General features: G+C 69.2%; 61 protein-coding genes (2 of these 61 cut by a window edge). 35 read left to right on the top strand and 26 right to left on the bottom strand.

Features of this window, described 5'->3' with window-relative positions:
* The 5 genes from purE to ACLJQ7_RS32105 all read right to left on the bottom strand — a co-directional run.
* Positions 1 to 102: the 5' end (the start) of a 5-(carboxyamino)imidazole ribonucleotide mutase gene (gene purE, locus ACLJQ7_RS32125; RefSeq protein WP_410651896.1), read on the bottom strand. It extends 396 nt beyond the left edge of the window; only the first 102 of its 498 coding nucleotides appear in the window; the start codon lies at positions 100 to 102; its stop codon lies off the left edge, out of view.
* 9 nt (positions 103 to 111) lie between these two features.
* A complete protein-coding gene (locus ACLJQ7_RS32120; RefSeq protein ID WP_410651895.1) occupies positions 112 to 1296 on the bottom strand; it encodes a 5-(carboxyamino)imidazole ribonucleotide synthase in 1185 nt (394 codons plus the stop codon).
* Between the two features lie 53 nt (positions 1297 to 1349).
* Positions 1350 to 2555 (bottom strand): glycosyltransferase 87 family protein, encoded by a 1206-nt coding sequence (locus ACLJQ7_RS32115; RefSeq protein WP_410651894.1) that lies wholly within the window; start codon positions 2553 to 2555, stop codon positions 1350 to 1352.
* On the bottom strand, positions 2530 to 3897 hold the full coding sequence (locus ACLJQ7_RS32110) for a glycosyltransferase 87 family protein (RefSeq protein ID WP_410651893.1): 1368 nt from the start codon (positions 3895 to 3897) through the stop codon (positions 2530 to 2532). The genes ACLJQ7_RS32115 and ACLJQ7_RS32110 overlap by 26 nt, the downstream gene beginning before the upstream one ends.
* Positions 3898 to 3978: 81 nt before the next feature.
* Positions 3979 to 4851 carry a GGDEF domain-containing protein gene (locus ACLJQ7_RS32105; RefSeq protein ID WP_410651892.1) on the bottom strand — a complete coding sequence of 291 codons (873 nt, stop codon included), beginning with the start codon at positions 4849 to 4851 and terminating at the stop codon, positions 3979 to 3981.
* 257 nt (positions 4852 to 5108) lie between these two features.
* Here ACLJQ7_RS32105 and ACLJQ7_RS32100 point away from each other — a divergent pair, with 257 nt between their 5' ends.
* From ACLJQ7_RS32100 to ACLJQ7_RS32065, 8 genes are all read left to right on the top strand, one after another.
* Entirely contained in the window at positions 5109 to 7355 is a 2247-nt protein-coding gene (locus ACLJQ7_RS32100; RefSeq protein WP_410651891.1) for a sigma-70 family RNA polymerase sigma factor, read from the top strand.
* 10 nt (positions 7356 to 7365) lie between these two features.
* Entirely contained in the window at positions 7366 to 7866 is a 501-nt protein-coding gene (locus ACLJQ7_RS32095) for a GtrA family protein (protein WP_410651890.1), read from the top strand.
* A gap of 267 nt (positions 7867 to 8133) precedes the next feature.
* The gene (locus tag ACLJQ7_RS32090) at positions 8134 to 8673 is read left to right on the top strand and encodes a GtrA family protein (protein ID WP_410651889.1); all 540 of its coding nucleotides are present in this window, start codon (positions 8134 to 8136) and stop codon (positions 8671 to 8673) included.
* Between the two features lie 247 nt (positions 8674 to 8920).
* A complete protein-coding gene (locus ACLJQ7_RS32085; protein WP_410651888.1) occupies positions 8921 to 10279 on the top strand; it encodes an MFS transporter in 1359 nt (452 codons plus the stop codon).
* Between the two features lie 11 nt (positions 10280 to 10290).
* The gene (locus ACLJQ7_RS32080; RefSeq protein WP_410651887.1) at positions 10291 to 11127 is read left to right on the top strand and encodes an NAD(P)H-binding protein; all 837 of its coding nucleotides are present in this window, start codon (positions 10291 to 10293) and stop codon (positions 11125 to 11127) included.
* Positions 11128 to 11408: 281 nt separating this feature from the next.
* Positions 11409 to 12056, top strand: a complete 648-nt coding sequence (locus ACLJQ7_RS32075; protein WP_410651886.1) for a response regulator — start codon at positions 11409 to 11411, stop codon at positions 12054 to 12056.
* Between the two features lie 135 nt (positions 12057 to 12191).
* Positions 12192 to 12824 (top strand): LuxR C-terminal-related transcriptional regulator, encoded by a 633-nt coding sequence (locus tag ACLJQ7_RS32070; protein ID WP_410651885.1) that lies wholly within the window; start codon positions 12192 to 12194, stop codon positions 12822 to 12824.
* Positions 12825 to 12828: 4 nt separating this feature from the next.
* Positions 12829 to 13242 carry a hypothetical protein gene (locus tag ACLJQ7_RS32065; protein ID WP_410651884.1) on the top strand — a complete coding sequence of 138 codons (414 nt, stop codon included), beginning with the start codon at positions 12829 to 12831 and terminating at the stop codon, positions 13240 to 13242.
* On the opposite strand, the gene ACLJQ7_RS32060 is transcribed toward ACLJQ7_RS32065, so the two are convergent.
* From ACLJQ7_RS32060 to ACLJQ7_RS32050, 3 genes are all read right to left on the bottom strand, one after another.
* Positions 13220 to 13732 (bottom strand): hypothetical protein, encoded by a 513-nt coding sequence (locus ACLJQ7_RS32060; protein WP_410651883.1) that lies wholly within the window; start codon positions 13730 to 13732, stop codon positions 13220 to 13222. The genes ACLJQ7_RS32065 and ACLJQ7_RS32060 overlap by 23 nt on opposite strands.
* Before the next feature lie 63 nt (positions 13733 to 13795).
* Complete coding sequence (locus ACLJQ7_RS32055) at positions 13796 to 15079, bottom strand: ATP-binding protein (protein WP_410651882.1); 1284 nt, start codon at positions 15077 to 15079, stop codon at positions 13796 to 13798.
* A gap of 1 nt (position 15080) precedes the next feature.
* Positions 15081 to 15785, bottom strand: coding sequence for a response regulator transcription factor (locus tag ACLJQ7_RS32050; protein ID WP_034304815.1), 705 nt, complete (start codon positions 15783 to 15785; stop codon positions 15081 to 15083).
* Positions 15786 to 15824: 39 nt separating this feature from the next.
* On the opposite strand from ACLJQ7_RS32050, the gene hisN reads away from it, so the two are divergent.
* Entirely contained in the window at positions 15825 to 16613 is a 789-nt protein-coding gene (gene hisN, locus ACLJQ7_RS32045; protein ID WP_410652023.1) for a histidinol-phosphatase, read from the top strand.
* 100 nt (positions 16614 to 16713) lie between these two features.
* Here hisN and ACLJQ7_RS32040 read toward each other — a convergent pair whose 3' ends face one another.
* From ACLJQ7_RS32040 to ACLJQ7_RS32020, 5 genes are all read right to left on the bottom strand, one after another.
* On the bottom strand, positions 16714 to 16989 hold the full coding sequence (locus ACLJQ7_RS32040) for a hypothetical protein (protein ID WP_037316053.1): 276 nt from the start codon (positions 16987 to 16989) through the stop codon (positions 16714 to 16716).
* Positions 16986 to 17786, bottom strand: a complete 801-nt coding sequence (locus ACLJQ7_RS32035; protein ID WP_410651881.1) for a TNT domain-containing protein — start codon at positions 17784 to 17786, stop codon at positions 16986 to 16988. Before ACLJQ7_RS32035 ends, ACLJQ7_RS32040 begins: the two co-directional genes overlap by 4 nt.
* Positions 17787 to 17960: 174 nt before the next feature.
* Positions 17961 to 18893 carry a hydroxymethylglutaryl-CoA lyase gene (locus ACLJQ7_RS32030; RefSeq protein WP_410651880.1) on the bottom strand — a complete coding sequence of 311 codons (933 nt, stop codon included), beginning with the start codon at positions 18891 to 18893 and terminating at the stop codon, positions 17961 to 17963.
* A complete protein-coding gene (locus tag ACLJQ7_RS32025; protein ID WP_410651879.1) occupies positions 18893 to 19468 on the bottom strand; it encodes a PH domain-containing protein in 576 nt (191 codons plus the stop codon). Before ACLJQ7_RS32025 ends, ACLJQ7_RS32030 begins: the two co-directional genes overlap by 1 nt.
* 97 nt (positions 19469 to 19565) lie before the next feature.
* Positions 19566 to 20390, bottom strand: a complete 825-nt coding sequence (locus ACLJQ7_RS32020) for a biotin--[acetyl-CoA-carboxylase] ligase (RefSeq protein WP_410651878.1) — start codon at positions 20388 to 20390, stop codon at positions 19566 to 19568.
* Positions 20391 to 20470: 80 nt separating this feature from the next.
* On the opposite strand from ACLJQ7_RS32020, the gene ACLJQ7_RS32015 reads away from it, so the two are divergent.
* A complete protein-coding gene (locus ACLJQ7_RS32015) occupies positions 20471 to 21586 on the top strand; it encodes a C40 family peptidase (RefSeq protein ID WP_410651877.1) in 1116 nt (371 codons plus the stop codon).
* A gap of 5 nt (positions 21587 to 21591) precedes the next feature.
* Here the strand turns inward: ACLJQ7_RS32015 and ACLJQ7_RS32010 are convergent, their stop codons facing one another.
* Together ACLJQ7_RS32010 and ACLJQ7_RS32005 are read right to left on the bottom strand one after the other, a co-directional pair.
* A complete protein-coding gene (locus ACLJQ7_RS32010) occupies positions 21592 to 22185 on the bottom strand; it encodes a histidine phosphatase family protein (RefSeq protein ID WP_410651876.1) in 594 nt (197 codons plus the stop codon).
* Entirely contained in the window at positions 22164 to 22994 is an 831-nt protein-coding gene (locus ACLJQ7_RS32005; RefSeq protein WP_410651875.1) for an alpha/beta fold hydrolase, read from the bottom strand. Before ACLJQ7_RS32005 ends, ACLJQ7_RS32010 begins: the two co-directional genes overlap by 22 nt.
* Positions 22995 to 23022: 28 nt before the next feature.
* On the opposite strand from ACLJQ7_RS32005, the gene ACLJQ7_RS32000 reads away from it, so the two are divergent.
* The 5 genes from ACLJQ7_RS32000 (at position 23023) to ACLJQ7_RS31980 (ending at position 25889) form a co-directional block, all read left to right on the top strand.
* Positions 23023 to 23418 carry a nitroreductase/quinone reductase family protein gene (locus tag ACLJQ7_RS32000; RefSeq protein ID WP_410651874.1) on the top strand — a complete coding sequence of 132 codons (396 nt, stop codon included), beginning with the start codon at positions 23023 to 23025 and terminating at the stop codon, positions 23416 to 23418.
* Between the two features lie 42 nt (positions 23419 to 23460).
* On the top strand, positions 23461 to 23856 hold the full coding sequence (locus ACLJQ7_RS31995) for a MerR family transcriptional regulator (protein WP_410651873.1): 396 nt from the start codon (positions 23461 to 23463) through the stop codon (positions 23854 to 23856).
* Positions 23856 to 24191, top strand: coding sequence for a thioredoxin (trxA, locus tag ACLJQ7_RS31990; RefSeq protein ID WP_410651872.1), 336 nt, complete (start codon positions 23856 to 23858; stop codon positions 24189 to 24191). Before ACLJQ7_RS31995 ends, trxA begins: the two co-directional genes overlap by 1 nt.
* A 591-nt stretch (positions 24192 to 24782) precedes the next feature.
* Complete coding sequence (locus ACLJQ7_RS31985) at positions 24783 to 25406, top strand: LysE family transporter (protein ID WP_410651871.1); 624 nt, start codon at positions 24783 to 24785, stop codon at positions 25404 to 25406.
* A 57-nt stretch (positions 25407 to 25463) separates the two neighbouring features.
* Positions 25464 to 25889: a VOC family protein gene (locus tag ACLJQ7_RS31980; protein WP_410651870.1), complete on the top strand. Its 426-nt coding sequence runs from the start codon at positions 25464 to 25466 to the stop codon at positions 25887 to 25889.
* On the opposite strand, the gene ACLJQ7_RS31975 is transcribed toward ACLJQ7_RS31980, so the two are convergent.
* Genes ACLJQ7_RS31975 through ACLJQ7_RS31955 form a run of 5 tightly spaced genes read right to left on the bottom strand, consistent with a single transcriptional unit; the run spans position 25886 to position 30226 of the window.
* Positions 25886 to 27649 carry a S9 family peptidase gene (locus ACLJQ7_RS31975; protein ID WP_410651869.1) on the bottom strand — a complete coding sequence of 588 codons (1764 nt, stop codon included), beginning with the start codon at positions 27647 to 27649 and terminating at the stop codon, positions 25886 to 25888. The two genes, ACLJQ7_RS31980 and ACLJQ7_RS31975, sit on opposite strands and share 4 nt — an antisense overlap.
* Positions 27650 to 27653: 4 nt before the next feature.
* Positions 27654 to 28091 (bottom strand): SRPBCC family protein, encoded by a 438-nt coding sequence (locus tag ACLJQ7_RS31970; RefSeq protein ID WP_410651868.1) that lies wholly within the window; start codon positions 28089 to 28091, stop codon positions 27654 to 27656.
* Positions 28088 to 28405 (bottom strand): ArsR/SmtB family transcription factor, encoded by a 318-nt coding sequence (locus ACLJQ7_RS31965; RefSeq protein ID WP_410652022.1) that lies wholly within the window; start codon positions 28403 to 28405, stop codon positions 28088 to 28090. Before ACLJQ7_RS31965 ends, ACLJQ7_RS31970 begins: the two co-directional genes overlap by 4 nt.
* A 59-nt stretch (positions 28406 to 28464) precedes the next feature.
* Positions 28465 to 29163 carry a lysoplasmalogenase family protein gene (locus tag ACLJQ7_RS31960; RefSeq protein WP_410651867.1) on the bottom strand — a complete coding sequence of 233 codons (699 nt, stop codon included), beginning with the start codon at positions 29161 to 29163 and terminating at the stop codon, positions 28465 to 28467.
* Positions 29164 to 29215: 52 nt separating this feature from the next.
* A complete protein-coding gene (locus ACLJQ7_RS31955) occupies positions 29216 to 30226 on the bottom strand; it encodes a GlxA family transcriptional regulator (RefSeq protein WP_410651866.1) in 1011 nt (336 codons plus the stop codon).
* 43 nt (positions 30227 to 30269) lie between these two features.
* Here ACLJQ7_RS31955 and ACLJQ7_RS31950 point away from each other — a divergent pair, with 43 nt between their 5' ends.
* The 10 genes from ACLJQ7_RS31950 (at position 30270) to ACLJQ7_RS31905 (ending at position 38930) form a co-directional block, all read left to right on the top strand.
* Entirely contained in the window at positions 30270 to 31040 is a 771-nt protein-coding gene (locus ACLJQ7_RS31950; protein ID WP_410651865.1) for an NAD(P)H-dependent oxidoreductase, read from the top strand.
* A 68-nt stretch (positions 31041 to 31108) separates the two neighbouring features.
* Positions 31109 to 32260: a sensor histidine kinase gene (locus ACLJQ7_RS31945; protein ID WP_410651864.1), complete on the top strand. Its 1152-nt coding sequence runs from the start codon at positions 31109 to 31111 to the stop codon at positions 32258 to 32260.
* Positions 32257 to 32922 (top strand): response regulator, encoded by a 666-nt coding sequence (locus tag ACLJQ7_RS31940; protein WP_410651863.1) that lies wholly within the window; start codon positions 32257 to 32259, stop codon positions 32920 to 32922. The genes ACLJQ7_RS31945 and ACLJQ7_RS31940 overlap by 4 nt, the downstream gene beginning before the upstream one ends.
* 146 nt (positions 32923 to 33068) lie before the next feature.
* The gene (locus ACLJQ7_RS31935) at positions 33069 to 34706 is read left to right on the top strand and encodes an acyl-CoA carboxylase subunit beta (RefSeq protein ID WP_410651862.1); all 1638 of its coding nucleotides are present in this window, start codon (positions 33069 to 33071) and stop codon (positions 34704 to 34706) included.
* The gene (locus ACLJQ7_RS31930; protein WP_016331339.1) at positions 34703 to 34921 is read left to right on the top strand and encodes an acyl-CoA carboxylase subunit epsilon; all 219 of its coding nucleotides are present in this window, start codon (positions 34703 to 34705) and stop codon (positions 34919 to 34921) included. Before ACLJQ7_RS31935 ends, ACLJQ7_RS31930 begins: the two co-directional genes overlap by 4 nt.
* A gap of 62 nt (positions 34922 to 34983) precedes the next feature.
* Complete coding sequence (locus tag ACLJQ7_RS31925) at positions 34984 to 35817, top strand: helix-turn-helix domain-containing protein (RefSeq protein WP_410651861.1); 834 nt, start codon at positions 34984 to 34986, stop codon at positions 35815 to 35817.
* Positions 35818 to 36014: 197 nt separating this feature from the next.
* A complete protein-coding gene (locus ACLJQ7_RS31920; protein WP_410651860.1) occupies positions 36015 to 36221 on the top strand; it encodes a DUF397 domain-containing protein in 207 nt (68 codons plus the stop codon).
* Entirely contained in the window at positions 36218 to 36538 is a 321-nt protein-coding gene (locus tag ACLJQ7_RS31915) for a hypothetical protein (RefSeq protein WP_410651859.1), read from the top strand. The genes ACLJQ7_RS31920 and ACLJQ7_RS31915 overlap by 4 nt, the downstream gene beginning before the upstream one ends.
* A gap of 171 nt (positions 36539 to 36709) precedes the next feature.
* Entirely contained in the window at positions 36710 to 37336 is a 627-nt protein-coding gene (locus tag ACLJQ7_RS31910; protein WP_410651858.1) for a PadR family transcriptional regulator, read from the top strand.
* A complete protein-coding gene (locus tag ACLJQ7_RS31905) occupies positions 37317 to 38930 on the top strand; it encodes a DHA2 family efflux MFS transporter permease subunit (protein WP_410651857.1) in 1614 nt (537 codons plus the stop codon). Before ACLJQ7_RS31910 ends, ACLJQ7_RS31905 begins: the two co-directional genes overlap by 20 nt.
* A gap of 126 nt (positions 38931 to 39056) precedes the next feature.
* Here the strand turns inward: ACLJQ7_RS31905 and ACLJQ7_RS31900 are convergent, their stop codons facing one another.
* Complete coding sequence (locus tag ACLJQ7_RS31900) at positions 39057 to 40862, bottom strand: glycoside hydrolase family 3 protein (protein ID WP_410651856.1); 1806 nt, start codon at positions 40860 to 40862, stop codon at positions 39057 to 39059.
* A 167-nt stretch (positions 40863 to 41029) separates the two neighbouring features.
* Between ACLJQ7_RS31900 and ACLJQ7_RS31895 the strand changes: the two genes are divergently transcribed.
* Positions 41030 to 41656: a Maf family protein gene (locus tag ACLJQ7_RS31895; RefSeq protein ID WP_410651855.1), complete on the top strand. Its 627-nt coding sequence runs from the start codon at positions 41030 to 41032 to the stop codon at positions 41654 to 41656.
* A gap of 100 nt (positions 41657 to 41756) precedes the next feature.
* The gene (locus tag ACLJQ7_RS31890) at positions 41757 to 43121 is read left to right on the top strand and encodes a dicarboxylate/amino acid:cation symporter (RefSeq protein ID WP_410651854.1); all 1365 of its coding nucleotides are present in this window, start codon (positions 41757 to 41759) and stop codon (positions 43119 to 43121) included.
* Positions 43122 to 43223: 102 nt separating this feature from the next.
* On the opposite strand, the gene ACLJQ7_RS31885 is transcribed toward ACLJQ7_RS31890, so the two are convergent.
* Complete coding sequence (locus tag ACLJQ7_RS31885; protein WP_410652021.1) at positions 43224 to 43907, bottom strand: hypothetical protein; 684 nt, start codon at positions 43905 to 43907, stop codon at positions 43224 to 43226.
* 83 nt (positions 43908 to 43990) lie between these two features.
* Here ACLJQ7_RS31885 and ACLJQ7_RS31880 point away from each other — a divergent pair, with 83 nt between their 5' ends.
* The 6 genes from ACLJQ7_RS31880 to ACLJQ7_RS31855 all read left to right on the top strand — a co-directional run bounded on the left by ACLJQ7_RS31880 (position 43991) and on the right by ACLJQ7_RS31855 (position 48848).
* A complete protein-coding gene (locus ACLJQ7_RS31880; protein WP_410651853.1) occupies positions 43991 to 44275 on the top strand; it encodes an SAV_915 family protein in 285 nt (94 codons plus the stop codon).
* 108 nt (positions 44276 to 44383) lie between these two features.
* Positions 44384 to 46171 (top strand): acetyl/propionyl/methylcrotonyl-CoA carboxylase subunit alpha, encoded by a 1788-nt coding sequence (locus ACLJQ7_RS31875; RefSeq protein ID WP_410651852.1) that lies wholly within the window; start codon positions 44384 to 44386, stop codon positions 46169 to 46171.
* A 127-nt stretch (positions 46172 to 46298) separates the two neighbouring features.
* Positions 46299 to 46754 carry a DUF1707 domain-containing protein gene (locus tag ACLJQ7_RS31870; protein WP_410651851.1) on the top strand — a complete coding sequence of 152 codons (456 nt, stop codon included), beginning with the start codon at positions 46299 to 46301 and terminating at the stop codon, positions 46752 to 46754.
* A 41-nt stretch (positions 46755 to 46795) separates the two neighbouring features.
* Entirely contained in the window at positions 46796 to 47170 is a 375-nt protein-coding gene (locus ACLJQ7_RS31865; RefSeq protein WP_125680425.1) for a DUF1707 domain-containing protein, read from the top strand.
* A 48-nt stretch (positions 47171 to 47218) separates the two neighbouring features.
* A complete protein-coding gene (locus tag ACLJQ7_RS31860) occupies positions 47219 to 48262 on the top strand; it encodes a hypothetical protein (protein ID WP_410651850.1) in 1044 nt (347 codons plus the stop codon).
* Between the two features lie 55 nt (positions 48263 to 48317).
* Entirely contained in the window at positions 48318 to 48848 is a 531-nt protein-coding gene (locus tag ACLJQ7_RS31855; RefSeq protein ID WP_410651849.1) for a GNAT family N-acetyltransferase, read from the top strand.
* A gap of 78 nt (positions 48849 to 48926) precedes the next feature.
* On the opposite strand, the gene ACLJQ7_RS31850 is transcribed toward ACLJQ7_RS31855, so the two are convergent.
* Positions 48927 to 50390 (bottom strand): aldehyde dehydrogenase family protein, encoded by a 1464-nt coding sequence (locus tag ACLJQ7_RS31850; RefSeq protein WP_410651848.1) that lies wholly within the window; start codon positions 50388 to 50390, stop codon positions 48927 to 48929.
* 95 nt (positions 50391 to 50485) lie between these two features.
* A complete protein-coding gene (locus ACLJQ7_RS31845; RefSeq protein WP_410651847.1) occupies positions 50486 to 52225 on the bottom strand; it encodes a glycerol-3-phosphate dehydrogenase/oxidase in 1740 nt (579 codons plus the stop codon).
* A gap of 234 nt (positions 52226 to 52459) precedes the next feature.
* Here ACLJQ7_RS31845 and ACLJQ7_RS31840 point away from each other — a divergent pair, with 234 nt between their 5' ends.
* On the top strand, positions 52460 to 53215 hold the full coding sequence (locus ACLJQ7_RS31840) for an MIP/aquaporin family protein (protein ID WP_410651846.1): 756 nt from the start codon (positions 52460 to 52462) through the stop codon (positions 53213 to 53215).
* Between the two features lie 187 nt (positions 53216 to 53402).
* Positions 53403 to 54914: a glycerol kinase GlpK gene (gene glpK / locus ACLJQ7_RS31835; protein ID WP_410651845.1), complete on the top strand. Its 1512-nt coding sequence runs from the start codon at positions 53403 to 53405 to the stop codon at positions 54912 to 54914.
* A gap of 58 nt (positions 54915 to 54972) precedes the next feature.
* Here glpK and ACLJQ7_RS31830 read toward each other — a convergent pair whose 3' ends face one another.
* Both ACLJQ7_RS31830 and ACLJQ7_RS31825 read right to left on the bottom strand, forming a co-directional pair.
* On the bottom strand, positions 54973 to 55572 hold the full coding sequence (locus ACLJQ7_RS31830; protein WP_410651844.1) for a class F sortase: 600 nt from the start codon (positions 55570 to 55572) through the stop codon (positions 54973 to 54975).
* Positions 55573 to 55594: 22 nt separating this feature from the next.
* Positions 55595 to 55623: the 3' end of a hypothetical protein gene (locus ACLJQ7_RS31825; protein ID WP_410652020.1), read on the bottom strand. The gene runs 433 nt beyond the window's last position; only the last 29 of its 462 coding nucleotides appear in the window; its start codon lies off the right edge, out of view; the stop codon is at positions 55595 to 55597.

Here is a 55623-nt window from a genome sequence, read left to right as displayed (position 1 = left end):
GACCTCGTATTCGACGCCGAACTCGGCCAGCGCCTGCCCGGCCGCTTCCATCGTCGGCCAGTCCGAATCGCTGCCCATGATCAGGCCAACCTGCGGCGACATTTCCTGCTCCTAGTGGATCTCGTAGCCGTCGAGCCAGACGGCGTGGGAAAGCCAGTGCGCGGCGAGCAGCGCGCGGTCGCGCAGCTCCTCCATCCGTTCGCCGACGAGGTTGACGTGGCCGAGTTTGCGGCCGGGACGTTCGCCCTTGCCGTACAGGTGAACACGGATGTCCGGGTACCGCGCGAACAGGTGGTGCAGCCGCTCGTCGGGCCCCATCGCCGGGGCCTCGGGGGCGCCGAGGACGTTCGCCATCACACAGGCGGGGGCGATCAGGTCGGTCACGCCGAGCGGGTAGTCGAGCACGGCACGCAGGTGCTGCTCGAACTGCGAGGTCTTCGAACCGTCCTGGGTCCAGTGTCCCGAGTTGTGCGGGCGCATGGCGAGTTCGTTGACCAGCAGGCCTTCGTCGGTCTCGAACAGCTCGACGGCGAGCAGGCCGGTCACGTTCAGTGTCGCGGCGATCCGCAGCGCCAGATCCTGCGCCTCTTGCGTGCGCTGACCGCTCAGCCCCGGCGCCGGGGCGAGCACCTCGGTGTTGATCCCGCCGGACTGCACGGTTTCCACCACCGGCCACGCCGCGCCCTGCCCGAACGGCGACCGGGCCACGAGCGCGGACAGTTCGCGCCGCATGACGACCTTTTCCTCGACCAGCAGCGGGGTTCCGGCGTCGAGCAGTTCGGGGACGGTCTCGCGGGCGTGCTGTGCGGTGTCGAGCATCCAGACGCCGCGGCCGTCGTAGCCGCCCTGCGCCGCCTTGAGCACCACCGGCCAGGAGTGCTTGTCACCGAAGGTGAGCACATCGTCCACAGAGGACACTTCGGCGAAGGCGGGGCCGGGGATCTCGAGTCCGGCCATCATCTCGCGCATGACGAGCTTGTTCTGCGCCATCGACAATGCGGCCGGATCGGGCCGGATGGTGACGCCTTCCATCGCGAGCGTCAGCAGATGCTCACCGGGAACGTGTTCGTGGTCGAACGTCAGCACGTCGACCCCGGCGGCGAACGAGCGCAGCGCTTCGAGGTCGGTGTGGTGCCCGTGCACGACCTCGCCCGCGACGAGGCCGGCGGATTCGTTCTCCCCGGCGGCCAGCACGCGCAGGGACTGGCCGAGGGAGATCGCCGCCTGGTGGGTCATCCTGGCCAGCTGTCCGCCGCCAACCATGCCCACGATCGGAAGACCGGTTCGTTTGTCCACTGGCCGAAGTTCCCTTTTCCGCTGAGACCACATTCCATACCGCGTCGTGCAGATTACTTGGCCGCCACCGCCACGACCTGGGCGGACCCGCGTCGCAGCTCCCGCACCGCCAGTCCTGTGATGGCGATCGCAGCCGTGAGGACGTAGACGTTCCCGAGCAGCGACCAGCCCAGCCCCCAGCCGAACTCGGTCTCCCCGCCGTTGGGCACGAACATGATCAGGCCGCTCGCGAACAGCGCCGCGACGCCGGCGGCGGGCACCCACGATCGGCGGATGACGAGCAGGACCAGCAATGGCACCGTCCACACCCAGTGGTGTGACCAGGACACCGGCGAGAGCAGCAACCCGTAGAACGCGGTCACCAGCAGCGCGCCGACCGGGTCGCCGCGGCGGTGCAGGCGCACGACCAGCCAGACGGCGGGTACGGCCAGGACGGCGGCGATCGCGATGGCCACCGCCAGTGACCACGACGCGAGTTCCGAGGCGCGGTTCACCAGTCCGTTGAGTGACTGGTTGAAGATCCAGTGCACGGAGCCGACCCGGCTGGGGTCGGTCGCCGATTCGGTCCAGAACCGGACGGCGTCACCGGGGATCACCGCGAACATCACGGCTTCGAGCCCGGCGAACGTGCCGAGCGCTCGCAGCGCGTCCTTCCAGCGGCCGGTGAACAGCAGATGCGGCACGAAGATCAGCGGCGTCAGCTTGATCGCGGCCGAGATCCCGATCAGCACCCCGGCCCAGCGCGAACCGCGCGCCGACAGGACGAGGACGTCGAGGACGATCAGCGCCATCAGGATGAGGTTGATCTGCCCGAGGAAGATCGTCTTCCAGACCGGCTCCAGCGCCAGCGCGGCCGACGTAGCCAGCGGCAGAACCCACCATCGGGTGATGGGAGCACCGCAGGCGCGGGCGACCACGGAGATCACCACGCTCAGACAGACCACGGAGAGCGCGCCGACGACACCCCAGGTCAGCCCGGCGGGCACGAGCGCGAGCGGCAGGAACAGCGGCGCCGCGGCCGGGGTGTAGGTGAACGGCAGCAGCACCCACGGCGGCAACGTCGTCAGCGCCTCGCGGGTGTAGAGCGGTTCACCCTTCAGCAGCGTGAGAGCGCCGGCTCGGTAGACGGCGCTGTCCGCACCGAGGTGCCATTCGCCGAGCCACGCGACGACGCCCAGCGCGAGCATCGCCAGTGCGAGCGCACCCGCCAGCGCGATCCCGACGCGCCGGGCCTCAGCCGCCGGACGCGACTTCAGCATGCTCGTCGTTGTTCCCCACAGCGGTATCCGCGGAGCCTCGCTTCCGGCGCAGGTACCACCAGCGCCCGGCCAGCGCGACCGCCAGCACCAGCGGCATGAAGATGTACGCGCTGCCGAGGATGTTCTGCCACACCTGCCAGTGGAGCTCGACGTTGCGGCCGTTCGGCAGGATCAGCAGGACACAGCTGATGAAGACGAAGAAGACGGCGAAGGTGCCCAGCCAGCGTTTCCACGCGGTGGCGGGCGTGGTCTTCGGCAGCCGCGAGACCAGCAGGACGACCAGCGGCGCCACCCACACCCAGTGATGGGTCCAGGAGATCGGCGAGATCAGCAGGATCCAGAACGCCGTCACCAGCATCGCGGCGAGCGCCTGACCCTTGCGGTGGAAGCGCAGGACCAGCCAGATCGCCGGGATCGCGAGCAGCGCGCCGATCCCCATCGCCGCTTTGGACGCCCAGGGCGCGAGCTCGGTGAAGCGGTTCATCAGCGCGTTCAGCGATTGGTTGCCCGCCCAGTGCACCGGGCCGATGCGGCCGGTGTCGGGCAGCGTGTAGGTCCAGTACCGGGCCGCGTCGTGCGGGATGATCAGGAACATCAGGCCCTGCATCACGACGAAGGTGACGAGCCCGCGGACGGCGTCCATCCGGCGGCCGGTGATGAACAGATGCCCCAGGAACACGATCGGGGTGAGCTTGACCGCGGCGGCGACGCCGACGAGCACGCCGCCCCAGCGGCTGCCCCTCGCCCCGATGACCAGGATGTCGAGCATCACCAGCGCCATCAGGATGATGTTGATCTGACCGAGGAAGATCGTGCGCCACACCGGTTCGAGGCCGAGGAAGACCAGGAAGAACGCGATCGTCGACCGGGCGGGCGAGGCCCACCAGCGGGGGCCGTCGGTGGAGGGCTTCGGCAGCGCGCCGATGGCGATCCGGACGCACAGCGCCAGCGCGAGCAGCGAAACCGCGGTCAGGAGCCCCCAGGCGACCTGCGTCGGGACGATCGCGAGCGGGATGAACAGCAGCGCGGCGGTCGGCGGGTAGGTGAACGGCAGCAGCGCCCACCACGGTTCCACCGGAAGTGTGTTCGCGTCGTACAGCGGGTCGCCGTTCAACAGCGTCTCGGCACCGGCACGGTAGACCGCGCTGTCCACGCCCAGCACCCATTCGTGCTGCCAGCCCCAGATCCCGAAACCGATCGCGACCAGCGGGATCACCGACAGGATCAGGATCGATCTCGGCCGGACGGACAAGCGGGCGAGCGACTTCCGCAGCGACAGGCGATGCTGCGGTCGGCTCGCCGAAATGTCGCCGTTGGCGTCGGCGGGAACAGTCCGGGTCACGCGAACAGGAAATCATGAACGGGGTCGTCGCACCTCGACTGGGTCGCCCGTGACCTGGAGAACGTCTTACGCTACCCCGCGTCAGGAGCGTGCGAGGGTACCGAGAAGTTCGCACGCGAGGTCGTAGGTCGCCGGGAGCCGGACCGCCGAAATCTGCGGGCGGCCGGTGTCACGCAACTGGGCGTCCACGGAAAGCCGCTCGTTGAGCGCCCTGCGCAGCGCGACGCCGGAAGACGCGAGCCGCACGTCCTTCGGCACGAGAGCACCCGCGACGGACGGCCCGATCGAGGCGACGCTCTCCCCGCCGTCGAACACCTGCCTGAGCGCGTCCGCGACCAGGATCATCCCGGTCAGCCGGGGCCAGCCCGCGACCGAGCTGAAGTCCATCGAGACCACGAGCAGCGTGTGCGCCTCCGCGGCCGGCCGCTCGTCACGGCGGGCCTGGCGGTACAGCTCACTCAGCCGGGTCCTCAGGTAAGCGGCGGTGGGCAACCCGGTGAGGGGTTCGGTGACCTCGGTGTTCACCAGCTGATCGGTCGCGACGTCCGCCCAGGCGAGCGCCGTCACCCGGAGCAACCGGGACGGCGTGGAGTCGACGTCCGGCGCGAGGAAACCGTCCACCGCGTCCGGGTCGGCGAGCACGGCGTGCAACGCCGCGAGGTCCGCGAGCGTTTCGGCGAGCCCCGCGCCCGCGGCGGCCCGTGCCCGGCCCAGTCCCGCGAGGGCGGTCTCCGCCACTTCGGCGGGAGCGACCCGGCCGTTCTTGATCACCGCCGCGCAGACGGCGTCGACCTCGGGGAGGCCCCAGTCACTGGGGAAACGCCAGCCCGCGGCCAGGCTGGCCGTCCGCCAGCGGGCCCGCAGTGCGCGGAGCGTGCGATCTCGTTCGAACCGGTTCCAGGCGGCTTGCCCGTCGGATCCCCCGGACGGCGCACCGGTGGCCGGTACGTCCACTGCCCACCGCCCCTTTCCGTTCCGATCTTTTCGATCTTGCGATCGCTTCACGGTGGGGACGCCGGTCCACGCCGCGCGTGACGGCGTTTTCCAAGGATCTTTCCGAACTCTTCGGTAACCCGGGCCGGGTGAAGCTGTTGCGCTCTCCGGGTCATCGACGGGGCCGCAAGGTGACGTGCGTCGCCCAGTCCGTCACACTGAGCGGGTTCGGGCGTTTAAGACAGTAGACCCGCCGAACCAGCAGATGAAGGAGCCCCGTGTCCACCGTTCCCGCCGATCTCTCCGGTAAGAGTGACGCCGAGCTGATCGCCGAGGTGCGTGACGGGAAGATCGCGTCTTACGGAACCCTTTACGAGCGCCACTCCGGCGCGGCGCACAACCTCGCACGCCAGCTCGCCCGCTCGAGTTCCGAAGCCGACGACCTCGTTTCGGAAGCCTTCGCGAAGGTGCTGGACACGCTGCGCGGCGGCAAAGGCCCCGACGCCGCGTTCCGTGCGTACCTGCTGACCGCGCTCCGGCACACCGCCTACGACAAGACGCGCAAGGACAAACGCGTCGACCTGAACGAGGACATGTCCGACGTCGGCGGTGCCGTCGGCGAGGCGCTGACGGTCCCGTTCTCCGACACCGCCGTCGCCGGGCTCGAGCGCACGCTCGCCGCGAAGGCGTTCGCCCGGCTGCCCGAGCGGTGGCAGGCGGTGCTGTGGCACACCGAGATCGAGGGACAGACGCCGGCCGAGGTCGCGCCGCTGCTGGGCCTGACCGCGAACGGCGTCTCCGCGCTCGCCTACCGCGCCCGTGAAGGGCTGCGGCAGGCCTATCTGCAGGTCCACCTGGCCGAGAACTCCGCCGAACGCTGCCGCGCGAGCGCGGACAAGCTCGGCGCGTGGACCCGCGACGGACTGTCCAAACGCGAACGGACCCAGGTGGAGAACCACCTGGACGAATGCGAGAACTGCCGCGCGCTGGCCGCGGAACTGGCCGACGTCAACACCGGTCTGCGCGGGATCATCGCGCCGATCGTGCTCGGTGGCGCGGCTCTCGGTTACCTGGCGACGACCGGGGCGGGCAAGGCGAGCGCGGTCACCGCGGCCGCGACGGCCGCCGCCGCGGGTTCGAGTTCGGGAGGCGCCGCCGGTGCCGCCGCGGCCGGACCGCGCCAATTCGCCGGAGTGGCCGGATCGGGCGTGGCCATCGTCGCCGCCGTCGCGGTGGCGCTCGCCGCCGGTGGTGGCACACAGGAGATCCCGGCGGCCGCGGCGGCCCCGCCGCCCGCCGTGGCGCCCGCTCCCGAACCGGCCGACCCGCCCGCGGCGCCGCCTGCCGTCCCGCCGGCGCAGCAGCCCGTGCCGCCCGCTCAGCAGGTGCCGCCTCCGGCTCCCGCGCCCACGCCCACTCCCGCGCCGACCCCGACACCGGCCGAGCCGCCCGCGCCTTCACCGGTGACCCCGTCGCCTCCGGTGATGACGGCGTCGACCCCGTCCGGTGGTGTCCAGCTCAAGCCCGGCGATGCGGCCGACCTGCCGATCACCGTGCGCAACGACGGCGGATCGAAGTCCGAGCCCGTGGCGGTCTCGCTGAATCTGCCGAGGGGGGTGAAGGCCGTTCCCGCCGCGGGTGGCGGAGCGGTGGGCGCCACCGGCTTCCGGCAGCAGGCACCCTCCACGATCGCGGTGAGCTGCCCCGGCGGCACCGGCACGGTGACCTGCCGGACCGGTACCGGCCTCGAACCGCGACAGTCCGCGGTGCTGACGTTCCGGTTGCTCGCCGACGAAACGGCCAAGGACGGCAGCGTGGTGACCGGTTCGGTGACGGCGGGCGCGCAGATCAACGTCCGGGTCGAGGTGAAGGTCAAGGTACCGGCGCCGCCCGCCCCCGTGGACGAACTCACCCTCAGCGCCACCAGTGACTGGCTGTCGTTGCTCCCCTGGCACCGCAGCCCGCGGGTGAACGTCAGCGTGACGAACACGGGCAAGTCGACGAAGCCGGTGACGATCACTCTCGATCACCGCATTCTCTACTCGTCGAGTTTCTCTGGCATCCGATGCACTCCGACCGGCGAAGGTGCGTCGTGCACTTCACGTGGTTCGCTGGCTCCGGGGCGCACGGCGAGGTTGACGGTGACGCTGAAGGGCCGCCCGCCCGCCCACATCCCGGTGACGGTGAACGCCACTCTCGGTACTGCCAAGGCGAAGCCGGTCGAGGTCTATCTCGACTGCTGGCACCTCTGGTGTGACGACAACGCGCTGCTTCCGTCGACCACGGTGCCTTCGCTGCCTTCGGTCACCTCGAAGCCTTCGGGCGCTCCGGGCACGACGAAGCCCGGGCGGCCAGGGTGGCCCGTGCCGACGAGAAAGCCTTTGACGTCCGTGACGCCTTCGGCGCCTGCGCAGCGGGAGCCGTCCCAGCCGGTGACGACCACGACCACGAGCGCGCCGCCGCAGCCCGGCAAGACCAAGCCGTCCACACGGCCCAACGGAGTGGTCGACCGCATTTTCCAGTAGCGTCGCCCACATGCGGGGGAAGCATCGCGAACTGCTGCGGTTCGTACTGGTCGGCGGCGCGAGTTTCGTCATCACGATGACGATCACCTACGGGCTCAAGTTCACCGTGCTGACCGACAAACCGGTCACCGCGCTGATCATCGGCGTCCTGGTGGCGACCGTTTTCTCGTACGTCGCGAATCGTGAATGGTCCTTTCGCTCCCGCGGCGGGCGTGAGCGCGCCCACGAAGCGGCGCTCTTCTTCCTGCTCAGCGCGATCGCGCTCGGCCTCAACGCGCTTCCGCAGCTGGTTTCGCGGTACGTGTTCAAGCTGGAGCAGCCCTACGTCGGGCTGCTGACCCAGGAGATCGCCGACTTCGTGAGCGGCGTGATCATCGGCACCCTGCTCGGCACGGCGTTCCGCTGGTGGTCGTTCAAGAAGTGGGTCTTCCCGGAGGCGGACGCGCGGCCGCGGCTGCTGCGGGGCGGCGGGCGGGAGATTTCCGGCATTCCCGACGATTCTGCCGCCTGACCTGCCAAGTGGTAGCAAAGGTCCCTTGCTCCCCCGGGCGTCCGACCACGTGGGTGACGTGTTGCGAAAGCCACTTTCGCAACGTTGAAGGTTACGAAAGTGGCTTTCGCAACACCGGCGGAGGCAGGGCGGGCGGCAGGCTCCCACAGCGTGTCGTCCCTTGGGTCGCGCGAAACCGCTCGTCGCCGAATCGCCCAAAGCGCCCTATATCGCGCTGTCCATCCCCTGCCGACCCGTTCGGCGGGCGTCGCGAATTAGACTGATCTGGTGACCGTGGTCGAATCCGTCCTTTCCAGGACGCCCGAGCCGCTCCGATCCGTGCTGATCAAGTACCGTGAGCTGTTGAAGTTCGCGATCGTGGGCGGCACGACGTTCCTGGTCGACAACGGCGTTTGGTATCTGCTGAAACTCAGCGTGCTGGAGTCGAAGCCGACCACGGCGAAGGCCATCGCGATCATCGTCGCGACGATCGTGTCCTACATCCTCAACCGCGAGTGGTCCTTCCGGACCCGCGGCGGCCGCGAACGGCATCACGAGGCGGCGCTCTTCTTCGTGATCAGTGGCATCGCCGTGGTGGTCAACCTGATCCCGCTGTACACGTCGCGCTACATCTTCGACCTCGAAGTGCCGCACGTGACGCGGTTCGTCCAGGAGCTGGCGGACTTCACCAGCGGGTCGATCATCGGCATGCTGCTGGCGATGTTCTTCCGCTTCTGGGGGTTCAAGAAGTGGGTCTTCCCGGATGAGCTGGGCAAACGCCGCCGGGACAGCGACAAGCCGGACGAAGACGTCATTCCCCTCCGTTAAGTACTTGTCTTGAGACATGTGATTGTCTAGGGTCATCCATGCCAACGTTCCTTCACTGATGACGCCGGCCGGGTTCGTACGGTCGAGCGGGACGAATTCGAGGTGATCGCCAAGCGCGAAGAGGACCGCATCCGGTTCGGATGACGGTTGAGCCTTTTCCCGTCTTGGCGGGGATCCGGGGCTGCTTTCGGGCACTGCTCCGCGTCCCTCGCGTTCCCTCGTTTCTTCCAGTGAACGGATCTCTTTCTTGAGCACCACTCTCGGAGCGCCTCCGCGCGCCCGAAACACCCTTGCCCTCGTCGGGCTCTTCGCCGCCGTGTTCCTGGCGATGCTCGACGCCCAAGTCGTCGCGACCGCGCTGCCGCGCATGGTCGGTGAACTCGGCGGCGCCGCGTCGTTCACCTGGGTCACCACCGCCTACCTGCTGGCGGGCAGTGTCAGCGCGCCGGTCTACGGAAAACTCGGCGACCTCTTCGGCCGCAAGCGCGTCGTGCTCGCCGCGATCGCGCTGTTCGTCCTCGGCTCCCTCGCCTGCGCGCTCGCGCCGACGATGCCGCTGCTGATCGCCGCACGCGTCCTGCAGGGCATCGGCTCCGGCGGCCTGTTCGTCGCCGTCGCCGCGATCATCGGCGAACTGTTCCCGGGACGCGAAGGCGCCCGCTACTTCGCCTGGCTCTCGATCTGCTTCGCCGGGTCCTCGCTCGCGGGTCCTGTCGTCGGCGGTGTCCTGACCGACCTCGCGGGCTGGCGGTCGATCTTCGGCCTCAACGTGCCGATCGGGTTGGCCGCGTTCGGCGTCGTCGCGCGATTCCTGCGCCTCGAACGACGCCGGACGTCCGCACCGTTCGACTTCGCGGGCATCGTCGTCCTGTCCGGCGCGATCGTCGGCCTGACCTTGGCGACGCCGCTGTCGGCGTCGATCGGCGCGGTGCTGCTCGTCGCCTTCCTGCTCATCGAACGCCGGGCGGCCGAACCCGTCATCCCGCTCCGGCTCTTCCGCTCCCGGATGTTCGGCCTCAGCGTGCTGGCCGGCGCCGCCGCCGGATTCGTCTTCCTGGGTTCGGTCAACTACCTGGCGCTCTTCCTGCAGACGGCGGGTGGCGCCGGACCTGCGGAAGCCGGGCTCCTGCTGCTGCCCATGACGCTCGCGGTCGCCGCGTCGTCGATGGTCGCGGGCCGGGTCATCGCCAAGACCGGCGCCTACCGCTGGGCCCCGATCCTCAGCATGACCCTCGGCCTCGCCGCCGCGCTCGCGATGTCCACAATGGACGAATCGACGCCGCTGCCGATCGTCGTCGCCTATCTCGTCGTGTTCGGCGCGGCCGCCGGGCTCAACATGCAGGTGCTCTCCATGGCGGCGCAGCAGAACGCCGCCAGGACCGATCTCGGCGCGGTTTCGGCGACCGTCGGTTTCCTGCGTTCCCTCGGCACCACGGCCGGGCTGACCGTTTTCGGCGCGGTGTTCACGAACGCCTTCACCGACGACAGTCCCGCCGGCTACGCCGCCGCGCTCGATGGCGTGTTCCGGGTGATGGTCCCCGCCTTGGCCGTCGGCCTCGCCGCTTCCCTCTTCCTGCCGCGCGTTCCGCTGCGGCACCACCACTAAGGAGTCTTCCGATGATTCTCGTTCTCGGTTCCACCGGCAAAATCGGCCGCGAACTCGTCCCCGCGCTGCTGGACAGGGGCGCTCGCGTGCGCGCCCTGACGCGCGACCCCGCCCGCGCCCGCGTCCATCCGCGGGCCGAGGTCGCCACCGGCGATCTCGACGCCTTCGATCCCGCCCTGCTCGACGGCGTCGACCGCGTGTTCGTCCTGACCTCCGGACACGGCTCGGACCCGCTCACCCAAGAGCGAGCCGTGCTCAAGGCGGCCGCCGGCGTCTCGCACGTCGTCAAGCTCTCCACCACCGGAGTCCACTTCGGACAGACCGATCGCATCTCCCTCGTGCACGCCGAGGCGGAACGGGCCGTGCGCGAAGCCGGGCCGGACTGGACGATCCTGCGCCCCGGCACGTTCATGGACAACCGGTTCGCGTGGCTGCACGCCGTGCGCGTCGACGGGGTCGTCCGCGTCCCCGAAGGCGACCCGGCGTCCGCGCTGGTGCACGTCCGCGACATCGCCGAAGTCGCCGCGACCGTGCTGACCGGCGATGGGCACGCGGGCAAGACGTACCCGATCACCGGCGGCGAAGCCCTCACGACACGACGGCAGGTCGAGATCCTCGGTGAGGCGCTCGGGCGGCAGCTGATGTACGTCGAAGAGCCCGAAGCCGCTTCGCGAGCCAGGATGCTCGGGTACGGCTGGCCCGCTTCGGCGGTCGATGGGCTCTTCGAGCTCAAACGGCAGTCGGCCGGGAACGAGGAGATCGTGTTCGACACCGTCCGCGAGCTACTCGGGCGGGCGCCACTGACGTTCGCGGACTGGGCTCGGGAACACACCGCTTCTTTCGCCTGACCTGCGGAAAGCGAGCAAGGGACCTTTGCTACCACTTGGCTCCCACCTTGCTCCCGCCGGTCCGTGAAGGCCTCCTTGAGGGACCCTGGGTCCCTCAAGGAGGCCTTCACGGACTTGAGACCCGAACTTGCGCCGAAAGGGTTAAAGACTTGGGGCAGGCCCCGGCGATACGCGATACTCATCAGGCGTTTAATTTTCGCCGGTCCGCTGTCCGGACCACGCGTTGTCCGCCGACCGGCCCTCTCGCTAACGTGCCGCGTCGGGGAGACAGGGGGAACCGTATGAACGAACGCCTTCGCGTGCTCGTGGTCGACGACCATCCGCTGTTCCGGTTCGGGGTCTGCACCCTGCTCGCCGGCGAACCGCTGATCGACGTGGTCGGCGAGGCCGCGAGCGGCGCGCACGCGATCAGCGCGGCGAGCGCCCTCGGCCCCGACGTCGTGGTCATGGACCTGCATCTGCCCGATATCAGCGGCGCCGATGCGACCCGGCACATCGTCACCGAACGGCCGGACGTCGGCGTGCTCATGCTGACGATGGCGGACGAGAGTGAATCCGTTTTCTCGGCGATGCGGGCCGGAGCCCGCGGATATCTGCTGAAGGACGCGGAGCCCGACGAAATCATCCGTGCCGTTCACGCCGTCGCGAGGCGCGAAGCGATCTTCGGGCCCGATATCGCGACGCGCGTTCTCGGCTTCTTCAATCACGCGCAGCCGAGCACGGACACGGTTTTCCCGGAACTCACCGCCCGCGAACGAGAGGTCCTCTCGCTCATCGCGGGCGGGCACAGCAACACCGCCATCGCCAGCACGCTCTGCCTCAGCCCGAAAACCGTGCGGAACCATATTTCGAACGTCTTCAGCAAGCTCCACGTCGCGGACCGCGCCGAAGCGATCGTGCTCGCTCGCGAAGCGGGGTTGGGCCGCTGAAAAAGCGACCCCGATTAGGGCGGCTTTTCGGGCAATTTCGGGACCGGAGTCCCATGCGCTCGGGACACCTCACCCGGCAGGGTGAGTAGCGCGAGGGGTGGGACCCTCGCACCGTTCGAGGGGAATGGGAATCACATGTTCGAACCGAACAGGACACCGGTGGTCGTCCGCGCCACCGATCCGATTTTGCACAACGGCGTCTGCATGACGCTCCGCTCCCGTGACGATGTCTGGCTGGTGGACGGGGAGACCGCCGACCCGACCATGGTGGCCCTGCTGGTCACCGATCGCCTCGACGAGGCGATGACGCAACTGCTGTCCGCACTCCACCACCAAGGATTCACCCGCATCGTGCTCGTCGCGGGTGAAGTCGACGACAACGAGATCCTCAGCGCGATCGAACACGGCGTCTGCGCGGTCGCCCGCCGTTCCGAGGCGGGCGCCGACGTCCTGGTCCGGCTGGTCAAGGCGGCCGCGGCCGGGGAAGGCGCGCTGCCGCCCGACCTGCTCGGCAGGCTGCTGCACCGGGTCTCGCGGCTGCAACGCCAGGTGCTGCAGCCGCGCGGCCTGCACTTCGGTGGCATGAGCAACCGGGAGACCGAGGTGCTCAAGCTGGTCGCGTCGGGGTTCTCGACGCAGGAGATCGCCGACCAGCTCTGCTATTCGCAGCGCACGGTGAAGAGCATCCTGCACGACGTGACCAACCGGTTCCAGCTCCGGAACCGCTCGCACGCGGTGGCTTACGCACTGCGTGAGGGATTGATCTGACCCCGTGATCAGCCAGGTCGACGAGGAGTTGTGCCTGCTCATCGCGCCCCATCTGCCGGAGGGGACGGTGGTCCGGCTGGATCCGCCGAAACCCACCTGGCAGACCGAGACGCGGGTCTCGAGCGTCGATCTGTTCCTCTTCGCCCTGCACGGCGCCGGTCCGGGAACCGGCGCCGTGCGGGCGGAGCGGTGCGAACTGTCCTATTTGGTCACGGCGCAGGCGGACAAGGTCCGGGACGAGCACACCCTGCTCGACCGTTCGCTGCGGGCCCTGCTCCGGACGGAGTTCCTCACGGTCGGCGAGCAGCCGCTGCGGATGACGGTCGGGCGGACCGATCCGACCGGGTTGTGGGTCAGCCTCGGCCTGCCGGCCAGGGCGGCGTTCGTCGTCACGGTCACGGCGGAGTACCGAGACTGAGCACCGAGGACCGCCGCAGGACCACCCCGCCGATGGACGACAGCTGTCCGCCGAACGACTCGCACCATTCGGCGGCCGTCTCGGGCGGACCGCATTCGCCTGCCCGTTTGGCCCACCCGGCGCGGACTTCGAGGCGATAGCCGAGGATGCCGGTCAGGGTCAGCCCGTTCCGGCTGGCGCCCACCCCGCACATGCCCCGGTAGAGCCGGGCGTCCGGCGGCCGGAATTCGGCGCTCTGCTGGACGAACCGGTGTCCCGCCGCCCCGGTCACGGTCGCGACCGGCGTGTCGATCCCGCTGACGAACAAGCCCTTCGACAGCAGGTCCAACGCTTCCGCCTCCATCCGCTCCACCACACCGGGCGGACGGTGGCGCGCGTACAGCGCGCCTTCGAAGGACAACTCCACGGTGACCGCCACCTTGCCGATCTCCAGGGTCGCCGCGGCCACCGGAGTCACCGGTGGGTGGTAGCGGAACGCCGTCGCACGCACCCCCCGACGGTAAGTCGGCGCACTTCCACGGCACTGCCCGATCGGGAGATACTTGGGGAAGGCTTAGCGCGGGACCCGCTCGGCAGGCCAGCGCACCTCGGCCACATCGCCCGGCCGCGGCACCTTCAGGAAGAGACTGAACACCGCGGGCTGCTTGCTCGACAGCTCCAGCCGTCCACCGTCGGCCTCGATGAGCGCGCGGGCGAGCGCGAGCCCGACGCCGGTCGACCCGCCGCCGGAGAAGCCGCGTTCGAAGATATGCGGCGCGAGCTCGTCGGGCACCCCCGATCCGGTGTCGGCGACCTCGATGACGACGGTGCCTTCCGTGTCGCCGCGCCGGGCGGCGAGCGTGACCGTTCCCGCGCCGTGGCGCAACGCGTTGTCGAGCAGGACGCCGACGACCTCACGCAACCGGCCCGGCGTCGCCCGCGCCCTGAGCCCATCGGTGACGCGGATCCGCAGATGCCTGCCTTCGGCGCGAAGCAGCTGTCGCCACTCTTCGGAGACTTCGGGAAGCACTTCCACCAGGTTCACCGGTTCCGCGCCGACCTCGCGCGCCGCCCGCGCGGCGGCCAGCAGCTCGTCGAGGGCCTCGGCGAGCCGGTCGGCCTGCTCCTGAGCGGCCTTCGCCTCGTCGACGACGTCCTGGTCGGGGTGGATGGTGAGCGGTTCGAGCCGCAGCTGCAACGCGGTCAGCCTGCTCCGCAGCTGGTGGGAGACGTCGCCGACGAGCTGTCGTTCCCGCTGGACGAGCTGCGCGAGCGCCGAACCGGACGCGTCGAGCGCCTCGGCGACCATGTCGAGCTCGCCGACGCCGTAGCGCTTGGGATCCGGCCGGAAGTCGCCGCCGCCGAGTTTGACCGCGCGATCCGCGACGTGTCTCAGCGGTTTCGCGAGCCTTCGCGCGGTCACCGTCGCGACCACCGTGCCGGTGCCCACCGACAGCACGACCAGCAGCACCACCAGCAGGGTGACCTGCGTCTGGCGGGTGCGCATCGGCCCGGCGGGCACGGCCAGTTCGACTTCGCCGTGCAACGCGATCGGTGCCTTCTCGGACACCACGTCGGAGCCCGGGTCCGAGCCGTACCGCTTCTCGATCTGCCCCTGGGCGCGGACGGTCAGCAACCCGCCCGGCGGCACACCCACCCGGACCAGGTCGAGATTGATCGGCTGGCCGACGGCGATCTCGTTGTCCAGTGTCGCCGCGATCCCGCGCGCCGAGGAGGCCAGATTCTCCCGGTTGAGGTTCTCGACCAGCTGCCACGCGGTGATCCCCAGCGGGATGCCCAGCACCGCCGCGGTGACCGCGACGGCGAGCAGGATCGCCAGGAGGATGCGTCGGCGCATGCTATTCCGCGTTGAAGCGGAAGCCGACGCCGCGGACCGTGGCGATCCGCCGTTCGCCGTCGCCGTTCCCGCCGGGTTTGCCCGCCCTGCCCGCGGCTTCGTCGGCCGCGATCGCGAGCTTCCGCCTGAGCCAGGACATGTGCATGTCGAGGGTCTTCGAGGTCTTCGATTCGAGGTCGTTCCACACCTCGGCGAGGATCTCGTCGCGGCTGACCACCTGGCCCGCGCGGCTCATCAGCACGCGAAGCAGCTCGAATTCCTTGTTCGCCAGCTGCACCTCGTGCAGGTCCACGGTGACCATCCGGGCGCCGAGGTCCATCCGCACTCCCCCGGCTTCGAGCACGTCGGGGGCCCGGCGGCGGAGCAACGCCCGAATGCGGGCCAGCAGTTCGGCCAGCCGGAACGGCTTGGCGACGTAGTCGTCGGCGCCGGCGTCGAGCCCGACCACGAAATCGACCTCGTCGGTGCGCGCGGTGAGCATCAGCACGGGTACCTCGGTACCGCTGGCGCGCAGGCGGCGGCACACTTCGAGCCCGTCCATCCCGGGCAGGCCGAGATCGAGGACCAGCAGGTCCACCCGGTCGCTCTCGGTCGCGTCGAGGGCGGCGGGACCATCACCGACGACCCGCACGTCATACCCCTCCCGCTGGAGTGCGCGGGAAAGCGGATCGGCGATGGCCGGGTCGTCCTCGGCGAGTAACACCATGCTCACCTGGCCAACTCTACGACTGCCGGGCGTGAAACCATCGTCACCGTGCCTGGCTACGAGAATGATCTGGAACTCGCCACCCGGCTGGCCGACGCCGCCGACGCCATCACCACCGCCCGGTTCCGCGCGCTCGACCTCGCGGTGGAACGCAAACCCGACCGGACGCCGGTCACCGACGCGGACACCGCCGTCGAGGACGCCATCCGCGCGATCCTCGCCGCGGACCGGCCGGACGACGCGGTACTCGGCGAGGAACGCGGCGGCACCGCGGCGACCGGCCGCGCCTGGGTGCTCGACCCGATCGACGGGACCAAGAACTTCCTGCGCGGTGTCCCGGTCTGGGCGACGCTGATCGCGCTGGTCGAAAATGGCACGCCGGTGGTGGGCATGATCAGCGCGCCGCTGCTCGGCCGCCGCTGGTGGGCCGCCGCCGGCGACGGTGCCTGGATGAGCGACTCCGCCGGGGAACGCCGCATCTCGGTGTCGAAGGTCGCGTCGCTCGAAGACGCGTATCTGTCCACAACGGACTTGAACTCGTGGGTGGAGTACCACTCCCGCGAGAAGTACCTCGATCTGGTCAACGCGTGCTGGGAAAGCCGCGCGTTCGGCGATTTCTGGCACCACTGTCTGGTCGCCGAGGGCGCGCTCGACGTCACCGCGGAATGCGTCGTGAATCCGTGGGACGTCGCCGCGGCCCAGGTGCTGATCACCGAAGCCGGTGGCCGGTTCAGCGACCTGAACGGCGAAGCGCGCTACGACAACGGCTCGGCGCTTTCGACGAACGGTCTGCTGCACGACGAGGTCTTGGCGATCCTGAAGCGCTGAACGCGCGTGAAGGCCATGGGCGGCGGGGGCAGGTTGCGAAAGCCACTTTCGCAACGTTGAAGGTTGCGAAAGTGGCTTTCGCAACTCCTCGGCCAACCGGTCACTGAGCCCCGGGCAGCAGGCCGACGGCACCGCGCGCGACCTGCGACCAGGCGAGCCGGCCGAAGAGGTAGTGGCAGGCGACCTGTTCGCTGGTGAACCGGGCCCAGTCGTACCGGTTGCCCTGCTCACGCCAGAAGACCTCCCAGGCGGGCTCGGCACCTTCCTCCTCCGTGCGCATGAGGCACCACGCGTTGTCCGTCTCCGCGCCGACCGACACCACTTCGGGCGGCACGCCCAGTGCGGCCAGCCACCGCAGGATCGTCCCCGTGTTCACCGAACCTCCCCCGTGACGTCCGCCAGGAAGCCCAGCGTGACGAGTTCATCGGCGCCCAGCACCGTGCGGAAGCGCACCCCGCCGCCGGGCTGGCCGAACCATCCGGCGGTCACCGAGCGCCAGACCGGCAACGTCCGCGAGACGCGGTAACGCCGGTACGAGGTGACCTGATCGGGCGGCAGCGAGCGCATCGAAAACAAGGTCGCGTCCTCGGCGAACACCCGGCCGTGCTGATCTCCGAAGCGGTCGAGACGGGTGCCCTCCTCGAGCATCACCGGCCTCGCCGGGTCGGTCTCCTCCGGCCACAGATAACCCGTTTCGGTGACGAAACGCGCTTTCCAGTCCTCTTCGGACATTCCGCCCCACGGATCGTGTCCCCTGGTCAACTCCGCCGGGGGCGCGACGCCCGGAGTCGTCGGCGAACGCCGGAAACCACTGCTGACGTGGGACAACGCGTCCAGGTCGTCGAGGACGTCCGCCTCGGGATGGTCTTGCGGGCCGGAACCGCCCTCGGGGAGCGGCAGCTGGCGCGCGGGTTTCCCCATCGCGACCGGCAGATGCCCGATGGGGAACATGTGCACGAGGAACAGCGCGATCACGCTTTCCCGCTCGGTCCGCAAGGCCCCCATGGGCGGTGGAGCGACGGGCTGGGGCGGGAACGGAACTCGCAGTGGCGCCACCGCGGGCGGCCACGGTGAAGGCGCGTACGGAGCGCGCACCCCGTGCGCCGGGGTCGGGGCGTCGTACTCGGCGGGCAGCCGGATCGGGCCCGTTCCGGCCTCGCTCGGATCGGTCACCGCACTCCCCAAGGAATCGGACCCCACCGGTGAACGGGGGAGGCAGCGGACAGGACGCGGTACGACCTTAGCGCCGACCGGCGTACTCGTCGGCGGATACCCGAAAGCGCATCAAGGTCCGCGAAGTCGGCCGCCGCCCGCAGCAAGGCGGCCCGGCGGCGACCTCCGCGAACCTCATCCCGCGAGCGCGTTGACCACCCGGGACGGACTCGGCCTGCCCAGCTTCCCGGCCATCCACTTGCTCGTCGCCACCAGCGCGTCGAGGTCGACACCGGTTTCGACGCCGAGACCGTCGAGCATCCACACGAGGTCTTCGGTGGCGAGGTTCCCGGTGGCCGATTCGGCGTACGGGCAGCCACCGAGACCGCCGGCCGAGGAGTCCACAGTGGACACGCCGCAGCGGAGGGCGGCCAGCGTGTTCGCGAGCGCCTGGCCGTAGGTGTCGTGGAAATGGACGGCCAGCGTGCCGACGTCGGCGAACTGCCCGATCAGTGCCTCGACCTGGCCCGCGGTGGCGACGCCGATGGTGTCGCCGAGCGAGAGCTGCGAGCAGCCGAGGTCGAGAAGCCGTTTACCCACCCCGGCGACCTGCGCGGCCGGGACGGCCCCCTCCCACGGATCGCCGAAGCACATCGACACGTACCCGCGGACGTCCAGACCTTCGGCCCGCGCCCTGGTGACGACCGGCTCGAACATCGCGAACTGGTCGTCCACCGTCGAGTTGAGGTTCTTCTTGGCGAAGGTTTCGGTGGCGCTGGCGAAGATCGCGATCTGCGAGACCCCGGCCGCCAGCGCCCTGTCCAGCCCGCGCTCGTTCGGGACGAGCACCGGATACCGGACGCCTTCGCGCTTTTCGAGCCCGGCCAGGAGTTGCTCGGCGTCGGCCAGCTGCGGCACCCATTTCGGGCTCACGAAACTGGTCGCCTCGAGCGTGGTCAGCCCGGCGCCGGCGAGCTTGTCCAGGAATTCCAGTTTGACCTCGACCGGGACGATCGACTTCTCGTTCTGGAGACCGTCACGCGGACCGACCTCCCAGATCGTCACCCGCTCCGGCAACGCGGCGGCCGACGGGACGCGGTCGGGCAGCCCCAGCTCTCGCGTGCCCATCAGCGGCGCCGGTTTCCGCGCGGCGGGGGTCCCTGCGGCGGAAGCGGTTCGGTCTGCTGCGGCGCGCCCGGCGCGAAGTCGTCGTACGGGTTGTCGTTGACTTCGCGGTAGATGACCGTGTGCACGCGCTCGACCTTGGGGATGTCGTCGAACTTCAGCGGTTCGTCCGAAGCGGACTCGATCACCAGCGTGCCGCAGCCGAACACGCGGTCCAGCAGCCCGTGCTCGAACTGGACGCTGTTGATCCGCGACAGCGGGATGTCGATCCCGGTCCGCTTGAGCACACCTTCACGGGCGATCAGCCGATCCGTGGTCACGATGAAATGCGTCGTGCGCCAGCGGACGAACGGCGCCAGGAAGAGCCACACGACGAGACCGAGCCCGACGGCGGCGATCGCGATCTCGGAGATCAGGTCCCACGGGGCCGTCGCGTCCTTCGCGACGACGGCCAGCCAAATCCCCAAGCCGAGCGTGACGATCAGCGCGAGGAACGGGAAGATCAGCATCTTGAAATGCGGGTGACTGTGCACCACGACGTGCTCGTTTTCGCTGAGCAAATCGTCCGGATAGGCCACGACGGACGCTCCCAAAGTGTGTTCGGCGCTGGTGAGCTCACCGTACCGGCGAACGGTCCCGGCGGAAGAGGAGACGCCGGAAATCGAGACGCACGGATCAGGCCCCGGCGGGCCGCACGTGGACGACGTCGCCGGCGAACACCGTGTACCGCTCACCACCCGGAACGTCGACCTGGAGCTGGCCGGCGGGATCGATGTCGGCGGCGCGTCCGGTCAGCGCCGAGCCGTCGGGCAGCTGGACCTCGACGTCCTGGCCCAGCGTGGCGCAGTGCCGCCGGTAGTCCCCGAGCAGCCCGGCCTCGGCCAGTGACCCGCCGGCGAGGCGCCAGCGGCGTTCGAGCTCGTCGAAAACGGTGAGCAGCCGCGAGGCGATCTCGGCGCGATCGGTCTCCGTCGCTCCCTGCTCGGCCAGCGACGTCGCGGGCAGGCCGCCCGGCCCGGCCGGGACGTTCTCGCCGAGTGGCAGCACGTTCAGGCCGATGCCGAGGATCACGGTGGTGTCCTCGCCGGCGACGGCCTCCGCCAGGATGCCCGCGCATTTGGCGCGCCCAGGCCCGGCGAGGACGTCGTTCGGCCACTTGAGGACGGCGTCGACGCCGAGGCCCGTGGCGACCTCCCGGACCGCGAGGCCCGCGACCACGGAAAGTGAACCCAAATTGGCGAACGGGACGCCGCCGGGACGCAGCAGGACACTGACGTAGAGGCCCGATCCCTTCGGCGAGGCCCACTGCCGCGCGCGGCGGCCGACTCCGGCCGTCTGCTCTTCGGCGATCAGCACGGTGCGGTCTTCGGCGCCCTTCGCGGCGGCTTCCCGCAGGTCGGCGTTGGTGGACCCGGTGCTCTCCACGACCTGGATCGCGGCGTACCGGCCGGACAGCGTGGCACTCAGACGCCCGGCGTCGAGCGCTCCCGTCTCACTCATTCGTCCAGAATATGAGAGTCCCCCTAACGTGCAAGGCGTTCGCTCGTTACGCGGAGGTGGTCTCCAATAACCTGGACGGCGTGACTGAGCCCGACCCGGCCCCGAGCGCGCCCGAAACCAGCCGGAAGAAGTCGTGGGCGCACGGCGTGGCGATGCGCGGCCTGGTGGCCCTTCCCCTGGTCGCGGGGCTCGCGACCGCGGGCTGGCTGCTCGCGGGCGGGAACGATCCCGTCCCGGCGGACGGGCGCCAGCCCGTTCCCATCCACGCCGCGAAGCAGGACCCGGCCACCATCGGTGGCGGCGCGGGTCCGTCGGTCCTCGAAGTCAGCGCGCCGGTGAAGGCGCAGGAGACGCCGAAGGGCGTCAAGCCGCTCGAAGAGTGGGCCGGCAAGCTCGCCGGGGCGCTCGACATCCCGGCGAAGTCGCTCGTGGGGTACGCGAACGGCGAACTGGCGCTGCGCGGCGAGCAGCCGAACTGTCACCTGTCCTGGGTCACCCTGGCCGGGATCGGCGCGGCGAGCTCGAACCACGGGCGCGGCGGCGAAAACCCCCTCGGCCTGTCGGCGCAGCAGTGGAAGAAGCACGGCGCGTCGATCCCCGGTATCGCGAAACCCGCGCTCGCCGATCCCGACTCCGCCTCGGTCGCCGCCGGCCGCGCGCTGTGCGCTTCCGGGGCCGACCTCGGTGGCGGCAACGGCTGGTGGAAGGCCATCGCCGGCTACCAGGGCGGCAAGGGCAGCGACGCCGAACTGTTCCGCCAGCGGGTCCTGGGCAACGCGCAGCTGTACGCGACCCTGTCCCTCGACCCGGCCCGATCCGCCAGCCCCGCCGTGAAGGCGACCCGGTTCGCCCTCGGTCAGCTGGGCCTCCCGTACGTCTGGGGCGGCAACGGCCCCGAGGCGGGCGCGGCGGGCTTCGACTGCTCCGGTCTGACCAAGAAGTCCTACGACGAAGCCGGGATCTCGCTCCCGCGGACCGCCGACAGCCAGTTCCGGGCGCTGCCGCAGGTGCCCGGCGAGCCGAAGCTCGGCGACCTCGTGTTCTACGGGAACCCGGGGACGCGGATCCACCACGTCGGGCTGTACCTCGGGAACGGGCTGATGATCAACGCGCCCACCGAGGGCCAGGCGATCCAGATCCACACGTATCACAAAAAGGGCGACGACTACACGGGTGCCGGACGGCCCGTGGCCTGAACCGGCTACGAGAGATCGCTTCGCGCCGCTTTCGGCGCCGGATGGTCCTCGTGGGGCCAGCGCAGCCGGTGGACGGCGGGCATCGGCATGTCCCGGGAAAACGGCCAGCCGATCCCCGGCCTGACCCCGGACAGCAGGCGGGACACGAAGGTCCCGTGGCTGCTTACCAACACGACACCGCCGTCATGCTCCTCCGCGAGCCGATCGACGGCGGCCATCGCGCGGGCCGTCAGCTGCCGCAGGCTCTCGGCGCCCGGGCGCGCGAAATCCGGATCCGCCCAGCTGCGCTCGTAGTGCCCGGCGTAGTCCGGTGTCGGCTCCAAGCCCGAGTCCCACTCGCGGAGTTCCCAGCGTGTCGTGACTTCGAGCCCGGCCTTCCTCGCCGCGGGCTCGACCGTCTCGACCGCTCGCCGGTACGGACTCGACACGACCGCGGTCGGGTTCATCGCGGCGAGTTCGTGCGCGAGCAGTTCCGCGGCCGCCGTACCCGCCGCGGTCAGTGGCCGCTCCGGATCGTCGGGCTTTCCCGGCGAAGGCGGAACGGACTCGGCGTGCCGGATCAGGACGACGTCACAGCTCACGCGCGCTCGGCCAGCCATTCGAGCGCGGCCTCCCCGTGCCGGAGGACCGAGACGTGCCCGTCTTCGGGAAAGACGCGCAACTCGGCCGTGGCGCATTGCCGGGTCAGCCATTCGCCGTGCGCGAGCGGCACGATCCGATCCGCGCCACCGTGCAGGTGCAGGACCGGCGCCCGGACGTCGGACGGCTGGAACCCCCACGGCGCGACGTACGCGAGATCGTCGTCGATCAGCGCGCCGGGCCCGCCCTCGACCGCGGGACCGACCACGTCGAGCACCCACTTCCAGTCACCCGCCAAGGCCGCGTGATCCGCCGGGGTGAACATCTCGTCGTCGTAGTCGGCGGTCGCCTCGTACCGCTCCTTTTCCTCCCGCCCCGCCAAGGCCGCCCGCAGGGAGCCGGCGCCCGCCGCGCCCATCCCCGCGAACCAGTCCAGGCCCGCGGCGTCGTACGGAGCCAGACCCGCGACGCAGACCATCGCCGTCACCCTTTCCGGTGACAGTGCCGCGCAAGCGAACGCGTGCGGTCCGCCGCCGGAATGCCCGAAGACCGCGAACCGCTCGATCCCCAGGGCGTCGGCGATCTTCTCGACGTCCGCCCCCACCGACGCGACATCCCGGCCGGGCCGCGGCGAGGAACCGCCGTAACCGGGCCGGTCGTAGGAGACCCATCGCAGCCCGAGCCGTTCGGCGGCGGCGAACAGCGGAATCGGCGGGGCGCCGATGTTCGGGGTGCCGTGGTGCCAGAAGACCACCCGGCCGGCTCCGCCCGTGTCGTACGTGTGCAGTGTGGTCCCGTCCCCCAGGTCCACGTCGGACTCGTTCACCATGGCCCCGAGCGTAGGGCACCCTGGAACCATGTCCCGCTATTACGAGATCAAGCACCGCGTGGCCACGACGTTTCAGCGCCACGTCGGCAACCCGATCCTCGGCCGCCTGCCCGCCCAGCCGCTCCTGGAGACCACCGGCCGCAGGTCCGGGGAGCCCCGGCGGACGCCGATCGGTGGCCGCCGGGTGGGGCGCTCGTTCTGGCTCGTCTCGGAGTTCGGCGAGAAGTCGCAGTACGTCCGCAACATCCAGGCCGATCCGCGGGTCCGGGTCCGGCTCAAGGGCCGGTGGCACACCGGCACCGCGCGTCTGCTCCCCGAAGACGACGCCCGCGCCCGGTTGAAGACGCTGCCCACGGTCAACAGCGTCGCCGTGCGGGCGATCGGCACGAACCTCCTCACCATCCGGGTCGATCTCGACGACTGAACGTTTGCCTTGACGCCAAGGGCAAGGTTTACGCTCGGCTCCATGCGGATCGGCGAACTCGCCGCGCGTACCGGAACCACCACCCGCGCGCTGCGTTTCTATGAGTCACAAGGGCTTCTCGACGCACGGCGCGCGTCGAACGGCTACCGGGAGTACGACGAGGACGACTACCGCCTGGTGAACGAGATCCTGACGCTGCAGGCGGTCGGGCTCAGCCTCGAAGACACCAGGCCGTTCGTCGAGTGCCTGCGCGCCGGGCACGAGACCGGTGACTCGTGCGCCGATTCGATCGAGGTCTACCAACGCAAACTCGCCGAGGTGGACGCCTGTCTGGCCCGGCTCGACGACGTACGGGAGAACCTGCTGGCCAAGCTGGCGGGCGCGCTGAAAACGCCGCCGGGGCCGTGCGTCGTCGTGCCGCGAAACGAGGAGGCCTGATGTCCCTGTCCGTCGTCACCGACGAAACCTTCCAAGAGCTCGTCCTGGATCAGGACACGCCCGTCCTGGTGGACTTCTGGGCGCAATGGTGCCCGCCCTGCCACATGATCGCGCCGGTGCTCGAGCAGATCGCCGAAGAGCGCGCCGGATCGCTGCTCATCCGCAAGCTCAATTCCGACGAAAACCCGCTCACGGCACGGAACTATCAGGTCATGTCGCTGCCGACGCTGATTCTTTTCCGGAACGGGAGTCCAGTGTGGACGACCGTCGGTGCCCGGCCGAAGGCCAAGCTGCTGGCCGACCTGGACGCCGCTCTGCAGCCCGCCCTCTCGTGAGTGGCTTGGGGTAAGGCAGCCGTGTCGACGTTGCGAAATTGGTCGCAGGTCCGTGAAGGCCTCCTTGCCTACCCCAAAGGTCAGGTCCCGGCGAAGTCGCCTACCCGCTGGTGAAGTGGGTGACTCACCACGTGGCCTGACACTTCTTGACTGTCCACAAGGGACACTCTCGGCCTGGCAAATGCCCGAGTTGGGCGTTGTGCGCGCGGGTCGTGAGTGGCAATGGTCGTTCTAACGCTCTTGCCACTCACGACCCGGGCCGGAAACCGTACAGATGCGCATCAACGGACATCGTCTGCCGCCTGCCCCGTCCGGAGCGTCGGCCCGAATCGGCAAATGCGGCACCGGCCAGCGCTTATGCGACTTTGCCGAGACCCGGACCCTGAAGGTAGGGAAGGAGGCCTTCACGGACTACACGATCGCCGCCCGCACATCCCTCCCCTGAAGTAATTGTGTTGCGCGAGCGGCCGCCCGTTCGCATGCTTCTCCCATGACTTCGACCCTCACCTTCCTGACCTCGCCCTCCGTCGTCCGACGGGTGCGGGTGCAGCAGCAGGCCGGGTCCTGGCGGAGGCCGGCACCAGTCCGGCCGTGAGCGCCGCGCTCGTCGCGGGCCTGCTCGCCGGGTATGGCATCGCCATCCCGGTGGGCGCGGTCGCGACCTATCTGGTGGTGCTGACGGCCGGATCGGGGCTCAGGATCGGCGCGTACGCCGCGCTCGGCGTCGCCACGGCCGACGGGTTGTACGCGCTGGTCGCGGTTCTCGGTGGCGGGCGGCTCATCCCCGTCATCGAGCCGATCGCCGTACCGCTGCGCTGGACGTCGGTGGTGGTGCTGCTCGCGCTGGCCGTCCACATCGGACTCAGCGGGATCCGGAACTACCGAAAATCCGCGAAAGCCGAGGTGACCCAGCCGGTCAAGATCGGTCCGGTGAAGGCCTACGTGAGCCTGCTCGGGATCACGCTGCTGAACCCGACGACGGTGGTCTACTTCGCGGCGCTCGTACTCGGCAGCGAGGACATGGCCGCGGCGAGCGGAGCGGAACACGTGGTCTTCGTGGCCGCGGCGTTCGCGGCCTCGGCCAGCTGGCAACTGTTCCTCGCGGGTGGCGGGGCCGTGCTCGGCAAGGCGTTGACCGGACGCCGCGGCCGGCTGGTGACCGCGCTGGCGTCGAGCGCGCTCATCACCGTGCTCGGACTGCGACTGCTCTGGTGAGAAAACGTCCGCGAATCGAGGACCATGGTTGTCCGCATCGGTTGCGAGGCTGTGCCCATGAACGAAACCCAGGAACGCGCCGCCGACCTCCACACCTATCTCGCCTACAGCGACGCCCCCAAGGCCCTTCGCTGGCTCGAACGCGCCTTCGGCTTCGAGACCGTCGTGGAGTACGCCGACGACAAAGGCCTGATCCTGCACTCCGAACTGCGGCTCGGCGAAGTCCGGATCATCGTGTTCAGCGCGGAGGAGGACTATGACCGCCCGGCTCGCAAGGGCGAAACCGTCGGCCACGGTCTGTACGTGAGCCTTCCGACGCAGGAAGCCGTGGACGCCGTGTTCGCGTCCTCCCTCGAAGCCGGCGCGACGTCGGTCTGGGAACCGGAGAACACCGAGTGGGGCAACTACCGCTGCCGCGTCGACGACCTCGAAGGCTACGAATGGACTTTTGGTACTTTCGTCCCCGGCGAACCGCAAAGCTAAAGCAGCCGCGCGAACCACTCGCGAGTGCGGTGAAGCAGATCCAGCTGGTGCCCCCGTTCGGAGATCCGATGGCCTTCGCCGGGATAGACGACGAGATCGTGCTCGACGCCGAAGTGGCGTAGCGCGCGATGGAAGAATTCCGCCTGGGACAAGGGGACGTTGGTGTCGTCCGCACCGTGCACGATCAGCACGGGGGTCTCGATCTTCGACGCGTAGGAGATCGGGCTGAGCCGGTCGTGCCGGTGCGGGCCTGGTCCTTCCCAGCCGGTACTTCCGGCATGCGCGGATTCCACCAGCGGACCGAGTTCACCGGTCGCGGCGAGCATTCCCCAGTCACAGATCCCGGCCACCATCAGCGCCGCCTTGAACCGGCGGGTCTGCCCGACCGCCCAGGCCGTCATATATCCGCCGTGACTCCCGCCCGCGATTCCGAGTCGCTCCGGATCGGCCACTCCTTCGGCGATGAGGAGATCGATCCCAGTCTCGAGATCGCTCCATTCCTCCAGGCCCACCCGGCCCGCGACGGAAGCGGCGAATTCGTGTCCATAACCTTGCCCGCCACGGGGATTCGGCAGGAAGACGGCGTGTCCCGCCAGGGCCAGCCACTGCGCCGACGGGAACCAGCCGAGCATGAAGCGGTCCGCGTGCCGGTCATACGGTCCGCCGTGAACCACGGTGACCAGCGAGAAAGGCCCGTCGGCCCTGGTCTTGCCGGGCGGCAGGACGAGCAGGCCGTCCAAGGCGAGGCCGTCGGACGCCTTGTAGGACAACCGCTCCTGCGATCCCCAGCGAATTTCGGCGAACTCCGGCGCGGTATCGCTCACGCGCGTCAGGGGCTCACCGATGAGTCCACAGTGGACATCCTTCGGCCGATGGGCGGTGCTCAGCACGGTGACCACGACCTCGCCATTGGAGGCCAGCGCATCGGCGTGCCCGCGCCAGAACGACACTTCGCCGGCACCGAGCCGATGGAGGGCCGTGTCGAGACCGTCGGCCACGAGCACCAGAGGAGCACCGGAATCGACCTGCGCGAGCTTGACCGGGCAGGCCGATTCCGGTGTCAGGTTCCGGTGCTCCCCCGTTTCCACGGGCACGTCGAAGACCGCCCTGCCGCCCACCAGTTCCGGATTCCCGAGGTACGCGACGTGCCAGCCGCCCTCGTTCCGCCACCAAACGGGGCTGGTGGCTTCGAACGCGGCCCTGCCCAGCTCGCGCCGCTCACCGGTTTCCAGTTCCAGCACGGAAAGCCGGGGGGCGAGCCCGCCGGGATCGAGTTCCGGGGTCGGCCACGTCACCACGGCGAGCATCTTGTCGTCCTGACGGCGGGCGACGTCGACCACGTGGTCTTCGAGCAGTGTCGTGATCTCGCCGGTTCGCGGGTCGAAGCTCCGCAGCCGTGCCGGACGGAGACTCTCGCTCCAGACCCGGATCTCCGCCGCGGGCGTCTCGTCTTCGGCGATGAACACGATCCGCTCGCGCATCGGGAGGAACGCGGTGATCTCACTCCGCCAGGCGAACAGCGGCCCGTCCTGCGTGTGGATCAGCCCGTCGCGGAGGAAGTAGAGAGCCTTCGGCGACCACCCGGGCGAGGACCCCTCGGCCAGCTTCCGCGGCTCTTCCTCACCGTCCACGGCCGCCAGCCAGATTTCGAGGACGCCCTTCGCGATGGTGGCGACCTGATAGGCGATCCACCGTCCATCCGGGGAGAGCGCGGGGTTCGACGGGACACGACTGTCGACGATCAGCTCAGCGGTCAGCATGTGTTCATACTGCCGACAATGCCTTCCCCAGTGCGTCGAGCCAGTCGCCCGTGCCCTGCTCCCGCCACCTCGGTTCCTCGTGGCCGTCGAGGAAGGTGCCCTGCTCGATCAACGTCAGCCGGGTACCGCCCTCCTCGGCTTCGAGCAGGATCGTCGTGACCGAAACGGTCGCCAGGACGTCGTCCGCGGAGAGCGTCCCCGCGTAGACGATCCGCTCGTTTTCCGCGATGTCCTCGTAGCGGGCTTCGAAGGCCATCCGCTTGCCGTCGGCGGGGCCGCTGATGACCTCGCGGCCGCCGACCCGGAAGTCCAGGGAGTGCCCGCCGCCGGGCGCGGTGATCCAACCGGCTTTCGCGGCCGGATCCGACCAAGCGGCGAAAACCCGTTCGGGCGCCACGGGGTAGACGCGTTCGAGGGTGAAAGTGGCGTGTTTGACGGTCATGACCGTTTCCCTTCGTCGGTGTCCAGATAGCCGCCAAGGCGATCGAGCCGGTGTTCCCAGCCGGTGCGCTGCCCGCCGAGCCAGTCCTCGGCCATCCGCAGCCCCTCCGGTTCGAGGTGGCAGGTGCGGACGCGCCCGGCCTTTTCCGACCGGACGAGCCCGCCGGCCTCCAGCACCTGGAGGTGCTGCATCACGGCGGGCAGCGACATCGACAACGGCTGCGCGAGCTCCCCCACCGAGGCGGGTCCCCGGGTGAGGCGCTCGATCATTTCGCGGCGCGTTCCGTCGGAAAGCGCCTTGAACACCTGGTCCATGCGTTGGTTAGGCACATGCTTAACTATCCATCCACGCCCAACAATAGTCAAGTAGATGCTTAACTTTCGGCGGTCAGGCCTTCGACGAGCAGCCACTGCGACGCGAGATACGAAGTCAGCACGAAGGTTTCGAGGTTGGCCTGCACCCGCTCACTGGTGACGAAATCGCGTCGGATCATGATCGCCAGATCCGACGCCGAGAACAGCAGCGCGCCGGCGGCGATCCAGGTGCGGCGGTCACCCGACGGGATCACCATCCCGCCCGAGACCTTGGCCTTCGGCGCCAGCACCGGGTCGGCCGCGAGGGTCGACGTCGTGCTCAGCAGGCCTCCGTAGACCGAAAGCACCGAAGAGACCGGGGACGGCTTCGGCAACGCCATCGCGACCGCGGCCGCGGCCCACGCCGCCAACCGGGGCGGAGCGGTCGCCGCACGCGGCCGGGCCCCGCGACGCCACAGCAGCGCGGAGTACAGGAGCTGCATGACACCGAACGACGTCGCACCCCTGATCAGTTGGCGATCCTCGTCGGACCGGCCCATGAAGTGGTCGCCCGCGCCCGCCGCGATCAACGCGGCGACGAGCAGGCCCTTCTCCCCCGGCGCGAGCCCTCGCGAACGCGCGACCCTGGCGGCGAGCACCGGGACCGCGGCGGGCTTGGTCGCGAGCTGCAGCTTCCGATTGCCTGTTCGCGCGGAGTACACCGTGCCGATCGCGGCGCCGGCGAACAACACCCGTTCGGCGATCTTGAGGACCTTCACCGTCCACCTCCGGAACTTATTTCCGGGTAAGTTACCAGGCGGTCAGCTGCTTTCAGACGGCTTCGCGGAAGGTATTCCGGTACGCGCTCGGCGAGACCCCCAGCGCCGCCTGCAGATGCTGGCGCAGCGACGCGGCAGTGCCGAAGCCCGCTTCGGTGGCGACTTTGTCCACCGGCAGATCGGTCTCTTCGAGCAGCTGACGGGCCCGCTCGATCCGCTGCTGGGTCAGCCACTGCAACGCCGAAATCCCGACTTCGTCACGGAACCGCCGCGTGAACGTCCTCGTGCTCATCGCCTCTTTCGCCGCCAGCTCGCGCAGCGTCAGCGGCCGGTCGAGGTTCTCGAGCGCCCAGGCCCGCGCCGCCGCCGTCGAGGAGGACTGGGGCTCCGGCACCGGCCGCCGGATGAACTGCGCCTGCCCGCCCTCGCGGTGCGGCGAGACGACCGTTCCGCGCGCGACCTCGTTCGCGATCGCGGCACCGTGATCGCAGCGGATCATGTGCAGGCAGAGGTCGATCCCGGACGCGACGCCCGCGGCGGTCAGGACGTTCCCGTCGTCGGTGTAGAGCACATTGGGGTCGAGATCGACCTTCGGGAACTTCGCCTGGAAGTCCAGCGCCGAACGCCAGTGCGTGGTCGCCCTCCGGCCGTCGAGCAGCCCGGCGGCGGCGAGCACGAAGGCACCCGTGCAGATCGACGCGATCCTGGCTTCCGGCCGGATCAGCTCCAGCGCCCGCGCGAGCGGCTCGGTGAGGTCGTGTCCCGACGGTTCGTATTCGGTGGACGACGCCGGGATGACCACGGTGTCGGCCTCGGCGAGCACCTCCGGGCCGTGCCCAACCGAAATGGTGACGTCGGCGTCGGTCCGAATCTGTCCCGGCTCCGGCGTGCAGGTGACGACGTCGTAGAGCGGCTCGCCGTCGGCCGATTTGGCCGTGCCGAACAGGCGGGTGACGATGCCCAGTTCCATCACCAGCATTCCGTGGCGGACCAGCACGGCGACCCGATGGCGATCGGGATGCGCGAAAAAGTCCATGGCTCGATTCTTGCACATGTTGTCCATCGGGCCACTCGTCCCGGCGGGGAGAACGCGCGACGGTGGGGCCATGAACGTGCTGTGGATCCACGCCCATCCGGAACCCCGCTCCCTCAGCGGCTCGCTGCGCGACGAGGGGTTGCGCACCCTCCGCGCGCAGGGCGCCGACGTCCGGGAATCCGATCTGTACGCGATGAAGTGGAAGGCCGTCGTCGACGCCGACGACTTCGGCCGGGCCGCTTCCCCGGACCGGCTCATCGTCGGCTCGACGTCGAAGAACGCCTTCGAGACCGGCGAACTCGGCGAGGACATCCGCGCCGAACACGAAAAGCTGGCGTGGGCGGACACCGTGATCGTCCAATTCCCGTTGTGGTGGTACGGAATGCCCGCCATCCTCAAGGGCTGGTTCGACCGCGTCTTCGTGAAGGGTTTCGCCTACGGTGTCCAGCGCACCGACGGCCGGACGGCGCGCTACGGCGAAGGGGCGCTGGCCGGGAAGCGCGCGATGGTCGTGCTGACCGCCGGGGCGCCGGAGGCCACGATCGGCCCGCGCGGGGTGAACGGCGAAATCGGCGACCTGCTGTTCCCGTTGCAGCACGGGACACTCTGGTACGCGGGCATGTCCGTGCTTCCCCCGCTGACGATCTGCGGTGCCGACCGCGTTTCGCCCGAACAGTACGAAGCCGCCGCCGCGGCGCTGCGCGAACGGCTGCGGACGCTGGCCACGCAGGACCCGATCCCCTTCCGTCCTCAGAACGACGGCGATTACGACGACGATCTGGTCCTGCGTGAGGAACTCGTGCCTGGGCGAAGCGGGATCGGCGTCCATCTGTCTCGATGATCTCCACCCTGGGGATGACCTCCGCCGGACGGACGCGCACACGCCGCCCATCCGGTTAAGTTCGCCGTATGAAACAGCCGTCGGCGCTCCCCCAGCGGGTGGCGTACACGATCGACGCGTTCCTCGCGCTGGTGCTCGTCGTGGCCGTCGGCGGGAACCTGGCCGCGAGGACCTGGACGTTCCTCATCGCCATCCCGATGTGGCTCGCGTGGGCGACGGTCGCCGCCAGCGGGATCGCGATCGCGCTGCGGCGCCACCGGCCACTGATCGCCTACGGCCTCGGCCTCGGCAGCCTGGTCCCGGCCCTGCTCGCCGGCAACGGGCTGGGCCCGGCCGCGCTCCTGGCCACCGCGTGCGCCCTGTACACCGTGGCACTGGAACACCCGCGTGCCCGCTCGCTGATCGCGATGGGTCTCGGCCTGGTCGTCGTCATGATCTTCGAGTTCCTGCGGCTCGGGCCCAACACCATCGCGTCGACGGCCTTCGCGGGCGGCGGGGTGGCGGGTTCGTGGGCGCTGGGCTGGATGACGCGGCAGCGGCGCGCGAACCTGGCGCAACTCGCGGAAACCCAAGCCGATCAGGCGGTTTCCGACGAACGGCTGCGGATCGCGCGCGAGATGCACGACGTCGTCGCGCACAGCATGAGCCTGATCGCGGTCAAGGCGGCCGTCGGCAACCACGTCGCGCGAGAACAGCCCGAAGAAGCACGTGAAGCGCTGCGGGTCATCGAACTCACCAGCCGCGAGACGCTCGTCGAACTCCGGCGGATGCTCGGCGTCCTCCGTTCCGGTGACGGGACGCCCGAGGCCGCGCTCGGCCCCGCGCCGAAACTCGCCGACCTGCGGACTCTCGCCGAACGCGCCGGACAGGCCGGGGTGCGGGTGGAACTGACCGGCGAGGTGGTGGACGACCTCCCCGAAGGGGTCGCGCTTTCGGTCTACCGCATCACGCAGGAGGCGGTGACCAACGTCGTGAAGCACGCGGGACCGTCGGCCTGCCGGGTCACGATCACCGAAGGCCCCGGCGAGGTCAGCGTCGAAATCGTCGACGACGGGCGCGGCGAGGGCTCGCCGCCGTCGCCCGGCGGGCACGGTTTGATCGGCATGCGCGAACGCGTCGCCGTCTACGGTGGTGACTTTGAAGCGGGCCCGCTGCCCGCCGGGGGATTCCGGGTGTTCGCGCGGCTGCCGTACGCCGCCAAGGAAGTGGGGACACGATGATCCGCGTACTGATCGCCGACGACCAGGCGTTGCTGCGCGGCAGCTTCCGCGTGCTCGTCGACAGCGCGCCGGACCTCGAAGTCGTCGGGGAGGCGAGCGACGGCGCGGAGGCCGCGGAACTCGCCGAGAAGGAGTGCCCCGACGTCGTGCTGATGGACGTCCGCATGCCCGAACTGGACGGGATCGAAGCGACCCGGCGGATCTGCGCGTCGGCCGCCACCGAAGGCGTCCACGTGCTGATGCTGACGACCTTCGACCTCGACGCCTACGTCTATTCGGCCCTGCGCGCGGGCGCGAGCGGATTCCTGCTGAAGGACACCCCGCCCGCCGAACTGCTGACCGCGATCCGGGTCGTCGCGGCGGGCGAAGGACTGCTTGCCCCGTCGATCACGCGGAGGCTCATCGCCGAGTTCGCGCGGCTACCCGAACCCGGTCAGCGCGTCGCGCCCTCGCTGGACACCATCACCACCCGCGAACGCGAGGTCCTTGGCCTGATCGCACGCGGCTTGTCGAACGACGAGATCGCCGGGACCCTGCATCTCGGGCTGGCGACGGTGAAGACGCATATCGGCCACCTCCTGCACAAACTCGCGGCGCGGGACCGGGCACAGCTGGTGATCGCCGCCTACGAATCGGGGCTCGTGCGCGCCTCCGTCCAGTGATGTCCATCCAGTCACGCGTGTCGTCCGTCGGATCACATGTGCCGTCCATCCAGTCACGCGACGCCCCACACCGGCCCTGCCCCCAAGGAACGGACGTTGCCTACGCCACACGCGAAGTGACCGTCGAGTAGCTAGGCTGCCGATTCATGAGCAGTGCGACGGAGCCGCTCGGGACGCCGCCCGAGGACGAACCGGACATCCACACCACGGCCGGCAAGCTGGCCGACCTGTACCGCCGATATGACGAGGCGGTCCACGCGGGTTCCGCGAGGGCGGTGGAGAAACAGCACGCCAAGGGTAAGAAGACCGCTCGCGAGCGGATCGACCTGCTCCTGGACGAAGGCTCGTTCGTCGAACTCGACGAGCTGGCGAAGCACCGCTCGGTCAACTTCGGCCAGGAGAAGAACCGGCCCTACGGCGACGGCGTCGTCACCGGCTACGGCACCGTCGACGGGCGTCCGGTGTGCGTGTTCAGCCAGGACGTCACGGTCTTCGGCGGTTCACTCGGTGAGGTGTACGGCGAGAAGATCGTCAAGGTGATGGACCTGGCGATCAAGACCGGCCGCCCGATCATCGGCATCAACGAGGGCGGCGGCGCGCGGATCCAGGAAGGCGTCGTCTCGCTCGGGCTGTACGGCGAGATTTTCAACCGCAACGTCAAGGCGTCCGGCGTCATCCCGCAGATCTCGCTGATCATGGGCGCCAACGCGGGCGGGCACGTCTACTCCCCCGCGCTGACGGACTTCGTGGTGATGGTCGACAAGACCTCCCACATGTTCATCACCGGCCCCGACGTCGTGAAGACCGTGACGGGTGAAGAGGTCTCCTTCGAGGAACTCGGCGGCGGGCGTACGCACAACACCCGTTCGGGCGTCGCTCACTACCTCGGTTCCGACGACGAGGACGCGATCGCCTACGTCAAGGAACTGCTCGCGTTCCTCCCGGCGAACAACCTGTCCGAAGCTCCGCTCTTCGAGACCGACTCGGCCCCTGGCGGGTTCTTCGACGACGTCACCGACACCGACCGTGAACTCGACACGCTGATCCCGGACTCGCCGAACCAGCCGTACGACATGCACGAGGTCATCACCCGCATCGTCGACGACGGCGACTTCCTCGAGGTGCACGAGCTGTTCGCGCCCAACATCCTGGTCGGCTTCGGCCGGGTGGACGGGCGCAGCGTCGGCATCGTGGCGAACCAGCCGACCCAGTTCGCCGGCTGCCTCGACATCGACGCCTCCGAGAAGGCCGCGCGGTTCGTGCGCACCTGCGACGCGTTCAACATCCCGGTGCTGACCTTCGTCGACGTCCCCGGCTTCCTGCCCGGCACCGACCAGGAGTGGAACGGCATCATCCGGCGCGGCGCGAAGCTGATCTACGCCTACGCCGAAGCGACCGTCCCGCTCGTCACCGTCATCACGCGCAAGGCGTACGGCGGCGCGTACGACGTCATGGGTTCCAAGCACCTCGGCGCGGACATCAACCTGGCCTGGCCGACGGCGCAGGTCGCGGTCATGGGCGCGCAGGGCGCGGCGAACATCGTGCACCGCAAGACCCTCGCCGCGGCCGCCGCCGACGGCAAGGACGTCGACGCGCTGCGCGCCGAGCTGATCCAGGAGTACGAGGACACGCTCCTGAACCCGTACGCGGCGGCCGAGCGCGGCTACGTCGACTCGGTGATCGTGCCCGCGCACACCCGCGGCCACATCGCGAAGGCGCTCTCGCTGCTCCAAGGCAAGCGGGAGACGTTGCCGCCCAAGAAGCACGGGAACATCCCGCTGTGACCGCGCCAGAAACCCCGCTGCTGCGCGTCGTCCGGGGCAACCCGGACGACGCCGAACTCGCCGCGCTGACCGCCGTCGTCGCGGCGGCGGCCGGCGCGCGGGCGCCGGAACCGGCGCCGAAACGGGATTCGTGGTGGGCGGACAAGGCTTCGCTCGTACGGGCGCCGCTCGCGCCCGGCGAGGGGGCTTGGCGGGCTTCGGCGCTGCCTCGCTGAAAGCGGCTCCGCGGGCTATCGTGACGGATCCGCCGACCGCGATCGCTCTCAGAAAGCCGTGCGTGACGAACCAGGACCACCTCTCCACCGAATTGCGCCGTCTGCGCAAAGCCGCCGGGTTGTCCGGTACCGAGGCGGCCAAGCTCACCGGCCTCAGCCAGTCGAAGGTCTCGCGGGTCGAAACCGGCGCGTTCATGCCGACCGAGGAGCAGGTCGTCGCGTTGTGCCGCGTCTACCGCGCGCCCGCGAAGGTCCGGCGGGCGCTCGTCGCGATCACGCGGGACCTCCGTGAAGAGGCGTCGCCCGCCCGGGTCGTCCTCCAGCGCGGTGCCTGGCGGATGCAGCAGCGCATCGGCAAGATCGAGACGGCGTCCGCCCGGATCCGGAGTTTCCAGCCGACCATCGTGTTCGGCCTGCTCCAGACCCGCGACTACATCACCGCCCTGTTCGGTGCTTCGCTGCCTGCCGACGAACGCGACCAGACGGTCGAAGCCAGGCTGGAGCGCCAGCGGATCCTCGACTCGAACCGCGAGTTCCACTTCGTGCTCACCGAAGGCGCCCTGCGCTGGAACATGGGCGGCGCGGCGACGATGCTGGCCCAGCTCGGTCACCTCATCGAGGTGTCCCGGCGCGGCCGGGTGCGGCTGGGCGTGATCCCGTGGACCGCACCGGTTTCGGTCCCGGTCCTCCACGGGTTCGACATCTACGACTCGCGCGCGGTGCTCCTCGGCACGCAGACGGCCACGGCGCTCGTCACGGACGAACGCGAAGTGACCGACTACGAGAAGAACTTCACCGAAGTCGAGCATTACGCCACCTACGGCGATGTCGCCTGCTCGCATCTGACGCGGATCGCCGCCGACTACCGACAGCTCGCGGCCGATTCACTTCGGTGACCTAAGACCCTTTGCGCTATGCACTCCGAGAGTGCATCGTGAGTAAAGCCCCTGTCGGTGAAGGCACCCTTTCGTGCGCCGAACGCGATCACCGAAGCCGTTCACCGACCAGCGGGCACAGATCACCCGATCTCGCCAACCTTGCTGCCGCGCAACCCGTCTACTTGCCGAAACAGTCACTGGGGAAAGGGCCTCCGATGACCACCTGGCACGAAAGCATGACCGGCTGGCACAAGTCGACCTACACGCACTGGGAAGAGAACGCCTGCGTCGAAGTCGGCGCCGCGCCCGGCCTGGTCGGGATCCGGGACACCAAGCAGTGGGCGATACCGGACGAGACCCGGCCGATCCTGGTGCTCCCCGCCGAGTCCTTCGCCGCGCTCCTCGAGCACCTCGGACGATGAACGACGTCGCCGAGCCGTACATGGTCCACCATCCGCGGGAGATGGCGGGCCAGCTGATCAACGGCAACTGGATCGTCGCGCGGTGGGAGCACCTCGGCGAGGACGAGGACCTCGACCACTGGACGGCCGTCCTGCGGAGCCACTGCGAAGAACTCGACGTCGATCCGTACGTCATCAACATCCCGCGCAAGAGCCTGACCATCGTCTTCAACGGCGCACTCCCCGCGCCGACGTTCGAACAGCTCGAGAACTCGATCGCGGCCATCGAGTACCACCGCTTCCTCGAACGCGAAATCGGCCCGAGACCCCTGAACTGACCCGCGAGTCACGCCCCGATCACGCGAGTCACGCCCCCAAGCACGCGAGTCACGCCCCCAAGCACGCAAGTCACGCCCCCAAGCACGCGAACCCCGCTCTTGAGCCCGGACCCGCCCTGCCATATAGTCCACTCGGAATAATCAGTACGGAATCCTCCGAGGGGATCATCTATGGCCTCGAAGCTCACCCCACTCGCCATGGCGGTGCTGGAGCTCCTGCACGAACGGGCCATGCATCCGTACGAGATGGCGCAGCTGATGCGGGAGCGCTTCGTCAACACGCGCGTCAAAGTGAAGGCGGGATCGCTCTACCACGCGGTGGACCGCCTGGTGCAGAACGGTTTCGTCGAGGTCGTCGAGACTCAGCGCGACGGGAAGCGCCCCGAGCGCACCGTGTACGCGATGACCGAGGCCGGTCGCGACGAGTTCGTCACCCGGGCGCAGGACATGCTGGCCACCCCCGCCGAGGAGTACCCCGAGTACCTCAGCGCGCTCGCCGTCATCGACGAGCTCGGCCCGGAAATGTCGGTCACCCAGCTCAAGCACCGCGTGCTGCGGCTGCAGGCCGCCATCGCCTCCGACCAGGTCGTTCTCGAAAACCTGGTCAACGAGCACAAGCTCCCCGAGATCTACTGGCTCGACTGGTCCTACGCCACCGCGCGGCGGGCCTTCGAGCTCGAGTGGACCCGGAAGCTGGTCGAAGACCTGGAATCCGGCCGCATCCGGTTCCAGGACCACTGCACGCCGCACCTGAACCTGGTCACCGAGGACGACAACGATGAACGCGCGACAAGTTAACCCCTGGGCGGCGCTTTCCGCGCTGTGCCTGGGTTTCTTCATGATCCTGCTGGACACCACGATCATTTCGACCGCCATTCCCGCGATGCTGCGCGAACTCGGCGCGGGGCTGAACGCGATCATCTGGGTGATCAGCGTCTACCTCCTCACCTACGCGGTGCCGATGCTGTTCGCCAGCAGGCTCGGCGACCGTTTCGGCCCGAAACGCGTCTACCTCGCCGGGCTCGTGGTGTTCACGCTGGCCTCGCTCTGGTGCGGGCTGTCCGGTTCGGTCGAAATGCTGATCGCGGCCCGCGCCGTGCAGGGGCTCGGCGCCGCCTTGATGACACCGCAGACCCTCGCGTTCATCAGCCATCTGTTCCCGCCGTCGAAACGCGGTCCCGCGATGGGGCTCTGGAGTGGCGTCGCCGGGATCGCGGCCATCGTCGGGCCGCTGCTCGGCGGTGTGCTCGTGGACCATCTGGGCTGGGAATGGATCTTCTTCGTCAATCTGCCGGTGGGTGTGGTCGCGATCGCGCTGGCACTGCTCAAGGTGCCGGACTGGCAACCGAAGCATTCGCGTTCCTTCGACGTCCCCGGCATCCTGCTGTCGGGCGCCGGCTTGTTCTGCGTCGTCTACGGTGTCCAAAATGGACAGCAGTACGACTGGGGCCGCGTGTTCGGGCCGATCACGGTGTTCGAGATCATCGGCGCCGGTGTCGCCCTCCTGGTCGCTTTCGTGGCGTGGCAACGGTTCAACCGCAAGGAACCGTTGCTGCCGCTGGGCGTTTTCGCGAACCGGAACTTCTCGGCCGGGGCGCTGACCGCGGTCACCGTCGGCTTCGCGATGACGGGCATGTTCCTGCCGCTGGTGATCTACATCCAGGCCGTGCTGGGCGAGTCGCCGACGATGTCCGGCCTGCTGTTCGCGCCCATGTCGCTGCTGGGCGGGCTGATCGGTCCGTTCGTGGGCCGCGCTTCGGACAAGGTCAACGGCAAGGTACTGCTGATCATCGGGCTGACCGCGCTGGCCGCGGGGCTGGCGCTGGCGGCGCTGACCGCACAGGCCGGCGCGAACGCCTGGGCGCTCACCCCGGCGCTGCTGGTGGCGGGCTTCGGGATCGGGTTCATCTTCGCGCCGATGGGCAATCTGGCGATGAGTTCGGTCGAGCCGCGGCTCGTCGGGACCGCGTCGGGCATCTTCAACACCGCGCGCCAGGTCGGCGGCGTGCTCGGCAGCGCCGCCGTCGGTGTGCTGTTGCAGGCACGGATCAGCGCTTCGATCGCCGACGAGGCCAAGACGGCCGCGAGCGCTCTGCCGGAGCAGTACCGGGCGCCGTTCGCGGACGGTGTCGCGAGGGCCGCGGAATCGACCGGGGAGTTCGGTTCCTCCACGCCGACGGCGTTCCCCGGCCTGCCGCCCGGCGTCACCGAGCAGGCCCAGCGGCTCGCCCTCGACGCCGTCCACAATGGACTTACGGATGCGGCCAAGGTGACACTGCTGCTCCCCGCCGCGGTGCTGACGCTGGGCGTGCTCGCCGCGCTCACCATGCGCCGTCCGGCTCCCCGGGCGCCCCGCTCCGTCACCCTCGAACCCGCCGCCAGTGCCGCCTGACCCTCTTCCGCAATTAGTCACCTGAATGCGGGTCGTGGGCCCACCGCCGATGCAATGAACGGTCCTTTCCTTGCAAATTTCGCAAGGAAAGGACCGTTCCTCTCATCCGCGGGAGGCGGAAGCCAGCTACCGGCGGTACCGCAGGCCGTAGCCGTACGGGTACAGCGCCTTCTTGCCGTCACCGACGTTCACCGGTTCCTGCGCCGCGCTGGCCGGCCAGCTGAACGTCAGCTTCCCGGTCGGGTTGTAGTCGCCGTAAAGGACATCGGCGACACCGGCGCCTTCGCTGCCCGGGAGCCAGGCGGCGAGAAGCCCGTCGAACCGCGGCAGCTGCGCGGCGATGTCGAGCGGGCGCCCGGACACGGTCACCACGACGACCGGGACCCCGGAAGCCTTCAGCTTGGCGATCGTGGCGAGGTCTTCCGCGTCGAGTCCGAAGCCGTTCGGACGATCTCCCTGTCCTTCGGCGTACGGCGTTTCGCCCACCACGGCGAGGGCGACCTTGTAGCTGCCGTCGATTCCGTTACCCGCACGGTCATAGGTCACCGTGGTTCCCTTCCCCGCCCCCGATTTGATCCCGTCGAGGATGGTCGTGCCCGGGATCACCGGGCCGCTCTGGCCTTGCCAGGTGAGCGTCCAGCCGCCCGCCTGGTTGCCGATGTCGTCGGCGTTCTTGCCCGCGACGAAGATCTTGTTGTTCTTCTTCGCCAGCGGCAGCACACCGTCGTTCTTCAGCAGCACCTGCGATTCACGGACGGCCTGCCGGGCCAGTTCACGGTGTTCCTTGCCGCCGAACGTCTTCTGGAGCGAACGGTCGGTGTACGGGCGCTCGAACAGGCCGAGCTTGAACTTCTGGGCCAGAATGCGGCGGTTGGCGTCGTCGATCCGATCGCGCGAGACGCGGCCCGCTTCGACTTCGGCCTTGAGATAGGCAATGAACTGCGGCGCGTCCCACGGGACCATGAACATGTCGATGCCCGCGTTGACCGAGAGCCGCACCTCTTCGGGGGTGAAGCCCTCCTTGCCGTCGATCTGGTTGATCGCGTTGTAGTCCGAGATCACCAGCCCGGAGAACCTCAGCTCCCGCTTGAGGACGTCGGTGATGAGGTACTTCTCGGCGTGCATGCGCACACCCTGGAAGCTGGAGAACGAGATCATCACCGAGCCGACGCCGCGGTCGATCGCCTCCCGGAACGGCGGCAGGTGGATCTGGCGCAGTTCTCGTTCGCTGATCTCGGTATTGCCCTGGTCGACGCCGTTCGTCGTGCCGCCGTCGCCGACGTAGTGCTTCGCGCTCGCGAGCACCGATCCCGGTTTCTCGCCGAGCCTGCGCCCCTGGAGACCGGTGATGGCCGACGCGTTGGCGATGGCGTCGCGCGGGGATTCGCCGAAGGATTCGTAGGTCCGGCCCCAGCGATCGTCACGGGCGACGCACAGGCACGGCGAAAAGTCCCACTGCGGCCCGGTTCCGGCGACTTCCAGCGCCGTCGCGCGGCCGATCTTCTCGACCAGGCGAGGATTGTTCGCCGCACCGAGGCCGATGTTGTGCGGAAAGATCGTGGCGCCGTAGACGTTGTTGTGGCCGTGCACGGCGTCGACGCCGTAAATCGTGGGAATGCCGAGCGGCGTCGAAATCGCCGCCCTCTGGTACGAGTCGACCATGTCGGCCCACCCGTTCGGCGTGTTGCTGGCGGGCACGGAGCCGCCGCCGGAGAGCAGCGACCCCAGCTTGAGCGCGGCGGCCTGTTCGGGGGTGACCGCGCCGCGTTCGGCCTGGGTCATCTGGCCGATCTTGTCGTCGAGGCTCATCCGCTTGAGCAGGTCGTTCACCCGTGCGGAGGTCGAAGCGCGGGGATTCTCGTAGACCGGCCCGGGGGCGGCGGACGCCATCGGCGCCAGGGCCGTACCGGCCAGGAGCAGCCCTGCGAGCACTGTGGTTTGCGTCGTGCGAAGTGATCTTCTGACGCGGAGGCGGGACGGCATTGGTTCCTCCGTAGCTCGAACAATCCATATGTTGCGCGCCACAACAAACTAGCCCCACGTTCGGGTGTCCCAGGTCACAATCAGGCAACAGCGAGCGGTCGAGTACCTTCCTTCAAGTGCGTTTCGTCCTCGCTTCCCAGTCCCCCGCCCGCCTCGGTGTCCTGCGTTCCGCCGGCTTCGACCCGAGCGTCGTCGTGTCCGGCGTCGACGAGGACGCCGTCGCCGCGTCCCTGACCGATCCGGCTCCCGAGGAGCTGGTCCGCGCGCTCGCCGCCGCGAAGGCCGAAACGGTTTTCGAGACACTCGGCGGGCACGGCGACATGGTCATCGTGGGCTGCGATTCGATGCTGTCGATCAACGGCGAGATGGTCGGAAAGCCGATCACACCGGAAGCCGCGCGGCAGCGCTGGGCGTCGATGGCGGGCAAAACCGGAGAACTCCTGACCGGCCACGCGATCATCCGCGTCGAGAACGGCGTCAGGACCAAGGAAACGTCCGGCACCGAAGGCACCACTGTTCGCTTCGGCACGCCGTCACAAGAAGAGATCGAGGCGTACATCGCTTCCGGAGAGCCGCTTCAGGTGGCAGGCGGTTTCACGCTGGACGGGCTCGGCGGCTGGTTCATCGAGGGAATCGACGGCGATTTCTCGAGCGTCATCGGGATCAGCCTGCCGCTGACGCGGCGTTTGCTCGCCGAGGTCGGCGTGAGCGTCGTCGACCTGTGGACGCGTCCCGCATCCTGAGACGGCTCCCACACGATCGGGTGATCCGGAAGAGTCCTGCTTCGCCGAACGTTCTTCACGTTCGGGAAATCAGGAAACCTTCACGCACCGGAGTCGCCCCGTGTCTTTCATTCGGACCTACACAAGGCCAAAGGTCTTCGCGGCGGCGGTCCTCGGCTCGCTCGTCGTGGGCGCCCTGCTCGGCGTGCTCGCCAGGACGACCGAGGCGAGCTGGCTGACCGACCTGCTCGACCAGATCGGCACGATCTTCACGACGCTGCTGCAGATCGCGGTGATCCCGCTGGTCTTCACGGCGATCGTGGTCGGCATCAACAGCCTGCGCAATCTCGGCGGCGGCAAGAAGGCCGCGCGACTGGGCGGCAAGACCGTCCTGTGGTTCGCGATCACCTCGTTCATCGCCTCGCTGATCGGCATCGCCGTCGGGAAACTGTTCAACCCGGGCAGCGGCGGCCTCGGCGAAGGCGTCGCCGCGACGGCGAAGAACGCGGACAAGGCCACCAAGAGCGTCGACAACTGGGGCTCCTGGAGCGCCTTCATCGAAGGCTTCCTGCCGAAGAACTTCTTCGCGGCCTTCACCGAGGGCTCGACCCTTCAGGTGCTGTTCCTCGCCGTGATCATCGGCGCGGCCGCCTACAGCCTCGGCGACAAGGCCAAACCGTTCGTCGACTTCACCACCAGCGTCTTCGAGATCATCCAGCGCTACCTCGGCTGGATCGTCCGGCTCGCCCCGATCGGCATCATCGGCCTGATCGGCGCCGCGGTCGCGAACTACGGTGACGCCCTGTTCCGGCCGCTGCTGTCCACCACTCTCGCGGTGTACGTCGGCTGCTTGCTGGTCTTGTTCGTGGTGTACCCGATCCTGCTGCAGTTCGTGGCGAAGGTCAGCCCGCTGAAGTTCTTTTCGAAGGCCGGCACGGCGATCCAGTTCGCGTTCGCTTCGCAGTCTTCGGCCGCGTCGCTGCCCCTCACCCGGCAGTCCGCCGTGAACCTGGGCGTCCAGCCCGCGTACGCCGCCTTCGCGACCCCGCTGGGCAGCGCCACGAAGATGGACGGCTGCGCCGCGGTGTTCCCCGCGATCGGCGCCATCTTCATCGCGAACCTGTCCGGCGTCTCGCTGAACATCTGGCAGTACGTCGGGATCGTCGTGGTCGCCGTGCTCGGCGCGCTGGCCACCGCGGGTACCACCGGCTGGCTGACCGCGCTGACCCTGACCACCGCGTTCATCGGGCTCGACGCGCAGCAGGTGGCGCTCGGGATCGCGCTGATCTACTCGGTGAACCCGATCATGGACATGATGCGGACCGCGACCAACGTCGCCGGCCAGATCGTCGTGCCGGTGGTCGTCGCGCGCGGCGAAGGCCTGCTGGACGACGACGTGCTCAACTCGCCGACGGACCCTTCGCCCACTTCCGACGGCGAAGCGGCTACTACCTCCGCGAAGGAGCCTGCTGCCGCGGGTGCCTGAGGTTCTCTGAAGCGCGAGCCTCCACCCCGCGACAGCAAGGGACCTTTGCTCTCGTTTCTCTCAACGTCAAGAGAAACGAGAGCAAAGGTCCCTTGCTCCCCCTCAGGGGCAGGCCCGCAGATCCGCCTTCGCCAGCCGTACCTCCGGCCACCCCCTGAGCTCCGAGGGCGCGGTGTACCGGCGCGTACAGCCCACCGAACCGCGGGCGACGTCGTAAACCTCCGCGAGCACCGGCGCCGCCTGGCATCGCGCCGAGCCGGTCTGCGCGCCGGGGCACTCGTGCCGCACGACGATGACGTCCGCGATCCCGTCGGCGGTCACATCGTTAAGGGCGATCGTCCCGGCGTCGGAGAAGTACGGCTTCCCGGTGTCCCGCCAGATCCCGCCGCGCGCGACGAACAACTCGCCCGCCGAGCCACCGCCCACCTCGCCACGCACCAGGCACACCGGCGTCACCCCGTCGAAGCAGCGCAGAGAATCACCCTTCAGGGTGGCCCCCATGTCGTTGACGATCAGCGGGTACACGGTGTCCGCCCCGATCCGGACCACACCCTGCCTCCCCGAGTCGTCGGCCAGCAGCACGACCGGCAGCCCGCCGACGGTCATCGCACTGATCTCCCGGCAGGCGGAGTCGCCGCAGTCGACGCCGGGCGCGTTCGGGGCGCCGTCGGACACCGGAGGTACGCCGGGCTCACCGGCGGGCACGGGAGCGGCGGGGCGGAGCAGGACCACGGCCACGATCACGCCCGCCGTCACCACCACCGCCAGCAGCGCGGTGAGCAGCACCGATCGCGGCGCCCGCGCTTCCTGAGTCCGCATATCCGAGAGCGTAAGTGATCTAGCGCAGAGTGCACGTCTATGTTGTTCCCGTGACGAATCCCGGACTGCCCAGCGCACTGTTCCTCCCGACGGCGAAAAAGCCGAAGGACTACACGAGCGCGGAGATCGAACTCCGCCCGACCAAGGACGGCCGGATGGCGCTGATCGCCTTCAGTTCCGTGCAGCGACTGGTCGAGTGCTGTGGTCCGCATCAGCCGTGGGCACTGGTCAAATCCGAGCACCTCGGCCGGGTCCACCAGGCCCAGCCGTACGACCTGATCGTGCTCGATTCCGACCTTCCGGAAGAACTGCGGCACCGCTCGGCGCTGGTATAAACAAAGGTCACTGGGTGGCCTTGCTCTCACTAATCGGGGCGGGAATTTCCGTAAACTGCTGCGGAGCCGCATCGGGGCGGCCCGACGTACGAACGCAGGAGGTACGGCGTGACCGAGCAGGCCGGCAAAGGTGGTCCGGTGACCAAGATCCTGATCGCGAACCGCGGGGAGATCGCGGTACGGGTGATCAGGGCGGCGAAGGACGCCGGGCTGACCAGCGTGGCCGTCTACGCCGACCCTGATCGCGACGCACCCCACGTCCGCCTCGCGGACGAGGCTTTCGCCCTCGGCGGCACCACCGCGGCCGAGAGCTACCTCGTCTTCGACAAGCTGCTCGACGCCGCCAAGCGGTCGGGCGCGGACTCGGTTCACCCCGGCTACGGGTTCCTCTCCGAGAACGCGGACTTCGCCCAGGCCGTGATCGACGCCGGGCTGACCTGGATCGGGCCGAGCCCGCAGGCCATCCGCGACCTCGGCGACAAGGTCACCGCGCGCCACATCGCGCTGCGCGCCGGAGCCCCGCTCGTGCCCGGTACGAAGGACCCCGCGGCGAACGCGGACGAGATCGTCGCCTTCGCCGACGAGCACGGCCTGCCGGTCGCGATCAAGGCGGCGTTCGGCGGCGGCGGCCGCGGGCTGAAGGTCGCCCGCACCCGCGAGGAGATCCCGGAGCTCTTCGAATCCGCGACGCGCGAGGCGATTTCCGCCTTCGGCCGCGGCGAATGCTTCGTCGAGCGCTACCTCGACAAGCCGCGCCACGTCGAGGCACAGGTCCTCGCCGACCAGCACGGCAACGCCATCGTCGTCGGCACGCGTGACTGTTCGCTGCAGCGCCGCCACCAGAAGCTGGTCGAGGAGGCGCCCGCGCCGTACCTGACCGACGAGCAGCGCAAGCGCATCCACGAGTCCGCGAAGGCGATCTGCAAGGAAGCCGGCTACTACGGCGCCGGGACCGTCGAGTACCTCGTCGCCGTCGACGGCACGATTTCGTTCCTCGAGGTCAACACGCGTCTGCAGGTCGAGCACCCGGTGTCCGAGGAGACCACGGGCCTCGACCTCGTGCGCGAGATGTTCCGCATCGCGCGCGGCGAGAAGCTGCGCATCACCGAGGACCCGGAACCGCGCGGCCACTCGATCGAGTTCCGCATCAACGGTGAGGACGCCGGCCGCGGCTTCCTGCCCGCGCCCGGCACCGTGACCAGGTTCGTCGCGCCGAGCGGCCCCGGCGTCCGCGTCGACTCGGGTGTCGAGTCCGGCAGCGTGATCGGCGGCCAGTTCGACTCGATGCTCGCGAAGCTGATCGTCACCGGCTCGGACCGGCAGAACGCGCTCGAGCGCAGCCGCCGCGCGCTGGCCGAGATGGTCGCCGACGGGATGGCGACGGTTCTGCCGTTCCACCGGGTGATCGTGGAAGACCCGGCCTTCGTCGGCGACGAGAACGGGTTCAGCGTGCACACCCGCTGGATCGAGACCGAGTTCGAAAACACCATCGAGCCGTTCGTGGCACCGGAAGCCGCCGAGACCGAGGAAGAGCCGCGGCAGAACGTCGTCGTCGAGGTCGGCGGCCGCCGACTCGAAGTGTCGCTCCCCGGCGGTTTCTCGCTCGACGCCGGTGGCGGCGGGACGGCCGTGAAGGCCAAGCCGCGCAAGCGAGCGGGCGGCACCAAGGCGGCGGTGAGCGGCGACGCGGTCACCGCGCCGATGCAGGGCACCATCGTCAAGGTCGCCGTCGAAGAAGGCCAGCAGGTCGAAGCGGGCGAGCTGGTCGTCGTGCTCGAAGCGATGAAGATGGAGAACCCGGTCACCGCGCACAAGGCGGGCACGGTCACCGGCCTTTCGGTCGAGGTCGGCGCCGCGGTGACACAGGGCACCCAGCTGTTCGAACTGAAGGACTGACCACGTTCCCGGTGAGTCCATTGTGGACTCACCGGGCCCCGGCGGACCGGCACGCGACCGGGTCGGCCGCGAAAAGACTGACGGATGTCGTGGTTGACAGGGCCTCGCCCGGCCTATCCTCGAAAGGGTGAGCGAGGTTCCGTCTCCGCGGCTGCGGATCAGTGATCAGGATCGCGAGTCCGCGCTGGCCGCGCTCGGCGAGCACATGACCGTCGGCCGGGTCGACATCGACGAATACGGCGAACGGTCCGCCAGGGTCACCGCCGCCAAGACCCGCGGCGAGCTTTCCGAAATCTTCGCCGACCTGCCCGAACCGCATCCGGGCTATGACACGCCCGTGACCGGACCGGAGAAACCGGCATCGCCGTGGGCGGGCATCTCCCCGGTGCAGCGCGTCATGGGCGCGCTTCTGCCGCTTCTGTTCATCGCCACCATCGTGTTCATCATCGGCACCGGCGCCAGCTGGTGGTTGATCGCCATCCCGATCGGGATCAGCGCCGTCGGCGAGGGCATCTGGGGCAAGGGCTGGGAGAACTCCCACAAGAAGCTCGGCAAGCAGCGCCGCCGGGAGCTGGACGGCTGATCCGCCCGTAGACTCGGGACGTGAGTGCCGAGAGACCGGACATGCGGCTGAGCGACGCCGAACGCCAAGACGCGCTCGAAGCGCTGGAGGAGCATGTCCGCACCGGCAGACTCGACCTCGACGAGTTCGGTACGCGGTCGGCGAAGATCAGCGCGGCGAGGATGGCCAGCGAGCTCGAACCGCTGTTCACGGACCTGCCCTCGCCTCGCCCGAGCGCGCTGCTCCCCCTGCCTCCGATGCCCGGTGTCGCGCAGGCGTCCGCGAAAAACGACGTCCAGCCGTCCAAATGGCTGACGGCCAGCGCGGTGCCGATCGCCGCGGCGGTCGCGATCGCGCTGTTCTTCTTCACCCGCGGGACGTTCCTCGTCTTCCTGCTGCCGCTGGCGGTCGCGCTCATCATGAGCCGCCGCCGCTAGACAACCGAAAGCCCGGTTCGCGCGTTCCCTCAGTACAGATTTGGGGAAATGGGGACGAACATGATCGTCAAGTCCAGAGTGCGCGCCGGGGTCCTTCTCGCCGCGACCACCATCGGCATGACCGCGCTGGGCGCCGTGCCCGCGAGCGCGGCGGAAGGACACTGGGAGGCCACCTTCCTGACCTTGCCCGCGGGCAGTGAACTCTCGCGCGGCTTCGTCACCGGCGCGGACGGGCACGGCGGCTACGCGGGCGCCTTCCCCATCGGCGACACCTCGCAGATCGTCACCTGGAAGAACGGCGTGCCGACCGTCCACGGGGTACCGGCCGGATACGAATGGGCGATGGCCTGGGACCAGAACGGGTCCGGCACGGTGGTGGGTGACGCGTCCGACTACGACACCGGCGAGGCCAGGCCGTTCGTCCTCGACGCGAACGGGTTCCGGGTCCTCCCGGTCCCGGCGGGGTTCTCATACGTCTACGGCGTGGCCGTCAACGACCAGGGTGATGTGGTCGGCAACGCTCACAAGAAGGACGATCCGGGCGGCACCCGCGCGGTGCTGTGGCGGGCCGCCGCCACCTCGTCCGGTCCCGAGCTGCTCCCGGCCGGGCTGCTGGCGACCGACATCGACCACGACGGCACGGTCCTGCTGAGCCGTATTCACAGCGGCGGATTCGTGTGGAAGAACGGCGTCCTCACCGAAGTCACGGCTCCCGCCGGACACGAGTCGGTGAGCGTGAGTGCCATCAACGGCGGCCGGATCGTCGGCAGCGCCTACGACCCGGCGATCCAGGATTCGCAGGCGTTCGTGTGGAGCACGCCGACCACGGCCGAGGCGCTGCCCGGTGGCGTGTACGGCGTCGAGCTCAACTCGCACGGGCTCACGACCGGGCTGGAGCCCGCGCCCGAGCCGATCATGAACCGCTCGGTGACCTGGCGGGGCACCGAGCGGGCAGGGGCGCTGCCGACTCCGGAGGGCTTCGGACGGGCACAAGGCGGCGTCGTCTCGGACGACGGGACCATCGCGGGAATCGCCTCGGACAAGCCGCTGGACGAGGGCGGCACGCCGGTGGTCTGGCGCTACGTGCGGTGATCTCCGGCCGGGGTGGTCCGCGTGCGGACCACCCCGGTCTGGTTACCCTCGAAGAGTGGAACCGGTGGAGATCAACGCGGGCGAGTACTACCTGCGGCAACTGCGGGCGGACAAGGCCCTCGACGACCGTCCGGCACTGGTCGCGGCCTTCGCCGATCCGACACACCGTAAGTACGTCCTGAACTATCGCTTGCGGGATCTCGACGAGGCGACCGAGTACGTCGCGCTGCGCGCCGCCCAGTGGGCGGGTGACGAGCGCTGTTCGTGGGCGGTGGCCGAGCCGACGACGGGGGATCTGCTGGGCGAGGTCGGTCTGCGGGATCTCGATTTCGACGCCGGGTACGCGGAGGCGTCGGTCTGGGTGCGCGCGGCGTCGCGGGGCAAGGGGGTCGCGAGCACCGCGCTCAACGCGGCGCTGCGCTTCGGTTTCGGCGGCCTCGGCCTGCGCGAGGTCAGCTACCGCTACGAAGAGACCAACGAGGTGTCCGCTTCGGTCGCCCGCAAATGCGGGTTCACCCTCGTCGGGCCCGAACTGGAGCCTGCCCCGACCGGGGAACGCCTCATCCGCTGGCGCCGGACGGCCTGACCCCCTACCGCGTTTCGTCCTCTGGATGCGGTAGTTGGTGATCCGAACTACCGCATCCAGAGGACGAAACGCGGGAAGTCAGAAGGGGTAGGTGGGCGGCGGGTTCCGGACGGTCACCCACCGCGTCTCGGTGAAGGCCTCGATGTTCGCCGCCGCGCCGCCGAAGCGGCTTCCGGTGCCCGAAGCGGCGACGCCGCCGAAGGGGCTGTTCGCCTCGTCGCTGACCGTCTGGTCGTTGATGTGCACGATCCCGGTCGGGACGCGGTCGGCGAGTTCCAGTCCTTTGAGGACATCGCGGGTGACGATCCCCAGCGACAGCCCGTATTCGCTCGCCGTGGCGAGGCGGACGGCCTCCTCCGCGTCGGAGAACCGCACGACCGGCGCGACCGGGCCGAAGATCTCCTCGGCGACCGCGGGTGCCGTCGGCGGCACGTCGGCGAGCACCGTCGCGGCGTAGAACAGCCGGTCGTACTCGGCGCCGGCGGCGACCCGCGCTCCCGCCGCGACGCTGGCCGTGACCAGTTCGTGGATCTTGTCCCGTTGCCCGGCGTCGATGATCGGCCCGAGCGCGACCTCGTCCCGCGCCGGGTCGCCCACCCGCAACGCGGCCGCCTTCGCCGCCAGCCGCTCGACGAAGTCGTCGTAGAGCCGCTCGTGCACCAAATGCCGCCCGGTGGTCATGCAGATCTGGCCCTGGTGGAAGAAGGAGCCGAACGCGGCGACCCCGGCGGCTTCGTCGACGTCCGCGTCGTCGAGCACGATGAGCGCGGAGTTCCCGCCGAGCTCCAGATGTGCCCGCTTCAGGTGCTTCCCGGCGAGTTCGCCGACCTTGCGCCCGGCGCCGGTCGACCCGGTGAACGAGATGACCCGGACCGCCGGATGCGTCACCAGCGTCTCGCCGACGTCGGCGCCGCCCGGCAGCATCTGCAGCACCCCAGGCGGCAGCCCGGCTTCCTCGAAGATCCGCGCGAGGACAACGCCACCGGTGACGGCGGTGCGCGGATCCGGCTTCAGGATGACGGCGTTCCCCAGCGCGAGCGCCGGGGCGACCGAGCGGATGCCGAGGATGATCGGCATGTTGAACGGCGAGATCACCGTGACCACACCGGCCGGGACGCGGCGCGCCATCGAAAGGCGCGGCTCTTCACTCGGCAGGAGTTCGCCGTACGGGCGGCCGGGCAGCGCCGCCGCTTCGTAGCACTCCTGCTCCGCGACGTGCAGCGAGAAGCCCGCGACTCCCGGCACGGCGCCGACCTCACGGACGTTCCACCAGCGGATCTCGTCGGCGTGCTCGGACCACAGTCGCGCCGCCTTGCGCAGGACGGCGGCCCGCTGGACGTGCGGTGTCGCCGCCCAAGCCCGCTGCGCCTCGGCCGCCGTTTCCGCCGCTTTCGCGGCGTCTTCGACCGAGGCGATCCCCACGCTTCCCAGCACCGCTCCGGTCGCGGGCTCCGTGACGTCACGGATGCCACCGGTCCCGGGCACCCAGGAACCTCCGGCGAAGATCCGGTCCGTCCACGTCGACGAGTCGAGAAACACCACAAGGCCGCCTTCCGTCTGGACGGCCGACGCTATGCCAGATTCACCCGATCAGGCAACGATCTCTGCGCGCGCAGCACACCGCTCGGCAGGAGGGATCAACTCACCGGTTCGATGATCCCCGAGCGCGCTTCCGGCGCGGCCGAGCGCAACGCGTCGGCCGCCTCGTCGCTCGGCTGCGACTGGGACTCCCGTTCCGCGTCGACCCGCGCCTTGTACACCTCGAATTCGCGTTTCTCCTCGTCCTTCGACCAGCCGAGCACCTCGCCCACCAGCGTCGCGACCTGCGCGGCGCAGTCGACGCCGCGGTGCGCGTACTCGATCGAGATCCGCGTCCGGCGCGCGAGCACGTCTTCCAGGTGAAGCGCGCCCTCGTGGCTGGCCGCGTAGACGACCTCGACACCGAGGTAGTCCGGAGCGTGCTCCAGCGGCTTCAGCAGCTCCGGACGTCCTTCGCCGAGCGCGAGGACCTCGTGCACCATCGAGCCGTAGCGGTCGAGCAGATGGCGCACGCGGTACGGGTGCAGCCCGTGCTCGCTGGCCAGGTGATCGGCCTGGTTCACCAGCGCGTGGTACCCGTCGGCGCCCAGCAGCGGCACCTTGTCCGTGATGGACGGCTGCGGCCTGCCGGGAAGATCGACCGCCGCGGCGTCGACGGCGTCGGCCGCCATCACCCGGTACGTCGTGTACTTGCCGCCCGCGATCGCGACCAGCCCCGGCGCGACCCGCGCGACCGCGTGCTCACGCGAAAGCTTCGACGTCTCTTCGCTTTCCCCGGCGAGCAAAGGGCGGAGCCCCGCGTAGACGCCTTCGATGTCGTCGTGCGTCAACGGCGTCGCGAGCACGGTGTTGACGTGTTCGAGGAGGTAGTCGATGTCGTGCTTCGTCGCGGCCGGATGCGCGAGGTCGAGGTTCCAGTCGGTGTCGGTCGTCCCGACGATCCAGTGGTTGCGCCACGGGATGACGAACAGCACCGATTTCTCGGTGCGCAGGATCATCCCCGATTCCGAGACGATCCGGTCACGCGGGACGACGATGTGCACGCCCTTGCTCGCCCGCACGCGGAACCGGCCGCGGCCACCGGAAAGGCGCTGCAGCTCGTCGGTCCACACGCCGGTGCAGTTGACCACCGCAGAGGCGTGGATCTCGGTCTCGCGGCCGTCCTCGACGTCGCGCACGCGGACCCCGGAAATCCGGTCCGCCTCGCGGAGGAAACCGACCACCTGGGTGGAGGTGCGCACCACGGCGCCGTAGTGCGCGGCGGTCCGGGCGACGGTCATCGTGTGGCGCGCGTCGTCGGCTTGCGCGTCGTAGTAACGGATCCCGCCGATCAACGCGGACCGCTTCAGCGCCGGGACCATCCGCAGCGCGCCCGCGCGGCTCAGGTGTTTCTGGCCGGGGACCGACCGCGCGCCGCCCATCGTGTCGTACATCAGCAGACCGGCCGCGGTGTACGGACGCTCCCAGACCCGGTGGGTCAGCGGGTAAAGGAAGCTGACCGGCTTCACCAGATGCGGGGCGATCGTCGTCAGCATCAGCTCGCGTTCCCGCAGGGCTTCCCGCACCAGACCGAATTCCAGCTGCTCGAGGTAACGGAGCCCGCCGTGGAAGAGCTTGCTGGACCGGCTCGACGTACCCGAGGCGAGGTCGCGCGCTTCGACGAGGGCGACCCGCAGGCCGCGTGTCGCGGCGTCGAGCGCCGTGCCCGCCCCGACCACTCCGCCGCCGATGACGACGAGGTCGAACTTGTCCTCACCCAGCCGCTGCCAAGACTCTTCCCGCTTGAGCGGCCCCAGCCTGGCGGGGCTGTTTTCGGCTTCGCGCTGAGAGCTTGCCACGTGACATTCCTCCTTGTGCCGCTGTGGCTCCAGCATCGCACGATCGGCCGCGACCGGTCCGTTGTGCGGGTGACACGTGTGGCGTAACCCTCGTCGATCTTGAAAGGATTGGTTCCCGCAGCGCCTGGAAGGAACAAATACGCGACGGTAACGTGCCACGGACGTGGGTCGGCAAGGGCGCCGTAGCACACCGTGTTCGACCCTGCGCGGAATGTCCAAAGTGGAGGTCAAGCGGTGAGTGTGGGAGCCATCTTCGTCTGGGAGCTGCTGGGAACGGCGGTCCTGATCCTGTTGGGTAACGGCGTGGTCGCCAACCACGTGTTGCGCAAGAACAACGGCCACAACGGCGGCGTCGTGATGATCACCCTCGGGTGGGCGTTCGCGGTCTTCGCCGGCGCCAGCATCGCCGCGCCGAGCGGAGCGCACCTGAACCCCGCGGTGACACTGGGCCTCGCCATCGCGGACAAGACGAAGTGGGCGGACGTCCCGATCTACTTCGCCGGGCAGATGGTCGGCGCCATCCTCGGCGCCGTGCTCTGCTGGGCCGCCTACAAACTGCAGTTCGACGACCACCCGCAGCGTGACGAGACGCTCGGCATCTTCTCGACCGCGCCGCAGATCCCGAACAAGGCGTGGAACCTCGTCACCGAGATCATCGGCACCTTCGTACTGGTCGCGTGGATCCTGCTCAGCCCGGTGTACGCCAACGCCACGGGTGAGGGCGGGACACCGCAGTTCGGCAACTCCGCGCTCGGTTACGCCGGTGTAGCGTTCGTCGTGCTGGTCATCGGCCAGTCCCTCGGTGGCCCGACCGGTTACGCCATCAACCCGGCCCGAGACCTCGGCCCCCGCATCGCGTACGCGTTCCTGCTGCCCATCAAGAACAAGGCCAACCCGAACTGGGGCTACTCCTGGATCCCGGTCGCCGGCCCGCTGGTCGGCGGTGCCCTGGCCGCTTTGCTGTTCCTCGCCGTCCACAACCTGACCTGAGGCACTGTGCGGAGCTGAAGATGTACCGCGAACCGGACCGAACGAGTGAACCCGCCCCGGCCGAAGGCCCCGCTATCGCGGTGGCAGGGCGCCTTGTCCGCCATGGTGACATGGCAGGCGAGGCCGCGCCCTGCCGACGTCGATCGCGGACGCGGGTTCACCGACAGACACACAGACTGGAGCTTCGATGACTTCGTACGTAGCCGCAATCGACCAGGGCACCACGTCGACCCGCTGCATGATCTTCGACCACTCCGGCCGGGTGGTCGCCGTGGACCAGCGGGAACACGAGCAGATCTTCCCGAAGGCGGGCTGGGTCGAGCACAACGCCGAAGAGATCTGGGAGAACACGCGGGCCGTCGCCGCGGGAGCGCTGGCCAAGGGCGACCTGGTCGCGAGCGACATCGTCGCGGTCGGCATCACCAACCAGCGCGAGACCACGCTGGTCTGGGACCGCGCCACCGGCAAGCCGGTCTACAACGCGATCGTCTGGCAGGACACCCGCACCGACAAGATCGTCACCGACCTGGGCTCGCTCGGTGGCGGTCAGGAGCGCTACCGCGAGAAGGTGGGCCTGCCGCTGGCGACCTACTTCTCCGGACCGAAGATCAAGTGGATCCTCGACAACGTTGACGGCGCCCGCGCCAAGGCCGAAGCCGGGGATCTGATCTTCGGCAACATGGACACCTGGGTGCTGTGGAACATGACCGGCGGGGTCGACGGCGGCGTGCACGTCACCGACCCGACCAACGCCTCGCGGACCATGCTGATGGACCTCGACACACTGGAGTGGGACGCCGAGATCGCCGGGGAGATGACGATCCCGCTGTCGATGCTCCCGGAGATCCGGTCGTCCTCGGAGACCTACGGCAAGGTCCGGGAGAAGGGCGCGCTGGCCGGTGTCCCGATCTCGGGCATCCTCGGTGACCAGCAGGCGGCGACTTTCGGGCAGGCGTGCCTTTCGCCGGGTGAAGCCAAGAACACCTACGGCACCGGCAACTTCATGCTGCTCAACACCGGCACCGAGAAGGTCATGTCGGACAACGGGCTGCTCACCACGGTCTGCTACAAGATCGGCTCGAACGACACGGTGTACGCGCTCGAAGGATCGATCGCGGTCACCGGTTCGCTCGTGCAGTGGCTGCGGGACAACCTCGGCCTGATCGGCTCCGCGGCCGAGGTCGAGCAGCACGCCCGCACCGTCGAGGACAACGGTGGCGCGTACTTCGTGCCGGCGTTCTCGGGTCTCTTCGCGCCGTACTGGCGCTCCGACGCCCGCGGCGCGATCGTCGGCCTCACCCGGTTCGTCAACAAGGGGCACATCTCGCGGGCGGTGCTGGAGGCGACGGCGTTCCAGTCGCGCGAGGTGATCGACGCGATGAACGCCGACTCCGGTGTCCCGCTGAAGTCGCTGAAGGTCGACGGCGGGATGGTCGTCAACGAACTGCTCATGCAGTTCCAGGCCGACATCCTCGGCGTGCCCGTGATCCGGCCGGTGGTCAACGAGACCACCGCGCTCGGCGCGGCGTACGCGGCCGGTCTCGCGGTGGGGTTCTGGAAGAGCGAGGACGACATCCGCAACAACTGGGCGCAGGACAAGCAGTGGGACCCGTCGATGGACGAGGCCCGCCGCGAGTCCGAGTACCGGAACTGGAAGAAGGCGGTCACGAAGACCTTCGACTGGGTCGACGAAGACTGACCCGCCGCTTTGCGCGTGAAGGCCCCCTTCCCTCGGCTGAGCCGAGGGAAGAGGGCCTTCACGCGCTATGGGACGAGGTCATCCGGGCGAACACGATGACGTTGTCGAGATAGGTGCGCGACGCCTTGTCGAAAACCCCGCCGCAGGTGATGAGCCGCAGTTCCGGCTCGGTGGTGTCGCCGTAGACGGCGTCCGTGGGGAACCTGTCCTTCGCCACCCGCTCGACCTTCGTGACCGCGAACTCGGCCGTCACGCCGTCCTCGCGGGTGATCGAAACCTGGTCGCCGGGCGCCAGTTCTTTCAGCCGGAAGAAGATGCCCTTCTGCTTGTTCCCGTCCACGTGCCCGAGGATCACCGACGGCCCGAGCTCCCCCGGGGCCGGCCCGTGCACGTACCAGCCCGCCTGCATCGGCCGGGTCACCGGCGGTACCTCGATGGTGTCGTCCGCGTTGAGGCCCAGCGGGATCAGGCTGGACTTCGCCTCGATCTTCGGCACGTCGATCGACACCGGAGCGGCTTTCGGCAGTCCGCGGATGACTGCCTCCGCGGCCTGCTCGAGGGCTCGCGGCGGAGCGACCTCGTCCGGTCCGGACAGGACGACCGTCAAGCCTGCCGCCAGAACCACCGCGAGCACCAACGGTGCCCATCGCACCTTCATGCTCACCCCTTTCGGGAAGCGGTCAGAAGGCCATGCTGCCGTCGCCGGCCT

The organism is Amycolatopsis sp. cmx-4-54 (genome assembly GCF_046548895.1).
Taxonomy (GTDB): domain Bacteria; phylum Actinomycetota; class Actinomycetes; order Mycobacteriales; family Pseudonocardiaceae; genus Amycolatopsis.
This window is presented reverse-complemented; position numbering and strand designations above follow the sequence as displayed.

Excerpts from the sequence above, each read along its gene's own strand:
- ACLJQ7_RS32070 (WP_410651885.1), top strand. The coding sequence starts at position 12,192 with ATGTTCGAACCGAACAGGACACCGGTGGTCGTCCGCGCCACCGATCCG.
- ACLJQ7_RS31980 (WP_410651870.1), top strand. The coding sequence starts at position 25,464 with ATGAACGAAACCCAGGAACGCGCCGCCGACCTCCACACCTATCTCGCC.
- ACLJQ7_RS31910 (WP_410651858.1), top strand. The coding sequence starts at position 36,710 with ATGGCCTCGAAGCTCACCCCACTCGCCATGGCGGTGCTGGAGCTCCTG.
- ACLJQ7_RS31905 (WP_410651857.1), top strand. The coding sequence starts at position 37,317 with ATGAACGCGCGACAAGTTAACCCCTGGGCGGCGCTTTCCGCGCTGTGC.
- trxA (WP_410651872.1), top strand. The coding sequence starts at position 23,856 with ATGTCCCTGTCCGTCGTCACCGACGAAACCTTCCAAGAGCTCGTCCTG.
- ACLJQ7_RS32010 (WP_410651876.1), bottom strand. The coding sequence starts at position 22,185 with ATGGCTGGCCGAGCGCGCGTGAGCTGTGACGTCGTCCTGATCCGGCAC.
- ACLJQ7_RS31965 (WP_410652022.1), bottom strand. The coding sequence starts at position 28,405 with ATGGACCAGGTGTTCAAGGCGCTTTCCGACGGAACGCGCCGCGAAATG.
- ACLJQ7_RS31920 (WP_410651860.1), top strand. The coding sequence starts at position 36,015 with ATGACCACCTGGCACGAAAGCATGACCGGCTGGCACAAGTCGACCTAC.
- ACLJQ7_RS31915 (WP_410651859.1), top strand. The coding sequence starts at position 36,218 with ATGAACGACGTCGCCGAGCCGTACATGGTCCACCATCCGCGGGAGATG.
- ACLJQ7_RS31945 (WP_410651864.1), top strand. The coding sequence starts at position 31,109 with ATGAAACAGCCGTCGGCGCTCCCCCAGCGGGTGGCGTACACGATCGAC.
- ACLJQ7_RS31940 (WP_410651863.1), top strand. The coding sequence starts at position 32,257 with ATGATCCGCGTACTGATCGCCGACGACCAGGCGTTGCTGCGCGGCAGC.
- ACLJQ7_RS32080 (WP_410651887.1), top strand. The coding sequence starts at position 10,291 with ATGATTCTCGTTCTCGGTTCCACCGGCAAAATCGGCCGCGAACTCGTC.
- ACLJQ7_RS32030 (WP_410651880.1), bottom strand. The coding sequence starts at position 18,893 with ATGGGCACGCGAGAGCTGGGGCTGCCCGACCGCGTCCCGTCGGCCGCC.
- ACLJQ7_RS32095 (WP_410651890.1), top strand. The coding sequence starts at position 7,366 with ATGCGGGGGAAGCATCGCGAACTGCTGCGGTTCGTACTGGTCGGCGGC.
- ACLJQ7_RS32000 (WP_410651874.1), top strand. The coding sequence starts at position 23,023 with ATGTCCCGCTATTACGAGATCAAGCACCGCGTGGCCACGACGTTTCAG.
- ACLJQ7_RS31995 (WP_410651873.1), top strand. The coding sequence starts at position 23,461 with ATGCGGATCGGCGAACTCGCCGCGCGTACCGGAACCACCACCCGCGCG.
- ACLJQ7_RS32075 (WP_410651886.1), top strand. The coding sequence starts at position 11,409 with ATGAACGAACGCCTTCGCGTGCTCGTGGTCGACGACCATCCGCTGTTC.
- ACLJQ7_RS31975 (WP_410651869.1), bottom strand. The coding sequence starts at position 27,649 with ATGCTGACCGCTGAGCTGATCGTCGACAGTCGTGTCCCGTCGAACCCC.
- glpK (WP_410651845.1), top strand. The coding sequence starts at position 53,403 with ATGACTTCGTACGTAGCCGCAATCGACCAGGGCACCACGTCGACCCGC.
- ACLJQ7_RS31935 (WP_410651862.1), top strand. The coding sequence starts at position 33,069 with ATGAGCAGTGCGACGGAGCCGCTCGGGACGCCGCCCGAGGACGAACCG.
- ACLJQ7_RS31970 (WP_410651868.1), bottom strand. The coding sequence starts at position 28,091 with ATGACCGTCAAACACGCCACTTTCACCCTCGAACGCGTCTACCCCGTG.
- ACLJQ7_RS32005 (WP_410651875.1), bottom strand. The coding sequence starts at position 22,994 with ATGGTGAACGAGTCCGACGTGGACCTGGGGGACGGGACCACACTGCAC.
- ACLJQ7_RS31860 (WP_410651850.1), top strand. The coding sequence starts at position 47,219 with ATGGGGACGAACATGATCGTCAAGTCCAGAGTGCGCGCCGGGGTCCTT.
- ACLJQ7_RS32020 (WP_410651878.1), bottom strand. The coding sequence starts at position 20,390 with ATGAGTGAGACGGGAGCGCTCGACGCCGGGCGTCTGAGTGCCACGCTG.
- ACLJQ7_RS32055 (WP_410651882.1), bottom strand. The coding sequence starts at position 15,079 with ATGCGCCGACGCATCCTCCTGGCGATCCTGCTCGCCGTCGCGGTCACC.
- ACLJQ7_RS31865 (WP_125680425.1), top strand. The coding sequence starts at position 46,796 with ATGCGGCTGAGCGACGCCGAACGCCAAGACGCGCTCGAAGCGCTGGAG.
- ACLJQ7_RS32115 (WP_410651894.1), bottom strand. The coding sequence starts at position 2,555 with ATGCTGAAGTCGCGTCCGGCGGCTGAGGCCCGGCGCGTCGGGATCGCG.
- ACLJQ7_RS31830 (WP_410651844.1), bottom strand. The coding sequence starts at position 55,572 with ATGAAGGTGCGATGGGCACCGTTGGTGCTCGCGGTGGTTCTGGCGGCA.
- ACLJQ7_RS31955 (WP_410651866.1), bottom strand. The coding sequence starts at position 30,226 with ATGGACAACATGTGCAAGAATCGAGCCATGGACTTTTTCGCGCATCCC.
- ACLJQ7_RS32050 (WP_034304815.1), bottom strand. The coding sequence starts at position 15,785 with ATGGTGTTACTCGCCGAGGACGACCCGGCCATCGCCGATCCGCTTTCC.
- ACLJQ7_RS31950 (WP_410651865.1), top strand. The coding sequence starts at position 30,270 with ATGAACGTGCTGTGGATCCACGCCCATCCGGAACCCCGCTCCCTCAGC.